At 61.6% G+C, this 56,073-nt stretch carries 44 protein-coding genes; 27 read left to right on the top strand and 17 right to left on the bottom strand.

The window, feature by feature from the left end; translation table 11 throughout:
• The first annotated feature begins 643 nt into the window (after positions 1 to 643).
• Together rhtA and KGB28_RS15665 are read left to right on the top strand one after the other, a co-directional pair.
• Positions 644 to 1,531 (top strand): threonine/homoserine exporter RhtA, encoded by an 888-nt coding sequence (rhtA, locus tag KGB28_RS15670; RefSeq protein WP_223446423.1) that lies wholly within the window; start codon positions 644 to 646, stop codon positions 1,529 to 1,531.
• Between the two features lie 169 nt (positions 1,532 to 1,700).
• The gene (locus KGB28_RS15665) at positions 1,701 to 1,982 is read left to right on the top strand and encodes a hypothetical protein (RefSeq protein ID WP_223446421.1); all 282 of its coding nucleotides are present in this window, start codon (positions 1,701 to 1,703) and stop codon (positions 1,980 to 1,982) included.
• A 14-nt stretch (positions 1,983 to 1,996) separates the two neighbouring features.
• Here KGB28_RS15665 and KGB28_RS15660 read toward each other — a convergent pair whose 3' ends face one another.
• A complete protein-coding gene (locus KGB28_RS15660) occupies positions 1,997 to 2,557 on the bottom strand; it encodes a TetR/AcrR family transcriptional regulator (RefSeq protein WP_223446420.1) in 561 nt (186 codons plus the stop codon).
• Between the two features lie 93 nt (positions 2,558 to 2,650).
• Here KGB28_RS15660 and KGB28_RS15655 point away from each other — a divergent pair, with 93 nt between their 5' ends.
• Both KGB28_RS15655 and KGB28_RS15650 read left to right on the top strand, forming a co-directional pair.
• On the top strand, positions 2,651 to 3,379 hold the full coding sequence (locus KGB28_RS15655) for an SDR family oxidoreductase (RefSeq protein ID WP_223446418.1): 729 nt from the start codon (positions 2,651 to 2,653) through the stop codon (positions 3,377 to 3,379).
• 36 nt (positions 3,380 to 3,415) lie between these two features.
• On the top strand, positions 3,416 to 4,006 hold the full coding sequence (locus KGB28_RS15650; RefSeq protein ID WP_223446417.1) for a 2-hydroxychromene-2-carboxylate isomerase: 591 nt from the start codon (positions 3,416 to 3,418) through the stop codon (positions 4,004 to 4,006).
• Here the strand turns inward: KGB28_RS15650 and KGB28_RS15645 are convergent.
• Positions 4,003 to 5,001, bottom strand: coding sequence for a zinc-dependent alcohol dehydrogenase family protein (locus KGB28_RS15645; protein WP_223446415.1), 999 nt, complete (start codon positions 4,999 to 5,001; stop codon positions 4,003 to 4,005). The genes KGB28_RS15650 and KGB28_RS15645 overlap by 4 nt on opposite strands.
• Positions 5,002 to 5,105: 104 nt before the next feature.
• On the opposite strand from KGB28_RS15645, the gene KGB28_RS15640 reads away from it, so the two are divergent.
• Positions 5,106 to 6,026 carry a LysR family transcriptional regulator gene (locus KGB28_RS15640; protein WP_223446413.1) on the top strand — a complete coding sequence of 307 codons (921 nt, stop codon included), beginning with the start codon at positions 5,106 to 5,108 and terminating at the stop codon, positions 6,024 to 6,026.
• Between the two features lie 28 nt (positions 6,027 to 6,054).
• Here the strand turns inward: KGB28_RS15640 and KGB28_RS15635 are convergent, their stop codons facing one another.
• The 4 genes from KGB28_RS15635 to KGB28_RS15620 form a co-directional block, all read right to left on the bottom strand.
• Positions 6,055 to 7,863 (bottom strand): aminopeptidase P family protein, encoded by a 1,809-nt coding sequence (locus KGB28_RS15635; RefSeq protein ID WP_223446411.1) that lies wholly within the window; start codon positions 7,861 to 7,863, stop codon positions 6,055 to 6,057.
• 65 nt (positions 7,864 to 7,928) lie between these two features.
• The gene (locus KGB28_RS15630) at positions 7,929 to 9,086 is read right to left on the bottom strand and encodes a cysteine desulfurase family protein (protein ID WP_223446409.1); all 1,158 of its coding nucleotides are present in this window, start codon (positions 9,084 to 9,086) and stop codon (positions 7,929 to 7,931) included.
• 206 nt (positions 9,087 to 9,292) lie between these two features.
• A complete protein-coding gene (locus tag KGB28_RS15625; RefSeq protein WP_150755964.1) occupies positions 9,293 to 9,907 on the bottom strand; it encodes a LysE family translocator in 615 nt (204 codons plus the stop codon).
• A 101-nt stretch (positions 9,908 to 10,008) separates the two neighbouring features.
• Positions 10,009 to 10,278 (bottom strand): hypothetical protein, encoded by a 270-nt coding sequence (locus tag KGB28_RS15620; RefSeq protein ID WP_150726357.1) that lies wholly within the window; start codon positions 10,276 to 10,278, stop codon positions 10,009 to 10,011.
• A 289-nt stretch (positions 10,279 to 10,567) separates the two neighbouring features.
• Between KGB28_RS15620 and KGB28_RS15615 the strand changes: the two genes are divergently transcribed.
• From KGB28_RS15615 to KGB28_RS15575, 9 genes are all read left to right on the top strand, one after another.
• Positions 10,568 to 11,026, top strand: a complete 459-nt coding sequence (locus KGB28_RS15615) for a VOC family protein (protein ID WP_057713877.1) — start codon at positions 10,568 to 10,570, stop codon at positions 11,024 to 11,026.
• A gap of 289 nt (positions 11,027 to 11,315) precedes the next feature.
• Positions 11,316 to 12,518 carry a PepSY-associated TM helix domain-containing protein gene (locus KGB28_RS15610; RefSeq protein WP_223446407.1) on the top strand — a complete coding sequence of 401 codons (1,203 nt, stop codon included), beginning with the start codon at positions 11,316 to 11,318 and terminating at the stop codon, positions 12,516 to 12,518.
• Entirely contained in the window at positions 12,515 to 13,057 is a 543-nt protein-coding gene (locus KGB28_RS15605; protein ID WP_223446406.1) for a thiamine pyrophosphate-binding protein, read from the top strand. Before KGB28_RS15610 ends, KGB28_RS15605 begins: the two co-directional genes overlap by 4 nt.
• The gene (locus tag KGB28_RS15600; protein ID WP_223446404.1) at positions 13,054 to 13,383 is read left to right on the top strand and encodes a hypothetical protein; all 330 of its coding nucleotides are present in this window, start codon (positions 13,054 to 13,056) and stop codon (positions 13,381 to 13,383) included. Before KGB28_RS15605 ends, KGB28_RS15600 begins: the two co-directional genes overlap by 4 nt.
• Positions 13,380 to 13,955 (top strand): DUF6162 family protein, encoded by a 576-nt coding sequence (locus tag KGB28_RS15595; protein ID WP_223446402.1) that lies wholly within the window; start codon positions 13,380 to 13,382, stop codon positions 13,953 to 13,955. The genes KGB28_RS15600 and KGB28_RS15595 overlap by 4 nt, the downstream gene beginning before the upstream one ends.
• Before the next feature lie 36 nt (positions 13,956 to 13,991).
• Entirely contained in the window at positions 13,992 to 14,918 is a 927-nt protein-coding gene (locus KGB28_RS15590; RefSeq protein ID WP_223446400.1) for a metal ABC transporter substrate-binding protein, read from the top strand.
• The gene (locus KGB28_RS15585) at positions 14,915 to 15,778 is read left to right on the top strand and encodes a metal ABC transporter ATP-binding protein (RefSeq protein ID WP_223446395.1); all 864 of its coding nucleotides are present in this window, start codon (positions 14,915 to 14,917) and stop codon (positions 15,776 to 15,778) included. Before KGB28_RS15590 ends, KGB28_RS15585 begins: the two co-directional genes overlap by 4 nt.
• The gene (locus KGB28_RS15580) at positions 15,778 to 16,677 is read left to right on the top strand and encodes a metal ABC transporter permease (protein WP_056727050.1); all 900 of its coding nucleotides are present in this window, start codon (positions 15,778 to 15,780) and stop codon (positions 16,675 to 16,677) included. Before KGB28_RS15585 ends, KGB28_RS15580 begins: the two co-directional genes overlap by 1 nt.
• Complete coding sequence (locus tag KGB28_RS15575) at positions 16,678 to 17,580, top strand: metal ABC transporter substrate-binding protein (protein WP_223446392.1); 903 nt, start codon at positions 16,678 to 16,680, stop codon at positions 17,578 to 17,580.
• A gap of 176 nt (positions 17,581 to 17,756) precedes the next feature.
• Here KGB28_RS15575 and KGB28_RS15570 read toward each other — a convergent pair whose 3' ends face one another.
• The 4 genes from KGB28_RS15570 to KGB28_RS15555 all read right to left on the bottom strand — a co-directional run bounded on the left by KGB28_RS15570 (position 17,757) and on the right by KGB28_RS15555 (position 21,742).
• A complete protein-coding gene (locus tag KGB28_RS15570) occupies positions 17,757 to 17,984 on the bottom strand; it encodes an MbtH family protein (RefSeq protein ID WP_218494486.1) in 228 nt (75 codons plus the stop codon).
• Positions 17,985 to 18,065: 81 nt separating this feature from the next.
• On the bottom strand, positions 18,066 to 19,466 hold the full coding sequence (locus KGB28_RS15565; protein WP_223446391.1) for an aspartate aminotransferase family protein: 1,401 nt from the start codon (positions 19,464 to 19,466) through the stop codon (positions 18,066 to 18,068).
• A gap of 273 nt (positions 19,467 to 19,739) precedes the next feature.
• Complete coding sequence (locus tag KGB28_RS15560; RefSeq protein WP_223446389.1) at positions 19,740 to 21,065, bottom strand: ATP-binding protein; 1,326 nt, start codon at positions 21,063 to 21,065, stop codon at positions 19,740 to 19,742.
• Positions 21,062 to 21,742, bottom strand: coding sequence for a response regulator (locus tag KGB28_RS15555; protein ID WP_223446387.1), 681 nt, complete (start codon positions 21,740 to 21,742; stop codon positions 21,062 to 21,064). Before KGB28_RS15555 ends, KGB28_RS15560 begins: the two co-directional genes overlap by 4 nt.
• A 193-nt stretch (positions 21,743 to 21,935) precedes the next feature.
• On the opposite strand from KGB28_RS15555, the gene KGB28_RS15550 reads away from it, so the two are divergent.
• The 4 genes from KGB28_RS15550 (at position 21,936) to dsbG (ending at position 26,351) form a co-directional block, all read left to right on the top strand.
• Positions 21,936 to 22,886 (top strand): tetratricopeptide repeat protein, encoded by a 951-nt coding sequence (locus tag KGB28_RS15550; protein WP_223446385.1) that lies wholly within the window; start codon positions 21,936 to 21,938, stop codon positions 22,884 to 22,886.
• A gap of 125 nt (positions 22,887 to 23,011) precedes the next feature.
• Positions 23,012 to 24,754, top strand: coding sequence for a protein-disulfide reductase DsbD (dsbD, locus tag KGB28_RS15545; protein WP_223446383.1), 1,743 nt, complete (start codon positions 23,012 to 23,014; stop codon positions 24,752 to 24,754).
• On the top strand, positions 24,754 to 25,608 hold the full coding sequence (locus KGB28_RS15540) for a TlpA disulfide reductase family protein (protein ID WP_223446381.1): 855 nt from the start codon (positions 24,754 to 24,756) through the stop codon (positions 25,606 to 25,608). Before dsbD ends, KGB28_RS15540 begins: the two co-directional genes overlap by 1 nt.
• Complete coding sequence (gene dsbG / locus KGB28_RS15535; RefSeq protein ID WP_223446379.1) at positions 25,584 to 26,351, top strand: thiol:disulfide interchange protein DsbG; 768 nt, start codon at positions 25,584 to 25,586, stop codon at positions 26,349 to 26,351. Before KGB28_RS15540 ends, dsbG begins: the two co-directional genes overlap by 25 nt.
• 38 nt (positions 26,352 to 26,389) lie before the next feature.
• On the opposite strand, the gene KGB28_RS15530 is transcribed toward dsbG, so the two are convergent.
• The 3 genes from KGB28_RS15530 to KGB28_RS15520 all read right to left on the bottom strand — a co-directional run bounded on the left by KGB28_RS15530 (position 26,390) and on the right by KGB28_RS15520 (position 41,825).
• Positions 26,390 to 27,667 (bottom strand): hypothetical protein, encoded by a 1,278-nt coding sequence (locus KGB28_RS15530; RefSeq protein ID WP_223446377.1) that lies wholly within the window; start codon positions 27,665 to 27,667, stop codon positions 26,390 to 26,392.
• Positions 27,668 to 27,809: 142 nt separating this feature from the next.
• Complete coding sequence (locus tag KGB28_RS15525; protein ID WP_223446375.1) at positions 27,810 to 28,622, bottom strand: alpha/beta fold hydrolase; 813 nt, start codon at positions 28,620 to 28,622, stop codon at positions 27,810 to 27,812.
• Between the two features lie 204 nt (positions 28,623 to 28,826).
• On the bottom strand, positions 28,827 to 41,825 hold the full coding sequence (locus KGB28_RS15520) for a non-ribosomal peptide synthetase (protein WP_223446373.1): 12,999 nt from the start codon (positions 41,823 to 41,825) through the stop codon (positions 28,827 to 28,829).
• A 384-nt stretch (positions 41,826 to 42,209) separates the two neighbouring features.
• Here KGB28_RS15520 and KGB28_RS15515 point away from each other — a divergent pair, with 384 nt between their 5' ends.
• On the top strand, positions 42,210 to 42,758 hold the full coding sequence (locus KGB28_RS15515; protein ID WP_095946262.1) for an RNA polymerase factor sigma-70: 549 nt from the start codon (positions 42,210 to 42,212) through the stop codon (positions 42,756 to 42,758).
• A gap of 147 nt (positions 42,759 to 42,905) precedes the next feature.
• On the opposite strand, the gene KGB28_RS15510 is transcribed toward KGB28_RS15515, so the two are convergent.
• The 3 genes from KGB28_RS15510 to KGB28_RS15500 form a co-directional block, all read right to left on the bottom strand.
• A complete protein-coding gene (locus KGB28_RS15510; protein ID WP_223446371.1) occupies positions 42,906 to 43,919 on the bottom strand; it encodes a GNAT family N-acetyltransferase in 1,014 nt (337 codons plus the stop codon).
• 75 nt (positions 43,920 to 43,994) lie between these two features.
• The gene (locus KGB28_RS15505; protein ID WP_223446369.1) at positions 43,995 to 44,813 is read right to left on the bottom strand and encodes a substrate-binding periplasmic protein; all 819 of its coding nucleotides are present in this window, start codon (positions 44,811 to 44,813) and stop codon (positions 43,995 to 43,997) included.
• Positions 44,814 to 44,906: 93 nt separating this feature from the next.
• Positions 44,907 to 45,533 carry a TetR/AcrR family transcriptional regulator gene (locus tag KGB28_RS15500; protein WP_223446367.1) on the bottom strand — a complete coding sequence of 209 codons (627 nt, stop codon included), beginning with the start codon at positions 45,531 to 45,533 and terminating at the stop codon, positions 44,907 to 44,909.
• A 178-nt stretch (positions 45,534 to 45,711) separates the two neighbouring features.
• On the opposite strand from KGB28_RS15500, the gene KGB28_RS15495 reads away from it, so the two are divergent.
• From KGB28_RS15495 to KGB28_RS15460, 8 genes are all read left to right on the top strand, one after another.
• Positions 45,712 to 47,514: an acyclic terpene utilization AtuA family protein gene (locus KGB28_RS15495; RefSeq protein ID WP_223446366.1), complete on the top strand. Its 1,803-nt coding sequence runs from the start codon at positions 45,712 to 45,714 to the stop codon at positions 47,512 to 47,514.
• A 12-nt stretch (positions 47,515 to 47,526) separates the two neighbouring features.
• Positions 47,527 to 48,396 (top strand): SDR family oxidoreductase, encoded by an 870-nt coding sequence (locus tag KGB28_RS15490; RefSeq protein WP_150755986.1) that lies wholly within the window; start codon positions 47,527 to 47,529, stop codon positions 48,394 to 48,396.
• Between the two features lie 3 nt (positions 48,397 to 48,399).
• Complete coding sequence (atuC, locus tag KGB28_RS15485) at positions 48,400 to 50,016, top strand: geranyl-CoA carboxylase subunit beta (protein ID WP_223446364.1); 1,617 nt, start codon at positions 48,400 to 48,402, stop codon at positions 50,014 to 50,016.
• A 24-nt stretch (positions 50,017 to 50,040) separates the two neighbouring features.
• Complete coding sequence (gene atuD, locus KGB28_RS15480) at positions 50,041 to 51,198, top strand: citronellyl-CoA dehydrogenase (RefSeq protein ID WP_223446362.1); 1,158 nt, start codon at positions 50,041 to 50,043, stop codon at positions 51,196 to 51,198.
• Entirely contained in the window at positions 51,195 to 51,992 is a 798-nt protein-coding gene (locus KGB28_RS15475) for an enoyl-CoA hydratase/isomerase family protein (protein WP_223446360.1), read from the top strand. Before atuD ends, KGB28_RS15475 begins: the two co-directional genes overlap by 4 nt.
• A gap of 116 nt (positions 51,993 to 52,108) precedes the next feature.
• On the top strand, positions 52,109 to 54,070 hold the full coding sequence (locus KGB28_RS15470) for an acetyl/propionyl/methylcrotonyl-CoA carboxylase subunit alpha (RefSeq protein WP_223446358.1): 1,962 nt from the start codon (positions 52,109 to 52,111) through the stop codon (positions 54,068 to 54,070).
• A 70-nt stretch (positions 54,071 to 54,140) separates the two neighbouring features.
• Complete coding sequence (locus KGB28_RS15465) at positions 54,141 to 54,683, top strand: exonuclease domain-containing protein (RefSeq protein WP_223446357.1); 543 nt, start codon at positions 54,141 to 54,143, stop codon at positions 54,681 to 54,683.
• A 69-nt stretch (positions 54,684 to 54,752) separates the two neighbouring features.
• Positions 54,753 to 55,037 carry a pyrimidine/purine nucleoside phosphorylase gene (locus tag KGB28_RS15460; RefSeq protein ID WP_223446355.1) on the top strand — a complete coding sequence of 95 codons (285 nt, stop codon included), beginning with the start codon at positions 54,753 to 54,755 and terminating at the stop codon, positions 55,035 to 55,037.
• An 84-nt stretch (positions 55,038 to 55,121) separates the two neighbouring features.
• On the opposite strand, the gene KGB28_RS15455 is transcribed toward KGB28_RS15460, so the two are convergent.
• Entirely contained in the window at positions 55,122 to 55,928 is an 807-nt protein-coding gene (locus KGB28_RS15455) for an MOSC domain-containing protein (RefSeq protein ID WP_223446353.1), read from the bottom strand.
• Positions 55,929 to 56,073: the final 145 nt, after the last annotated feature.

Genomic DNA, 56,073 nt, shown 5'->3' with positions numbered 1-56,073 from the left:
AATCTGAGCCATGATCAAACTCTTCAGTTCAAACATCTTTGGGTTTTGAGAAAACCCTAAACTTGGCTCAGCAATCGTTGGTTACATCTTTGATTTCTCGCGGAGTAACTTGTGATGCTGATAATCTGTTGACTAGCAGTCTGACTCCACAAGCACCCACACGAATTGCTTGATTCAGTTGTTAAAGAGCGGTTGGTTAAGATCTTTCGTCTCAACCGAGGCGCGCATTCTACAGCAGCCTCATTTGCTGTCAAGTGATTATTTTCAGAAGTTTTCAAAGTTTCCTTTGCAACTTCAACCACTTGCGCTTCAGATCTCTCATCAGCGGGAGGCGAATTCTACAGCGTTACACGCTGCTGTCAACACCTCTTTTTCAACTCCCTTTCGACTTCGATGACCTGAAGCAACCTGCTGCCGAAACCTGCGTAACTCTTTGTTTACCAAGGAGTTTTCCGTTTCGACTGCGCCGGAAGTGGGGCGAATTATAGACACCTGGAATCTGCCGTCAAGCACTGATTCAGGTTTCTATCGATATGTGTAAAAACACTGCTTATATATAGAGACGCCTACAGGGAATGCGCAGTATATTGCCCAACACAAATAGAAATACCCTTGATTCCTATATTTCGGACGATGCCACGCAATGAATGACCAGCCTCGCAGCCTAGCCTCTACCCTGTTCTCGGTTGGGCTGCTGCTCATAGCCATGGCATCGATCCAGTCCGGAGCCTCCCTGGCCAAAAGCATGTTCTCCGTTGTCGGCCCCCAGGGGACAACAACATTACGACTGATTTTTGCCAGCGTGATCATGATGCTGATACTGCGTCCATGGCGGGCAAAGCTCACCGCCAAGTCCCTGCGCACCGTCATCGTCTACGGGATGGCGCTGGGCGGCATGAACTTCCTCTTCTATATGTCGTTGCAAACCGTCCCGCTGGGCATCGCGGTGGCGCTTGAATTCACCGGCCCACTGGCGGTGGCGATCTACGCCTCGCGTCGCGCGATCGACTTTTTGTGGATCGCCTTGGCAGCCGTCGGCTTACTGTTACTGATACCGACGGGAGAAGCGACCGCCGGCATTGATCTGGTGGGTGCCGGTTATGCCTTGGGTGCCGGGGTCTGCTGGGCACTGTACATTTTGTTCGGTCAAAAAGCCGGGGCAGACAATGGCGTGCAAACCGCGGCACTGGGGGTAATGATCGCTGCGCTGTTCGTAGCCCCCATCGGTATTGTCCATGCTGGTTCCGCTCTGCTGACCCCATCATTGATCCCCGTGGCCCTTGGCGTCGCCATCTTGTCCACTGCCCTCCCCTACACCCTGGAGATGGTCGCGCTGACCCGCATGCCGGCCAGAACCTTCGGCACACTGATGAGTATCGAGCCTGCCTTCGGCGCGCTATCTGGCTTGCTGTTCCTTCATGAATACCTCTCGCTGTCACAATGGATGGCAATCATGTGCATCATTCTGGCATCCGTCGGCGCAACCATGACCATGAGCGCTGCCGCCAGGCCAGTAGTAACGGCAGATTGAGAGCGGATATGTCACGGGTCTGGTATTTGCCGCCCAATTAGGCCATGTTTAGCCCCGCAACCCAGAGTCATGCCACGGATAATTTCAGGTAGGGATATCGGTACGCGTCTCGCGAAAGCGAATGCAGCCAGACCCGGGCACAAGATCCGGGGACGCTATAAGGACAGTAATGAAACGAATTTTGATTTTGATCGCCGTACTTGCAATTGCGGGCTGCGCAGCGACCTCGGAAACACAGATCAAACATGGCAAGAAAGGGCTACACATCAACTGTTCCGGACTGTCTTCGTCCTGGGACAAGTGCTACGCCAGTGCAGCCAATTCCTGCGCACCCAAGGGATACAAGGTCATCGCCAAGTCGGGAGATGCCGTGGAAGAGCCCGGCGATTACCCGTTTGGCCTCAATCCTGCGGGCTATACCAGCCGCAGCATGATTGTCATCTGCAAATAGGCAGGGCTGTCGCGTCAGGTTCTCGGACTTGCGATCTGGCGGCCGATTTCCTCGTAACTGGACTTCAGCACTTTGCGCTGGATATCCGGGCTAGCCAGCATGCGCGCCACGACCAGCGCGCCAATACATTGCGACAGAATCGCCCATGCCAGGCTGTCGCTTTGCAGAACACCCGCCCAACGTTCATGAAGCCGACAAATCCAGTGCTCTGCCTGTTGACGGACAGTCACGTCGGAACGGGCAATTTCCGCCCCCAATGCCGGCAATGCACAACCGGTTTCCGGATTCTCGACGTGAGACATACTCAGGTACTGTTTCAAGCAACGCTCTAGCTTGTCACGGTCCTGCCCCTCCCCCAGTCGCGTCAGGCTATGCCCCAACTCACGCTCGACTATGCTTGCGAACAACTCGTCTTTCGACGAGAAGTGGCTATAGAAGGCGCCGCCACTCAAGCCAATCGCTTTCATCAGGCCGTCCACGCCCACCGTTGAAAATCCGGACTTCTTGGCCGATACCGCACTGCTTTCCAGCAGCTTTTGCCTGGTTTCCAGCTTGTGACTGGCCGAATAACGCATTGTCCTTCCCCCTGGATTGCTCGCCTTGACGCCTGTCGAATCATAGCATAACGTTCGTTTAGTTAACGATCGTTTACCAAAAGGGATCTACCCATGAATAACAAGAAAGTCGTACTGGTCGTCGGTGCAGGTGATTCCACGGGCGGCGCCATTGCCAAGCGTTTTGCCCGGGAGGGTTTTGTCGCCTGCGTCACCCGCCGCAGTGCGGACAAGCTCCAGCCACTGGTGGATGCGATCAGGGCCGATGGTGGCGAGGCCCACGGCTTTGCCTGCGACGCTCGCAAGGAAGACGATGTGGTGGCACTGGTCGAGCAGATCGAAAGCGAGATCGGCCCCATTGAGGCGTTCGTGTTCAACATCGGCGCCAACGTGCCGTGCAGCATTCTCGAAGAAACCGCCCGCAAGTATTTCAAGATCTGGGAAATGGCCTGTTTCTCGGGGTTTCTCAACGCCCGGGAAGTGGCCAAACGTATGGCCAAGCGCCGGCGCGGCACGATCCTGTTCACCGGTGCCACTGCAGGCCTGCGTGGCGCAGCCGGGTTCGCCGCATTTGCCGGTGCCAAGCACGGCATTCGAGCACTGGCGCAAAGCATGGCCCGAGAGCTCGGCCCGATGAACATTCACGTTGCCCATGTCGTCGTCGACGGCGCCATCGATACCGATTTCATCCGCGACAGCTTCCCCGAAAAATACGCAACCAAGGATCAGGACGGCATCCTCAACCCCGAACACATTGCCGAGAATTACTGGTACCTGCACAGCCAGCCCCGCGACGCCTGGACTTTCGAACTGGACCTTCGCCCCTGGAGCGAACGCTGGTAAGCCCTCCCCTACAACAATAAGCAGAGCGCACCGACCATGAGCAAAACCATAGAATTCCTTTTTGACCTAGGCAGCCCCACTACTTACCTGGCCTATACCCAGCTACCGGCAATCTGTGAGCAAACCGACAGTCAGCTGATCTACATCCCGATCCTGCTCGGCGGCGTGTTCAAGGCCACCGGCAACGCCTCACCGGCGACCATTCCGGCCAAGGGCCGCCACATGATTCAGGACCTCGACCGTTATGCCCGGCGCTACGGCGTGCCACTGAAGTTCAATCCGCATTTCCCGATCAACACCCTGGCGCTGATGCGTGCCGTGACCGGCATTCAGTTGCACCATCCCGAGCGTTTTGTCGCCTTCATTGATTGCCTGTTCAAGGCCCTCTGGGTCGACGGCCGCAACCTCAATGACCCGGCAACCGTGGCGGCGGTGCTGAGCGGCAACGGTTTCGATCCCAATTTGGTGCTGGCACTGACCGCCGACGAAACAGTCAAGGCAACGCTCAAGGACAATACCGACAAAGCGGTGCAGCGCGGCGTATTCGGCGTACCAAGCATGTTTGTCGATAACCAGCTGTACTTCGGCCAGGATCGACTGGACTTCGTACTCGAGGCCCTGAGTTAAATCTCGACCACCAACCGCCCCTTTGCCGCTCCTGACAAGAGCAGTACATGGGCGGCTTCTGCGGATTCCAACGTGAACGAGTGCGGGTCAAGCAATGGCGCGATCTTGCCCGCTTCAATCAACTGCGCCGCCTCGTGCAGAATCTCGCCGTGATGCTCACGCCCCTTGCCGGTCAGGAGCGGCAACAAAGTGAAGACACCGGAGTAAGTCGCCCCGCGGAAGGAAAGCGGTGCCAGGCTGTGCTGCCCCCACCCCAGGCAACTGAGCACATGACCGTGATACATCCGTGCCGCCTTGAATGACGCATCCAGCGTTTCACCCCCCACTGTGTCATAGACAATGTCGAAGCCCTCACCAGCCGTATGCTCAGCCACATAGTCTTCAACCGAAGACTTGCGGTAATCGATAAATGTCGCGCCGAACCCTTCGATAATCGACTGCTGCCCGGCAGAGCCCGTGGCAAAAACATCTGCGCCAAAAGCGCGGGCGATTTGCACCGCGACATGGCCAACACCACCGGCACCACCATGGATCAATACCTTCTGCCCGAGCCGAACGCGAGCCCGGTCGACCAGGCCTTCCCATGCGGTGATCAGCACCAGCGGCAAACCGGCAGCCTCACGCATGCTCAAGTTGTGTGGTTTGCGAGCCAACAGTCGCGCGTCGACCACCGCGTACTCGGCCAATGAACCTTGAATACCACCAATACCGGTGGCCATGGCATACACATCATCCCCCGGCAGCCAGCCATTGACGCCCTCCCCCAACGCCTCAACGGTTCCAGCCAGATCCATCCCCACTATCGCCGGCAATGGTTGAGCCGCATGGGTCGCCTGCCCGGAGCGGATTTTGCCGTCCAGCGGATTGACACCGCTGGCCTTGATCCAGACCAGTACCTGCCCCGCCTGCGGCACGGGCCGCGCAATGGAAACCAAACGTAACGGCGCATTGGCCGAGTCGACCATCAGAGCGCGCATATTCAGTGAGTCAGTCATTTCGCCATGTCCCATCAGTAGTGAATGCAAGCCCGATTTTGTCTTGCTCAACTCATGCCGATAAGACGCCATGCCGCTATAGTGATCATTCCATTACGGCATCAATGGGCGATCCCGTGGACAAACTCAATGCAATGGCGATTTTCGTGCGGGTGGTCGAACGAGGCAGTTTTTCCGCCGTTGCCCGGGAGTTGCAGACCAGCCAGCCGACCATCAGCAAAGTGTTGCAAGCACTGGAAACCCGATTGGGCGGAAAGCTGATTACCCGCAGTACCCGCAAATTGTCCCTGACGGACGAAGGTCAGCGGTACTACAACGAATGCCGACTCATCCTCGCCGCCGTGGACGCGGCGGAACATAGCTTTCAATCCGGTCGGGAAAGGGTCGCCGGACCGTTGAAAATCGGCTCGTCGGTCAGTTTCGGACGCTTGCAGATCGCCCCCCGCTTGCCGGACTTTCTCAAACACTACCCTGACGTACAGATCGACCTGCAACTGAGCGATCAAAACCAGGATCTGGTCAGTGAAGGGCTGGACGTGACTTTCAGGATCGGAGCCCTGAACGACAGTGGCCTGATTGCTCGCCTTGTCGGCAGTACCCACCGTGTGACCGTCGCATCACCTGACTACCTCAGGCAAAACGGCCAACCACAAACACCGCAGGAACTGAGCAGGCACAACTGCCTGATGTTCAACCTGCTGAGCAGTCAAAACCTGTGGTTGTACACAAAAGACGCCCAACGCCACGAAGTGCGGATCAAGGGCAATGCGCAGAGCAACAATTCCGAGGCGATCCGCGAAATGGTGCTGGGGGGATTGGGGATTGCACTGTCACCGGTATGGCTATTCAGCGAAGACCTGAGCGCCGGCCGCGTGAGCGCGATTTTGCAGGACTACAGTACGTTGTCGCTGCCAATTTATGCCGTATCCCCGGCGAATCGTCGCCAATCCGCCAGGGTCAAAGCCTTTGTCGACTATATGGCTCAGGCGCTGGATAAAGCGCCTGAGCTGCACATAAACAAATAGATACGCAGGAACCAATCGCTGCACCCGATCAGATAGCCGCAGTGCGAGTGTTCAGCCACTCAAGTGCAGCCCCCTCGACCAACGGACTCAGGCGCTCGCGCACTTCGGCGTGATAGGCGTTGAACCACTGCTTTTCCTCGTCCGACAGCAGCGAGGTTTCCAGGCAGCGCGTATCGATCGGGCACAGGGTCAGCGTTTCGAACTTCAGGAACTCGCCGAATTCGCTTTTGCCTGCCTCACGGTTCATCGCCAGGTTTTCGATCCGCACACCCCAACGACCCGGACGGTAGGTGCCCGGCTCAATGGACGTGATCATGCCGGGTTGCATCGCGGTTTGCGGTGCAGGCGCGGCCTGATAAGCGATGACTTGCGGACCTTCGTGGACGTTCAGGAAATAGCCGACGCCATGACCGGTGCCGTGACCGTAGTCGACACTTTCCGCCCAAATTGGCGCGCGGGCGATGGCATCGAGCAGCGGCGACAGGATGCCTTTCGGGAACTGCGCGCGGGACAAGGCAATCACGCCCTTGAGCACGCGGGTGCAGTCGCGTTTTTGCTCATCGGTCGGTGTGCCCACCGCAACCATCCGCGTGATGTCGGTGGTGCCGCCCAGGTACTGGCCGCCGGAGTCGATCAGCAGCAGGCCATCCCCTTCGATCACCGCGTGCTCTTCTTCGGTGGCATGGTAGTGCGGCATAGCGCCATTGGCGTTGAACGCGGCAATGGTATTGAAGCTCAGCGACACATATTCCGGACGACGCTCACGGGCGGCGGTGAGTTTTTCGTCGATGGTCAGCTCGGTGATGCGCTCACGCCCCAGCGCCGAATCCAGCCAGGCGAAGAATTCGCACAGCGCTGCGCCGTCCTGTTCCATGGCCTGACGGATGTGTTCGGCATCGGCCAGGCTTTTTTGCGATTTGGCCAGGGTAGTCGGGTTCAGGCCTTCGATCAGCTTCACCCCGCTGTTCAGGTTGTCCAGCAACCCCGCTGTGACCCGTGCCGGGTCGACCTGCAAGCTCGCGCCGCTCGGCACGGCACGCAGTGCGGCGGCGACTTCGCTGTAATCGCGCAAGGTCACGCCGTCCTGCTCGAGGATGGCGCGCAGCTCGGCGCTGACTTTGCTCAAGGCGACAAACAGCGTGGCCTGTTGCTGATTGATCAAGGCGAAAGAAACAAACACCGGGTTGAACGACACGTCGCCGCCACGCAAGTTGAACAGCCAGGCGATATCATCCAGGGTAGCGATGAAATGCCAGTCGGCAGCTCGCGCCTGCAGGGTTTCACGCAGTTTGGCGAGTTTTTCGCCACGGCTGACGGTCGCCTGTGGTGGCAAGTGCTGATAGATCGGTTCGTTCGGCAGGTCTGGGCGGTCGCTCCAGACGCCGCTCAGCAGGTCGATGTCAGTGCGCAGGCGGGCGCCACGTTCTTCCAGTTTACTGCCCAGGGTCCGTGCCGAAGCCACGGCCATGACCGCGCCGTCGACCGCGACAACGCCACCTTCGGGGGTTTGCTCGGCCAGCCATTCCAGCGGCCCGGGTTGACCCGGTTGCAGCTTGACCAGGTCAATACCGCTGCCCTTGAGTTCCTTGGTCGCCTGCTCCCAATAACGGCTGTCGGCCCAGATGCCGGCAAAGTCCGGGGTCACGATCAGGGTGCCGACCGAACCATGGAAACCCGACAACCACTGGCGCCCCTGCCAGTAGCCCGGCAGGTACTCGGACAGGTGCGGGTCGGCCGACGGCACCAGCAAGGCGTGAATGCCCTCCCGGCTCATCAGTTCGCGGGTTTGCGCCAGGCGCTGGGGCACCGATCCATTGATCGAAAGCTGCGTATTCATCGTGTCTCCTGCTAATCACTTGTTCATTATTGTTAAGTGCCGATCAATGTCGGCGCTTCGTCGCCCTATTGCCAGAATGCCGGAGCACTGGCGCAGGCTGCCTTGATCAGTTGAACCGCCTGGTCGATGTCCTGCTCGGTGGTGAAACGCCCGAGGCTCAAGCGGATGGTGCGACCGGCCGAGCGGGCATCGTGCCCCAGGGCCAGCAGTACATGGGATGGGGTATTGCTCGCAGAATTGCAGGCCGAGGTCGCGGAAAACGCGATCGAGGCCAGCAACGCCGCCGGGTTGAACTCGCCTTCGCTGAAGGTCAGGCTCAGGGTATGGGGAATGCGCCGGGTCGGGCTGCCGTTGAGACGCACGCCGGGAATACTTTGCAATTGCTCGAGCAAGCGTTCACGCAAACGCACGATGGTGGCTTTCTCTTCATCGAACGCAGCCGCCGCCAGTGCAAAGGCCGCGCCCATGGCCACGATCTGATGGGTCGCCAGCGTGCCGGAACGCAAACCGCCCTCATGCCCGCCGCCATGGATCTGCGCCTGCAAACGCTGTTGTGCACGCGGACCGACGTACAACGCGCCGATACCTTTGGGTCCATAGAGCTTGTGTGCGGAAAACGACATCAGGTCCACCGGCCACTGCCCGAGATCGATCGCCACTTTGCCCGCGCCCTGTGCGGCGTCGACATGGAACAACGCCCCGCGATCACGCACGACCTGACCGATGGCGGGAATGTCGTTGAGGGTGCCCAGTTCGTTGTTGACCAGCATCAGCGACACCAGGAAGGTGTCCTCGCGCATGGCTTCGCTGACCGCTTGCGTCGTAATCAGGCCCTCGGCGTCCGGCACCAGATAGGTCACCGCGACACCGGCATCCTGCAGTTGCCTGGCGGTATCGAGAATGGCCTTGTGTTCGATCTGGCTGGTGATGATATGGCCGCCGCCAGTGCCACGGGCCTGGGTCACGCCTTTGAGCGCAAGGTTGTTGGATTCGGTGGCGCCGGAGGTCCAGACGATCTGCCCGGGCGTCGCGCCGACCAGTTCGGCGACCTGGCGTCGCGCCTGTTCGACCGATTGCCGGGCCTGCTGGCCGAAGACGTGGGAGCTGGAGGCCGGGTTGCCGAAATTGCCGGTAAAGCCCAGACACTCGACCATCACCTTGATGACCCGCTCATCCACCGGCGTGGTGGCGGCGTAATCGAAATACAACGGACGTTTATTCATAAAAGACTCGCAGAGCGTGTTCCGGGATCAGGAAGCTCGTGACTGCAAACGGCAAAGCGCAGCCTTGTGAGCTGCGCGCTGTTTTCAGAACGCTACCAATACCTGATCGGATGCCGTTAAAGAAGAATTACTTCATTTAAAAGTGCGTAGGAACGCTCCTGAAAAGTCAGCTTAACAGGCATCGGGCAACCGGTTGAAGCAATGCGTCAGCTAAAGCTTTCGAGCAACAGCGGATACAGCGAACCCACGAGCAGCGCGGCCATGCCCCAATTGAACAGGCGCAGCCAGCGGCGATCCTTCAGAACATTGCGCAACAGCGTGCCGCAAGCGGCCCAGACACCGACACTCGGCAGGTTGATGATCGCAAAGACAGCCGCGATCACGATCACATTAGTGAAGTAACCCTGCATCGGCGTGTAGGTGCTGATAGCGCCAATGGCCATGATCCAGGCTTTGGGATTGACCCACTGGAACGCGGCGGCGCCCAGATAGCTGATCGGTTTCGCCTCGCCCTGCTGACTCTCCGACATGGGCCCGGAATGGGCGATTTTCCACGCCAGATACAGCAAATACGCCGCCCCCACATAACGCAGCACGGTGTAGAGCAAGGGGTAAGTCTGGAACACCGCGCCAAGACCAAAGCCGACCGCCACCACCAGTATGAAGAAGCCACAAGTGATGCCGAGCATGTGCGGAATCGTGCGGTTGAAACCGAAGTTCACCCCGGATGCCAGCAACATGGTGTTGTTCGGGCCAGGTGTGATCGAGGTGACGAGGGCAAACAGGGCGAAGCCCAGCAGCAGGTCGAGTGAGAGCGTCATGGGTGGAAATCCGTCAGAGTCGATCAGATGTTGACCCTATCGCACACCCTGGACGAAACCCATGGACAGTTAGGCAAAACTTGGAGCAGTACAGTTTCGCCTCAGCTTGGACGACCGTGAAGCTGTACAGATCGCCCGACGTTCATTTCACCCTGGTTGTCGAAGTTGAACGACTTTTGCGGTTGGCCGAGCAGTTCAGCTTTTTTCGCGTGGTATTCGTCGAAGGACAAACCGCGGCGGTTCAGCGCCTCCAGCGCCAGTTCCTTGCTTTCTTCAGCCGTGTAAGGCCGAAGCTCAGGGGAAACATGGCTGGCACATCCGGCGAGTACGGAGACGGCGAGCATCAGCAAAGTGGCAATCATCGGTTTCATTTTGGCGTCCTGGCGACTGGGTTCGAGGCAATGAACACAGGCTACTCGCGCCTCCCGGGCAGCAGAAATCAACGCTTTCAATAGTCGCTATCAAGAAATGGCGATCATTGTCGATGTGCTGGGAGAACGCGGCCCGGGAGCGCACTGGTTGGAGCCGACTTGATGGCACTTGAATGGCGCTGCTGCTCGTCGGGCACTCGGTGAGGCTAAAGACACTGGCCTATATTTATTCGGTCGTACAACGGCACAGGTACTTTCGATTCACAAAACAGGAACAGGGAGATCCATCATGAGCGTCAAACCCATTCCAGAGGGGTATCACAGCGTCACCCCCTATCTGGGCATCAACAAAGCCGCCGAAGCCATCGCCTTCTACAAAAAAGCCTTTGGCGCCATTGAAATCATGCGCCTGGACATGCCCGATGGCGGTGTTGGTCACGCCGAACTGCGCATCGGCGATTGCCCGATCATGCTGGGCACACCGTGCGATCAAGGACCGCTGAGCAACCCGGACAATTCGCCGTCCGTGGGCCTGCATTTGTACGTGACGGATGTCGACAAGTCCTACAAACAGGCGATCGATGCCGGCGCAACCGTTGTATCGGAGGTCAAGGATCAGTTTTACGGCGACCGTTCAGGGACCTTGAAGGATCCCTACGGGCACCTGTGGTTCCTGGCCACGCACAAGGAAGACCTGACCCAGGAACAGATCGAGCAACGGGCGAAGGAGATGTTTGCCCAGGGTTGAAATCCCTGGTGCTGGAGCGGGCCTCTTCGCGAGCAGGCTCGCTCCCACAGGGGCCCCGCCTTCAACAGCACCGCCAACTTGCTGATCACTTGCGCAAGCAAGCCCGCCCGCGACCTGTCGACAATGAGAAACATTTTCTTTCATTTCCCCTTTCGGGATTTCCCCTGCTCATCCGTCCTACATAGATGCAGTCCTTTCGCGTAGGCAAAAGCCACGTCTGGACCTTCAGGGCGCTCATCCCTGCGAAGCCCGCAGCCGAGCTGCCTCTCATCGAGCCAAGACCTCCAACATGTCAAACAAGTCCCGTTCAAAAATCTGGTTTCTGGTCCATAGCTGGCTGGCGTTGCCGATCTGGTTTTTCGTGCTGATCGTCTGTGTGACCGGAACCCTGGCCGTCATCAGCCAGGAGATCGTCTGGCTGGCCAACCCGCCAATGCGCGCCAGCCAGCCCTCGGACGATGCTCCGCTGCTCAGCTACCAGCAGGTCATCGAGGCCATCAACAGGGCTGAACCGCAGACCGTGGTGCAGAGCATCAGTCGCCCCGACGAGTCGCACTTTGCCCTGGATGTCGAAGTCAGCTACCCCGACGGGCGCTCTGTGGTGATTTATGTCAATCCGTACAGCGGCGAGATCCAGGGTGTCGCGCCGGAGTTCAACTTCCGCGCCTTCACCCGCGCGCTGCACGCTTGGTGGCTGGTGCCGTTCACCAATGGTTACAGTTGGGGCTGGTACCTGGTGTCGTTTCTCGGCTTGCCCTTGCTGGCGTCGCTGATCACCGGGCTGGTGGTCTACAAACGCTTCTGGAAAGGCTTCTTGCGCCCGACCCTGCGCATTCGCCACGGCGCGCGGATTTTCTGGGGCGACTTTCACCGCTTGAGCGGCATCTGGTCGATCTGGTTCATCGCGGTGATTTCCGTCACCGGCACCTGGTTCCTGATCCAGGCCTTGCTGTTCGATAACCAGATTTCCATCTCCACGGAAAAAATCATCCCGGCGATGTCCCGCGAAGCGGTGCCGCTGTCAGCCGATGGTTCGCCCCCGCCGCGTATCGACCTTGATCGCGCGGTTGAAATCGCCACGCAGGAAATCTCCGGGCTGGAGGCCAGTTTCGTCAGCCTGCCGGGCAATGCCTACAGCCACCTGGATGTCGGCGGGCGCGGTTGGTATCCGTTGATGTTCCAGACCGCCACGATCAACCCGTACAACGGCGAAATCGCCGCCTCGCGCCTGATCTCGGACCGCTCGGCCCTGGAGTTCGTCACCGAGTCCATGCGCCCGCTGCACACCGGCGATTTCGGCGGACTGTGGATCAAGCTGATCTGGGCGTTCTTCGGCCTTCTGCTGAGCATGATGGTGCTCAGCGGTCTGCTGATCTGGACCAAGCGCACGGCGCTGGCCACGGCCAATGCCTTTAAACGCAGCAACAGGAAACAGCGCGACACCGCGGTGCAACCGGCCACGAACCACGAAGTGTCGGAGGTCGACCTGTGAGCAAAGACATTGCAGCCCCACAACCCTCGCGCCTGAGCGTGTTCTGGCACAAATGGCGCTTTCACCTGAACGTCCTGTTGTTGCTGATTCCACTCGGTTTCATGCCCAAGTACTTCGCCGACGAGGCATTGATGCGCGGCGACAGTGGCCTTGGCGAACGGGAAGTCGGCGAAGTCCGGGTCGGCCCCTGGAGCCTGCGCCTGGCGGAATTGCGCAATTCAGCCCCGATGCTCGAAGGCCCCGCCGGTTACATGAAGGGTTTCAACGCCGCGCTGTGCGAGGCCTGCATCGGCCAGGTCAAGGCCACTTACCTGCGTATCGGCAAGCCCCGCAGCCTGCGCGCCGCCGGGGTGATTTTCTTTGGCGCCCCGTACCGCATGGGCGCTTCGCTGCCAATCCCGGAAAAGACCACGGCCGACGCCGAACTGTGGATCACCATGGAAGGCTGGGACGGCGCCATGCATCAGGCATCCATTCCTTTGAGCCAGGCCTCCCCCGCCACCCTCGCCTGGTTGAACAAACAAGGAGGCAAACCATGATCAACCCTCTTCGCCCGCTCAACGTCGTGTTACTGGTGCTCTGCGCCGGTTTCAGCGCCAGCGCCCTGGCCCACAACCCGATGTGCGAATGCAAGGCCATCGACGCGGAGCAGATCAAATGCACCGGCGGTTTTTCCGACGGCAGCGGCGCTCCGGGCGTGACCCTCGATGTGATCGGCTATGACGAAACCATTCTGGTACCGGGCAAGCTCGGGCCTGATTCGACCCTGACCTTCAAGAAGCCCGGCGCCGAGTTCTATGTGCTGTTCGATGCTGGCCCCGGTCACGTCGTGGAAATCGACCAAGCGGACATCGAGGCACCATGAGCACTCCAACGACCCAAGTCGTGCGCCCGGCCGGGGCCGGTCACGAAACCCTCTACGTTCTGCTGCTGTGCCTGATGATCCTGGCCGTGGCTGGCTCGGTGGTGCTCTGGCGCGGTGAATCCCATGAGGTGAGCAGCGTCAGCAGCCATCAACTGGATGCGCGCCGTGACCTCAGTGCATCCGAGCAAGGTATCTATGCCGATCTGCGGGTGACGCTGGACGAGATCCACCTGCTGCGCCAGGAACAGCAAACGCTGCCGACAGCCGAGGCGCTGGCCGAAGAAGGGTTTGCGCCGTTTGCCCGGGACGCCAGCGCCGTCAGCCGGGGCGGCCATGCCTGGCAATTGCTCGACGCCAAGGCCTATTTCGGCCAGAGCCAGACGTCGACGGTCGCCGGTTCGTTTCTGCTGCGCCTGAGCGAAACCGCCGATGCCGCACCGGACATCTGGCTCAACCGCGACAACAGGCTCACGGTACCGGCCGACCTCAGCGACGCCGCGCTCGAAAGCGCCGGCTGGCAGCAGGTCATCGCCCAATTCGATGCCGGCGTGACCCGCCAGCACCGGCACTGAACCCTCGCTTTTTTTCCGAGAGAAGACCGCTTTCCCATGCCCAATTCATCTCAACGTTGTTTTTTGCGCCTGCTGCTGGTCGGCTTGCTCGCCTGCCTGCTGCCATCACTGGCCAGCGCCGACGGAGCCAAGCGCCTGCGTATCGGCATCACCCTGCATCCCTACTACAGCTACGTGGCGAACATCGTCGGCGACAAGGCCGAGGTGGTGCCGCTGATTCCGGCCGGTTTCAACCCGCATGCCTACGAGCCCCGTGCCGAAGACATCAAGCGCATCAGCGGGCTGGACGTGATTGTCCTCAATGGCGTCGGTCATGACGATTTCGCCGACCGCATGATCGCCGCCAGCGAAACCCCGAACGTGCCGGTGATCGAAGCCAACGAAAACGTGCCGCTGCTGGCCGCCACCGGCGTGGCCGCACGCGGTGCCGGCAAGGTGGTGAACCCGCATACCTTCCTGTCGATCAGCGCCTCCATCGCCCAGGTCAACAACATCGCCCGGGAGCTGGGCAAGCTCGATCCGGTCAATGCCAAGACCTATACCGAAAATGCCCGCGCCTACGGCAAGCGCCTGCGCAAGATGCGCGCCGATGCCCTGGCCAAACTGACCCAGGCACCGAACGCCGAACTGCGGGTGGCAACCGTGCACGCGGCCTACGACTACCTGCTGCGTGAGTTCGGACTGGAAGTGACAGCTGTGGTCGAGCCGGCCCACGGTATCGAGCCAAGCCCGAGCCAGTTGAAAAAAACCATCGATCAACTGCGTGAGCTGGACGTGAAGGTGATCTTCTCGGAGATGGATTTCCCTTCCACTTACGTCGACACCATCCAGCGCGAATCCGGGGTGAAGCTGTATCCGCTGTCGCACATCTCCTACGGCGAATACACCGCCGACAAGTACGAAAAGGAAATGACCGGCAACCTCGACACCGTGGTGCGGGCGATTCAGGAGTCGGGGGCATGACATCGAAAGAAACACTTACCATCCCAAACGCCGAATACCCTGTGGGAGCGGCGGTGCGACGATTCGACTTGCTCGCGAAGGCGCCCAGTCAGTCAACATCATCGTTGAATGACACACCGCTTTCGCGAGCAAGCCCGCTCCCACAGGTTTCGGGGCCGACCCTGGATTTTGCTGACATCAGCCTGACCCTTGGCCGCACGACGATCCTCGACAACGTAACCTTTCAGGTCCGCCCCGGCAGTGTGCACGCGCTGGTCGGTCCCAACGGCGGCGGCAAGAGTTCGCTGATCAAGACCCTGCTCGGGCAAATGCCCCACCAGGGCCGCTTGAGCCTGCAATGGCCCGCCGAGCCGGGGACCATCGGCTATGTGCCACAGGCGCTGGAGTTCGACCGGGGCTTGCCGATGACCGTCGACGATTTCATGGCCGCCATGTGCCAGCGTCGCCCGGCCTTTCTGGGGTTGAGCAAACACTATGCGACGGCGATTGGCGAGGCGCTGGAGCGGGTCGGCATGCAGGACAAACGCAAGCGCCGCATGGGCGCGCTGTCCGGTGGCGAACGGCAACGGGTGTTGCTGGCCCAGGGACTGATTCCGCCTCCGCAATTGCTGGTGCTCGACGAACCGATGTCCGCCCTCGATGAAGCCGGCATCCGGGTGTTCGAACGCTTGCTCGGCGACTGGCGAGCAGCGGGCATTACGGTGCTGTGGATCGAGCATGACCTGGAAGCGGTTGGGCGTCTGGCCGATCACGTCACCGGGCTCAATCGCCGGGTGCTGTTCGACGCCACGCCGCAACAGGCGCTGACACCGGAGCGTCTGTTGACCCTGTTCTCGACCCACCCACGGAGCCTTGCCTGATGAGTTACGAAGCTTTTCGCCTGATGGTCCAGGGCTGGGCCTCGTCGGGTTATCTGCCCGAGGCGCTGGCCTATGGGTTCGTGGTCAACGCATTGATCGCCGGGCTGCTGATCGGCCCGGTGCTGGGAGGCCTGGGCACGCTGGTGGTGGTCAAGCGCTTCGCGTTTTTCTCCGAGGCGGTCGGTCACGCTGCGCTGACCGGCGTGGCCATCGGCATCCTGCTCGGCGAACCCTACACCGGGCCATACGGCAGCCTGTTCGGCTACTGCCTGCTGTTCGGCATCCTGCTCAATTACCTGCGCAACCGCACCGGCCTGGCGCCGGACACCTTGATCGGTGTGTTTCTCTCGGTGTCACTTGCCCTGGGCGCGAGCCTGCTGCTGATTCTGGCGGGCAAGATCAACGTGCACATTCTGGAAAACGTGCTGTTCGGCTCGGTGCTGACGGTCAACGGCAATGACCTGTTGGTGCTGGCCATCGTCGGTTCGCTGGTCATGGCCCTGGCCTTGCCTTTGTACAACCGCATCATGCTCGCCAGTTTCAATCCGCAACTGGCGGCGGTACGCGGGGTGGCGGTGAAAACCCTGGATTACCTGTTCGTGATTCTGGTGACGCTGATCACCGTCGCCGCAGTGAAGGTCATCGGCGCGATTCTGGTGGGCGCCCTGCTGGTGATTCCGGCCGCCGCGGCACGCCTGCTCAGCCAATCGCTGAAGGGCTTTTTCTGGTGTTCGGTGCTGATCGCCACCGTCAGCACCCTGTGCGGGATTCTCGCGCCGATCGTCTTCGACCTGCCGATCCCGTCCGGTGCCGCGATCATCCTCGTGGCCGGCATCGCCTTCGCCCTGGCCGCCCTCGCGCGCGGCGTTGTCCCCAGCCTGAAAGGGAACCTTGGATAAATGACTTTTTCTCTACGCCAACTGACCCTCGCCGTCGCCCTGTGCAGCCTGGCGACAACGGCCATCGCCTCCGACAACGGCAAACCCCTGCGCGTGCTGGCCTCCTTGCCGATTACCTATGGGCTGGGTGAAGTCTTGCTCAAGGGCACCAATGTCAGCCTCGAACGTGCGGCCCCGGCCAACCTGCCCGGCAGTCGCCAGACCGCCTACTTCACCGGCCGTGGCGCCCCGGCGCTGGCCAAACTGGCGGACGAAGCCGATGCGGTGATCGGCCTGCGCTCACTGTGGCCGGATGACCCGCTGTACCCGATCGCCCGGCGCAGCAATATCCGCATCGTCGAGGTCGACGCCGCCCGCCCGGTGGACGGCGCCCTGCCCGGCATAGCCATACAGCCCGACAACAAGGTCGAGGGGCTGAACAGTCAGCCGTGGTTCTCCAGCAATAACATGGGGCGCATGGCCGATGTGATGGCGGCGGACCTGGTGCGCCTGGCTCCTGAGGCCAAACCGAAAATCGACACTAACCTGGCAGCGCTCAAGCAGCGTTTGCTCAAGCTCAGTGCTGCCAGCGAGGCGCGACTGGCCAATGCCGACAACCTCAGCGTGATGAGCCTGAGCGATCATTTTGGCTACCTGATTGGCGGCCTCAATCTGGAATTGATCGGCCTGGACGCACGCGCCGATGCCGAGTGGACACCCGAAGCGCTCAAGCAATTGGGCACAACGCTCAAGGACAATGACGTCGCGGTAGTGCTGCATCACCGGCAGCCGTCGGATGCGCTGAAAGCGGTGATTGCCGGGTCGGGTAGCCGGTTGGTGGTGTTGAGCACCGATGCCGAAGATCCGGTGGCGGAGCTGGAGGGGAATGTGGATCTGGTCATCAAGGGGCTTAGTGGCGTGTAATCTCAGTTGGACCGCGTTATCGTTCTTCGCGAGCAAGCCCGCTCCCACAGGGCACCGCATTCCAAATGTGGGAGCGGGCTTGCTCGCGAAAGCGGCCGGACAGACAACACAAACTCCAGACCTGAAAAAGCCCGCTGACTGTCACCAGTCCAGCGGGCTTCTTTTTGCATGACGGATCAGTGCGCCACAACCGCCTGCTCGTCCATCTTCTGCCGCAGGCTCAACGGGCGCATGTCGGTCCAGGTTTCTTCGATGTAGGCCAGGCATTCCTTTTTCAGCCCGCTTTTGCCCACGGTGCGCCAGCCTTGTGGCACGGCTTTGTAGTCGGGCCAGATCGAGTATTGCTCTTCGTGGTTGACCACGACCTGAAATAGGATGTCCTCGCGGTCGAATACTGACGTCATGGTGTCTCTCCATCGTTATCGGGCGGGCTGCGCTGTGTGCGCAGCCGTTATGTAGAAGGAACGATCCGCAGGGCGGAAAATTTAAAGACTGGCAGTGGCGGCGGCCAGGGCCCGGCCGAAGATTTCGGCCACGCGATCGATCTGCGCAGCAGTAATCACCAGCGGCGGCAGGAAGCGCACCACCGCGCCATGACGGCCACCGAGTTCCAGGATCAAGCCGCGCTTGAGGCATTCGCGCTGCACCAGGGGTGCCAGGCGGGCGAAGGCCGGCGGATGGCCTTGGGCGTCCAACGCGCCCGTCGGGTCGACCAGTTCGACGCCGAGCATCAAGCCACGTCCGCGAATGTCACCCAGTTGCGGGAAGTCCCGCTGCAGGATGCGCAGGTGCTCGGCCAGGCGCTCGCCCATCGCGGCGGCATGCTCGCAGACCTTGTGTTCGATCAGATAACGCATCACCGCGGAACCGGCGGCCATGGCCATCTGATTGCCGCGGAACGTCCCGGCATGGGCGCCCGGCAGCCAGGTGTCGAGCCAGTCGCGATAGACCACCACCGCCAGCGGCAGGCTGCCGCCGATGGCCTTGGACAGCACCACGACATCGGGAATGATCCCGGCATGCTCGAAGGCGAACATCTTGCCGGTGCGTGCGAAGCCACTCTGGATTTCATCGACGATCAGCGCGACACCCGCCGCTTCGGTGATCCGCCGCACACCGCGCAACCAGTCCAGATCCGCCGGGATCACCCCGCCCTCGCCCTGCACCACTTCCACGATCACCGCCGCCGGCAATTGCACGCCAGCCTCGGGATCGTTGAGCAGGTTTTCCAGGTAACTCAGGTTGGCCTTGACCCCTTGCGCGCCGCCGAGCCCGAACGGGCAGCGGTAATCGTAAGGGTACGGCATGAACTGCACGCCACTGCCGAGCAAGGCGCCCAAGGGCTTTTTCGGCCCCAGGCTGCCCATCAGGCTCAACGCGCCCTGACTCATGCCGTGGTAACCCCCCTGGAACGACAGCACGGTGCTGCGACCAGTAGCGGTACGCACCAGTTTCAGTGCGGCTTCCACGGCGTCGGTGCCGGTCGGGCCGCAGAACTGGATCTTCGCTTCAGCGGCCAGTGCTGGCGGCAGCAAGCCGAACAAGTCCTGGACAAACTGATCCTTGACTGGCGTGGTCAGGTCCAAGGTGTGCAGCGGCAGTTCATCGGTCAGCACTTGTTGAATGGCTTCGATCACCACCGGGTGATTGTGCCCCAGGGCCAGGGTTCCGGCTCCCGCCAGACAATCGATGAAGGTTCGGCCTTCGACGTCTTCGACATACAGGCCCCTGGCGCGCTTGAGTGCCAGGGGAATGCGCCGCGGATAGCTGCGGGCGTTGGATTCCTGCCGGCTCTGGCGGGCGAGCAGCGGCGATTCGTTGAATTGATAAAGCGTCTCGGCGGGCGTCGCCGGCTGCTCTTCGATAAGGCTGGTAGCGACTGACATCTCTCGACCCCTCAATACGCTGTGGATAGTGACCAAAACTGCACACCGGGCAGGTACGCGTTCCGGTCACGGGGCGCACTTGTCAGGTTTTCCTGTTCTGGAAACGCATCAGCGAGGCGGGGATTTAGACTTTCAATCCGCTTTCTTGGCGTTCACCACAATACCCTGTGGGAGCGGGCTTGCTCGCGAAGAGGCCATCACATTCAACATTTATGTCGACTGTTACGCCGCCTTCGCGAGCAAGCCCGCTCCCACAGGGTTCAGCGGTGTTTTTCAGATCGGTTGCAGTGGCATCGTCAGCTCGACCCGCAAGCCGTCCGGCCGGCTATCGAACTGCAGCGTGCACCCGCAACGCTGCACGATGGCCTGGACAATCGCCAGCCCCAGACCACAACCGGTGCTCTGGCCGTTGCGCCAGAAGCGCTGGGTCAGGTGTTGCAGGTCTTCTTCGGCGATCCCCGGCCCATGGTCGCGCACCACGAACTGCACACGATTGCCGGTGGTTTCCAGGCTCAACTCCACCGTTTTGTCGGCAGGGGTATGGCGCAGTGCGTTGTCGAGCAAGTTGCGCAGCGCGGCAATCGACAGTACGGCGGGCATTTGTACCGGCGCGGCGGAAACCTTGTCCGGTGCCTGAAACCTGATGCGCTGGCGATCTCCGCTCGCCGCGTCCTGGATCGCCAGTTTCGCCACTTGCTCGGCGTTGCATTGCACACCGTCGTCAAACGACAGACTGCCCTCGACTCGCGCCAGCAATAGCAATTGTTCGAGGGTCCGGTGCATGCGGTCGGCGCCCTCTTCGGCTCGGGCCAGGGACTGATCACGGGCACTGCCTTCAGTCATCCGCGCCACTTGCAGGTGGGTCTTGATCGCGGTCAACGGGCTGCGCAGTTCGTGAGCCGCATCCCCAGTCAGGCGACGCTCGCGCTCGATGGTCTTGCCGATGCGCTGGAGCAACTGGTTCTGGGTTTCCAGCAATGGTTGCAGCTCGCTGGGCAGCGGCTGGATCTGCAAGGGTTCGAGGGAGTCGGCGCTGCGGCGCATCAAGGCGTCGCGCATGCGGTTGAGCGGCGCCAGCCCCTGGCCGATGCCCAGCCAGAGCAAACACAGACAACCGAGCAGCGCCACGCCCACCGGCACCGAAGCGGCCAGCAGGATCGACATGTTCAACGCCTCGCGCTCGATCTGCCGGTCGGCGGTGGTGATGCGCAGATCACCCCGGGCCAGTGTGAAGCTGCGCCACGGCGCGCCGTCGATCATCTGATCGTGAAAACCGAGCTTCTCGGCCTCCAGGGTCTGCTGCGGCTCGGTGTGACTGCGGGCGAGGATTTCACCGCGCAACGAGCTGACCTGACAGGCCATGCCGCCCGGAATGTTCAGCTGTTCGGCGCTGAAGTGGGTGCCCTCGCCCTTGCTCGGCACGGGCGGCAGTTGCTCCATCAGGCCCGCGACCATGCGTGCTGACGCCACCAGGCGCTGGTCGAGGGAAAACATCATTTGATTGCGCAAATCGCTGAGCATCCAGGCCGCGGCCAGGGCCCAGATCAAGGCAAATGCGGCGCCGAGCGTCAGGCTCAGGCGCAAACGCAGACTCATCACTTCGGTTCTTCTCCGCCATCAGCCGGCCCCAGGCGATAGCCCAGGCCGCGCACCGTCTCGACAATGCCGTTGCCGAGCTTACGCCGCAGGTGATGGATATGGACGTTGAGGGCGTTGCTTTCCAGTTCGTCGTTGAAACCGTAGACGCTGTCCTTGAGTTGCTCGGTGGACAACACGCGGCCGCGGTTATGCAGCAAGGCTTGCAGCAATGACTGCTCGCGACGCGACAGGTCCACCGGCTGCCCCGCGAGCCTGGTTTCGCGGCTGCTCGGGTCGTAGGTCAGGGCGCCATGCTCGATCAGGTTGACGCTGCGCCCCGCCACCCGCCGCAACAGCGTGTGCAAGCGTGCAGCGAGTTCGCGCAAGTCGAACGGCTTGAGCAGATAGTCGTCGGCGCCGGCCTGCAGGCCATCGACGCGGTCAGTGACCGAGTCCCGGGCGGTGAGGATCAAAACCGGCAACTCCAGGCCTTGATGGCGCAACTGCTGCAGCAGCTTGAGGCCATCTTCGTCCGGCAACCCGAGGTCGAGCACCATCACGTCGAACTCCGCGACCTTGAGCATCGCCCGGGCGGCGGAAGCCGTGGCGACGTGTTCCACGGTCAGGCCCTGGGCGGTCAGGCCGGCGACGATACCGCTGGCGATCAATTCATCGTCTTCGCAAACCAGTACGTGCATGGTGAAACCTTCGCAAATATGACGATTGGATACACCGCCGATTAACCCCGGATTATACCTGCGATCCAGAGAGTAACGATGGCGCGCCAGAATTGATTGAATGCAATACATATGTACCGCACCCATACCCACTCCTCTCAATAGTCTGTGTCGGGTAGCACTCAAATTCAATTCAACACAGGCACTTATTACTATGTATACCCACGAATCCGCGCTCAAGACACTTTTCAATCTGCGTGACGGGCTGGTCATGCAAACCACCCAAGTGACCGAACTGCAAACACAAGCCACGACCAAGGGTCTGGCATTGTACAACCTGGGCGAGTTCACCCAGTCGCAAACCTATCTGACGATCGGCGCGACGGTTGGCAATCGGGATGCGCAATACGCCTTGGGCGAAGTCTTCAGGCGCCGGGCAAATGGCCTGACCGATGACGCAAAAAAATGGTATGGACTGGCCGCGGCACAAAATCACGTGTACGCCTTGATGCGGCTGGGCGACGATGACTCGCTGAAAAAAGCCAAAGAACTGGCCCAGGCAGAGGCGGACAAAGGCAACGCCGACGCCATGCTTGAGCTGTACGAATTGGACCAGGACATTGCGACGCTGAAAAAAGCGGCCGATACCGGATCGATGGAGGCTCAGTACATTCTCGCGATCAAGTACGAGGAGGACAAAACGCTCATTGTCGACCAGACAGAGAGAGATACCGCCATCAACGACTTGCTGAAAAAAGCCGCTGACAATGGTTTCTCCAGAGCTATGCATTGGTCTGCCAATCGACCGCCAGCCCTCTGGGATCTCCCTGTCAGGCGTCAATTAGTTGAAAAACGCGCACAGCGCAATGATGTCTACGGACTGCTGAATTATGGCCGTGCCCTCGGTGGTTTCTACACAGCTGAAGATGGCACCGACGAATATGGCTTCACGGAGGATCCGGTCAAAAGTTACGGTTTGTTCTGGCTGATCACCGAAACCACCCGGGAGTTGCCCCTGCATACCCTGGCCACGCAGGACCTCCAGTCCGTTGCAACAGACATGACAGCCGATCACATCGCCGCGGCCAAAGTCTTTGCCCGGCAGTGGGAGGCCGATCATCCACCAATGTCCGAGTACAGGCTGACCTATAACGATATCAAGTGACTAGGCGTGGCCAGTAACGCCAAGTTGTATCAGACCAGGCGCACGCTCGATTTTTTGGCGTTAACACCCGGTTAATCGATGACCATCATCGTGGGCAAATTATGTAAGCCCCCCAGGTGTTGTCGATGCGTTACCTAGTTTTTTTGTTGTTGGCATTGTTTGCCAGCCTGGGCCAGGCCCAGGCTGGCAACAATCCATTTGAAACCAAACCCGACTTTCTTCCCGTCGACAAAGCCTTCACCTTCACTTCCGAACGCCTGGAATCCGGTGAGACTCAACTGTTCTGGCAAATTACCGACGGCTATTACCTGTACCAGAAACGCTTGAAGTTCGACGGATTGCCTGTCGGGCAGCATCCTACGTTGCCGGAAGGTGAAGCCCACAGCGACGAGTTTTTCGGTGAGCAGCAAGTCTACCGTCAGGGCCTGGAACTGAAGATTCCGGCGGGGGCCAGCGGTCAGGTCAAGGTCAGTTACCAGGGCTGCGCCGATGCCGGTTTGTGTTATCCGCCACAAACCAGAGTCGTGGACCTGGGCAATACCAATGCGCTGAATGCGGCCACTGAAGCACCGGACCAGGCGCTGGCCAGCGGCCTGCAACAACGGGCACTGGGCTGGAGCCTTTTGCTGTTCTTCGGCCTGGGTCTGTTGCTGGCCTTCACACCTTGTTCATTGCCGATGCTGCCGATTCTGGCCGGGTTGATTGTCGGCAGTGGCGCTTCGCCCAAACGCGGTTTCGCCCTGGCCAGCAGTTACGTGGTCAGCATGGCGCTGGTGTATGCGGCGATGGGTGTCCTGGCCGCCTCCCTCGGGGCGAACCTGCAAGCCTGGTTGCAGAACCCCTGGCTGCTGGGCAGTTTCGCGGCGATTTTCGTTTTGCTGGCGCTGCCGATGTTCGGTTTCTTCGAACTGCAACTGCCGGTGGCCGTGCGTGATCGCCTGGAAAACGTCTCGCGCAATCAACGCGGCGGCAATCTGATCGGCGCCGGGGTGTTGGGGGCACTGTCCGGTCTGCTGGTCGGTCCGTGCATGACCGCCCCGCTGGCCGGCGCCCTGCTCTACATCGCGCAAAGCGGTAACGCGTTGCATGGTGGGTTGATTCTGTTTGCCATGGGCATCGGTATCGGTGTGCCGCTGCTGTTGCTGGTGACCGTCGGCAATCGCTTCATGCCCAAGCCCGGCGCCTGGATGAACCTGGTCAAAGGCATTTTCGGCTTCCTGTTCCTCGCCACTGCATTGCTGATGCTGCGCCCGGTGCTGGACGAATCCCTGTGGGTCGGTTTGTGCGGTGCGCTGCTGTTGATCGTGGCCTACAGCGCCTGGAGACAGTCGGAAGGTTTTGGCCGTATCGCGCACCTGTTTGGCGCCAGTTCGTTGCTGCTCGGTTTATGGGGTGGCCTGTTGGTGATCGGTGCGGCCGGTGGCGGCGATGATCCGTTCAAGCCATTGCAGGTCTACCGCGCCTCGAACCAGGCTGTGGCCGCCGTGCCGGTTGGCCACGATGCCTTCACCACCATCAAGGATCCGCAGGCACTGCAACGGGAACTCGACGCCGCGCAGGCTCAGGGCCAGTGGGTACTGCTGGACTACTACGCCGACTGGTGCGTGTCGTGCAAGGTCATGGAAAAACAGGTCTTCGGCAAAACCCGTGTCCTCGAAGCCTTGAGCGATGTGCGCTTGCTCCGACTGGACGTCACCGCCGACAATGCCGCCAGCCGCGAACTGCTCGGTCGCTACAAAGTACCAGGGCCACCGAGCCTGCTGTGGATTGGTGCTGACGGTGAAGAGCGGCGCAGCCAGCGCATCACCGGCGAGGTCGATGCCGATACTTTCCTGCAACGCTGGACCACCACCCGAGACGCCCGTTAATGCTGACCTTCACCCTCGGCACCTTTGCCATCGCGCTTAATCACCTGCTGCTGATCAGTGCGCTGGCGCTGGCCACTTTTGTCGGCTGGCGGGTTGCCAAGCGTGGTGGTGAAAACCCCGAGTCGGTGCTGTTCAGCCTGTTCCTGCTGGGCATGCTGGCGGCCCGAATCAGTTTCGTGGCGGTCTATTGGGTGCACTATCGCAACGACCCGTGGCAAGTCATCGACCTGCGCGATGGCGGTTTCCTCGCCTGGCCGGGTGTGGTCGTGGTTTTGCTCGCCACGCTGTATCGCGTCTGGCGTCGCCCGGGTCTGCGCCGTCCATTGGGCTTTGGCGTGGCCAGTGGCCTGGCGTTCTGGCTGTTGGCGACGTTCTCCCTGTCGATTTATGAACAAGGCACACGCCTGCCGGAAATCGCCCTGCGCAACGCCGCCGGCGAAACCGTGCAACTGGCCGACTACAAGGGCGGCCCGTTGGTGATCAATCTCTGGGCCACCTGGTGCCCGCCGTGCCGCCGGGAAATGCCGGTGCTGGAAAACGCCCAGCAACACCGGCCGGACCTGACGTTCCTGTTCGTCAATCAGGCGGAAAGCATGCAAAGCGTCGCGACCTTTCTGGAAACCCAGGGCCTGAGCCTGTCCAACGTGCTGTTCGACGGCAGCGGGCGTCTGGGCCAGGCCGTCGGTTCCATGGCATTGCCGACTACGCTGTTCTACAACCCCGAGGGTCGCCTGCTGGGCAGCCATCTGGGCGAGTTGTCGGAGGCCAGCCTGGCCCGCGCACTGGAAAACTTCGACACCGTACCCGCCACCTTTTCAAGGAAATTGCCATGCCCCGCCTCCGCCACCTGCTGACCCTGAGCCTCGGTGCTGCCCTGTTGCACCTGCCATCGGTGCAGGCCGAAGAGTTGCCCGATGCGATCAAGAAAATCGAGGCCAAGGGCGCGAAAATCGTCGGCCAGTTCGATGCCCCTGACGGCTTGCGCGGTTATGCCGCGCAATACCAGAACCGCGGCATGGCGCTGTACCTGACCCCGGATGGCAAACACGTGTTGCTGGGCAACCTGTATGACGCCGAGGGCAATGACCTGAGCAGCGCGCCATTGCAGAAACTGGTGTATACCCCGATGGCCAAGGAAGTCTGGGCCAAGTTCGAAACCAGCAACTGGATCGGCGACGGCAAAAAGGATGCGCCGCGCGTGGTGTACATGTTCAGCGACCCGAACTGCCCGTACTGCAACATGTTCTGGGAACAGGCCCGGCCGTGGGTCAAGGCCGGCAAGGTGCAGTTGCGCCACATCATGGTGGGCATCATCCGCGAAGACAGCCCGGGGAAATCCGCCGCACTGCTCGCGGCCAAAGACCCGGAAAAAGCCCTGCAGGACCACGAAGCCGCCGGCAAGGACAGTTCGCTCAAGGCCTTGAAGGAAGTGCCGCCGGCGATTCAGGCAAAATTCGCGGCCAACATGCAATTGATGGAAGAACTGGAGTTGCAGGCGACGCCGGCGATTTTCTACATGGACGACAAGGGTAATCTGCAACAGCAGCAAGGCGCGCCGTCGCCAGACAAACTGGCGAAGATTCTCGGGCCGAAGTGAAGGGCAATCCCGTCCATGGTCGTACGCCGATAACCCTCCTATCGGCGTACGACGGGATACCGGCCACGTTTTTTAATGGGATTGACTTCTCCCTTGTGCCAGACGGTCAGGTTATCGATGGAGCCATGATCCGAACTCTCCACATCGATGCGACAGACAAGTTGCCCTTGCGTGACCTGAAAGTGCACCCATGTCCCGCTTTCGACCTCGCGCTCCTCAAGCAACTGATCATCCAGACCAATAAATCTGAACTTAGCCGTTCCACCGGTTGCCGAGTAGGCAAGCCTGATTCGAGTGCATTTCCATTTCAGGAGTAAACGCGCAAGTCGCAACCGTCCTACGGGGCCGCCACAGCAGAGCACCAACGTCTTTCCTTCCACCATGCCGGGGATGATTTCGGGCTCGGTTCTTGCCAGATGCAGCCCGATACCCTGAGCCTCGCTCTCAGGTAGTACAAATTTCAGAAGACGCGTATCGATGACGCTGCCTGGCCCTAACCACTGCTTGACGGGATAGCTTTCAAAGTCATCGCTTTCTTCAATTTCAACCACCCGCAACACGACAGTGGAATTTTGTAACTCATGACCATTTCCCGGGAGCAGAGAAACCAAAGGGTCATTCGGGGGTGTCCCAAGCGCGCCATCGAATGTCACAGCCACTTTCAACGTGACAGAAGACCAATCTTCGCACCCGGCCAGCCAGGTACGCGACAGCTCCCTTTCAAAGGGGGTAAGGAAGTCCTCAGCCTCTTGTGCTGTCACGACATAGCTCTGCTCTGCCCACGCAAAACGAAACTTGCCTGGTAGGTGCTCATTGCCCACGGCGAGAATCCATAAGCGTTGCCCGGCAGAGATGAGGGACCATTTCGGCAGATCAATCCAGGCATTTCCAGAAAATTCTTTCATGTCCAGCCGCCAGTCACCCTCCCCCCCTATCCGATCGCGAAAAACAGCGGCCGGCAAATGTTCGGGTTTGATTGTCTCAACGGTCAGCTCCAGCCTGAAAGAATGCTGCGTCTGACCATTAAGCGTCGCGGTGTACCAGACAAGCACCGTTTTCCCGACACAGGCACTGATCACTGATTTTTCGATCGGCACATCGATACTGCCACTGTCACTCCCATTGACGGCGGGCAACTCAGGTCTTCCTGGTTCGGAAGGCCCTTCCCAATGGAGTTGAATCAAGTGGTCCTTGGTCATGCTCTCAAATGCCACGGTGACCTTGCCACCCTGCCGCGCTTTAATGGGATAAAGCGTGTTGTTACTGGTCGCGTGTTCCACTATAGGAAGGGGGAGATTAGCTTTTTCTTTGGTCACAGTGATAACTCCGAAAGTCGCCTGTAAGCCTGTCGCATGCGGCTATTGGGCTGAGGAGCCATCTAACTGCGCGACGAAAAACATGGCTACTGTCAGAGTTGACAGTTCGTTAGACTAAAAAGAAATTACTCGACCAAAGGCACTAAGTTCTCGCCGTCAGGAATTGCAGCAGGGCCGCGGTGACGAACCCTGAGTTTTCCAAATTGGAAATATGCCCCGCCTCTGGCACCAGCACACACGGGCAGCCAATCAACTCGGCCATTTCCTGAGCTTCACTCGGCGGCCGCGGCTTGTCCTGATCGCCGCACAACACCAGCGTATTCGTCGCATCCAACTCGCCTAGACGTGGTAACAGATCATCACGTCCAAATGTGATCCGCCCCATCGGCACAATGCTTTCACGCAGGCGCTCCGGCGACAGCGCCGCCAGTTTGGCGCGGAAGTCCTGATACAGCGCCGACTGCGGATCGATGCCCGGACGGAAAAAAATCGGCACCACGATATCGAGCAACTGCGGCGCAATCACGCCGGTTTGTTCGATCATGTCGAACAGCGAAAAATAGTATTGGCGGGTCGATTCCGGCTCGACGCCAACATAGGTGTCCATCAACACTAACCCGTTGAGCCGCTGCGGTGCCGACAAGGCAAGACGCACGCCCCACATGCCGCCGACCGACAACCCGACCAGGGTCACGCGATCGATATCCAGTTGATCAAGCAGCGCCAGTGCCTGACGCGCCACATCGCCCAGCGTCGTGGTGCCAGCGGGCATCGGCCCCGATTCGCCGTGGCCCCACAGGTCCAGAGCGATCACCCGATACTGTTGCGACAGCGCGGCGATCTGCGGTGCCCACATCGCCTGATCCCACAGGTAGCTGCCGGCTAGCAGGACTGCCGGGCCGGTGCCTTGATCGATGTAGTGAAGGGGTTGTCCGTCCAGGGTTACGAAGGGCATCGAGTGTCTCCGCTAGAAAAAATGGAGCAGGAAGACTGAGCGGCTGACGGACAGCCGTCAATCGCCAGAATGTATGCGTTTGTACCATCGCCATCGCGGGCAAGCCCGCTCCCACAGGGTTCGAGGTGTTCACCCACCATGAGTACACCATCTAACTTGTGGGAGCAGGCTTGCCCGCGATGAGGCCGGTCCAGCCGCTCGAGATTACAACCCCTCCAGCTCCGCCATCAGGTCGTTCAAGCGATCCACCTTCTCCTCGGTGATCTCGCTGGCCGCCAACCCGTCGATGTACCCGGCCAATTCTTCCACCGTGCTGCACTCGAACATCGCCCGCAACGGCACATCCCGTTGCAGGGTTTTCTGCACCCGCGAGGCAATTTGCGTGGCCAGCAGCGAATGCCCGCCCAACTCGAAGAAGTTGTCGCGAACGCCCACTTTCTCGACCTTCAGCACCTCGGCCCAAATGTCTGCCAGGGTCTGCTCCAGCTCATTGCGCGGCGCCTGGTAATCCTGGCTTTGCATCTGGCCGATCTCCAGCGCCGGCAGGGCCTTGCGGTCCAGTTTACCGTTGGCGTTGAGCGGCAGCTTGTCCAGCCACAGCCAGTGCAGCGGCACCATGTATTCCGGCAACTCGGCGCGCAGGCGTTGCTTGATGCGCTCCAGGCGTTCAGCCGGATTCAACACCACATCCGCCGCGACCAGATAACCCACCAGATGCTTGCCGTTCACCCCTTCCTGAACGCCAACTGCGGCATCACGAATCTCCGCTTGCTCATGCAGGCGAGACTCGATTTCACCCAGTTCGATACGGTAACCACGGATCTTCACCTGATGGTCGACACGGCCGACGTATTCCAGCACACCGTCACTGCGACGGCGGGCCAGGTCGCCGGTGCGATACAGGCGCTCACCCGGTGCACCGAACGGGTTCGGCACAAACACCGGGGCGGTGCGCAACGGATCGCTGACATAGCCGCGGCCGACCCCGGTCCCCGCCACGCACAGTTCACCCACTGCGCCCAGCGGCACCAGTTCCAGTGCTCCGTCGAGCAGGTATAAACGGTTGTTGTCGGTCGGCGTGCCGATCGGCAGGTAGCTGCCACGAGTCGAAGCCATATCTACGCGGAAGAACGCCACGTCATCCGAACACTCTGCCGGACCGTAGGCATTCACCAGCCCGATCTGCGGATAGCGCAGCAACCATTGATGCGCCAGTTCCGGCGGCATCGCCTCACCTGTCGGCAGCATCCAGCGCAAGCCGTCAAGGCTCATGCGCTCCTGGGCGAGCATGCCCTGGATCAGCGACGGCACGCTTTCCAGCACGGTGATGCCCTGGCTCTGCACATGGGCGAGCAAACCCTGGGGATCATGAGCGATGGTGTTCGGCACGATGTCCACCCGTGCGCCGAACAAGGGCGCGGCGAGGAACTGCCAGACCGAAATATCGAAGCTTTGCGAAGCGGTTTGCGCGATCACGTCGGCGTCGCTCAGGTTCAGGTACGGCACCTTGCTCAACTGGTTGTTGAGCATGCCGCGCTGTTCGACCATCACGCCTTTGGGCAAACCGGTGGAGCCGGAGGTGTAGATCACGTAGGCGAGGTTGTCCGGTCCGCTGTAGACACCAGGATTGTCCGCCGACAGCGCAAGGGCCTGGACTTCCTCCCAGACCAGCAGCCGTGGCCGGCTGGCGCAGCCGAACTCGTCGAGCAAGGCCTGCGCCTGCTCACGGCACGCTTGCGTGCATACCAGCAATGGCGTGCGGCTCAGTTCGATGATCCGGCTCAGACGCTGACCCGGCAAACCTGGGTCCAGCGGCAAGTAACCCGCCCCCGCCTTGAAGCTGCCGATGATCATGCCCAGCAATTCGAAGCTGCGTTCGGCCAGCAAGGCCACCGGTTGATCGCGCCCGACACCGGCGGCGATCAACGTATGGCCGAGGCGGTTGCTGCGCTGGTTCAGCTCAAGGTAGCTGTACTGCTGATCAACACAACTGGCGGCAATCCGCTGCGGATGTCGGGCCACTTGCGTTTCAAACAATGCAACATAGCTCTGCTCCAGCGGGTAATCCTGTTCGCTCTGGTTGCAGCCATGGATGAGGAAGTCCTGCTCCTCGGCCCCCAGCAACGGCAGGTCGGCCATGTCGCCATGGAAACCTTCCACCAACGCCAGCAGCAGACGCTTGAACTCACCGAGCATGCGCTCGACCGTGGCCTCATCGAAGTAGCGCTGGTCGTAGGACAGGTGCAAGCCCAGGTCATCACCCGGATAGCACACCGCCGTGAGCGGGAAGTTGGTATGGGTCCGGCCCGAATCCGAGGTCGCGTTGAGGCTCTGCGCACGGTCCAGCACCGAGACTTCCACCGGGGCGTTTTCGAACACGAACAGGCTGTCGAACAGCGGCTGGCCCTTGGGCAGTTCGCTTTGTTCCTGGATGTTCACCAGCGGCAGGTATTCGTATTCACGCAGTTGCATGTTGTGGTCGAGCAGACCGCTGAGCCACTGGCGCACGCTGCAACGCTGGCCGTCCTCGGGCATTTTCACCCGTAGCGCGATGCTGTTGATGAACAGGCCGACGGTGCGCTGCATCTGCGGCATGTCCACCGGACGCCCGGCCACGGTGACGCCGAACAGCACGTCGCGATCACCGCTCAAGCGCCGCAGCACCAGCGCCCACGCCGCCTGGGCGAAGGTATTGATGGTCAACTGATGGGCCTGGGCCAGTTCGCGCAATTGCGCGCCGTCACGGGCATCGAGCCTTGTATAACGGTCGCCGACGATCATGCCGCCGCTGTCGCCGGCATGTTCGCGCAGCAATGGCCGGTCACTCGGGATCGGCGTGGTCCGTTCGAAACCCTGCAGGTTGGTTTTCCACCACTGCCGCGCTTCGGCCAGGCTCTGATGCTGCAGCCAGCCGATGTAGTCGCGATAACGTGGCGGCACCGCCAGTTGCGCTTCCCGGTCTTCGTCGAGGGCGCTGTAGATCTCGAAGAAATCATTCATCAGCAGCGAACGGCACCAGGCATCGATGAGGATGTGGTGGTTGCTCATCATGAACCAGTAGCGCGCCGGGCCCACACGGATCAAGCGCAAGTGGAAGGGTGCCTGGTTGAGCAGATCGAACCCCGCCTCGCGCTCGGTCTTGAGCAGGGTTTGCAGCTTCGGCTCTTGCTCGGCGTCGGCAATGTCGCTCCAGTCGAGGTACTCGATCGGCGTGCTGCCCGGTTTGTGGATCACTTGCAGCATGTCTTCGCCGACGTTCCAGCAGAACGACGCGCGCAACGCTTCGTGGCGGGCGATCACCACTTGCCAGGCCTGGGCGAAACGCTGTGGATCGAGTTCGCTGTTGATGCGGTAGCGGTCCTGCATGTAGTACAGGCCGGTGCCTGGCTCCAGCAAGGTGTGCAAGAGCATGCCTTCCTGCATCGGGGTCAACGGGTAGACGTCTTCAATGGCGGCGGCCGGGACCGGCAGCGCATCCAGTTGCGTCTGGCTGAGATTCGCCAGCGGGAAGTCCGACGGTGTCAGGCCGCCCGCGTCATCGCGCAGGCAATGCTCGATAAGGCTGTTCAACTCACGGAGGTAGGCATCGGCCAACTCGTTGATGGTTTGCCCATCGAAGCGCTCGGCGCTGAAGGTCCAGCGCAGCACCAGTTCACCGCCATACACCTGACCGTCGACGCTCAGCTCGCTGGGCAACGGGGCGTTGGAATCGTGGGCCGCACCAATGGTTTCATCCAGCGGATGGAACAGCGCGTCCGCCCCGAAGCTCTGGTCGAACTGGCCGAGGTAGTTGAAGGTGATCGGCGCCACCGGCAATCCGGCCATGCACTGGCGACTCTGGTCATCGGCGAGATAACGCAGCACGCCATAACCCAGGCCTTTGTGCGGCACCGCACGCAGTTGCTCCTTGATCGCCTTGATCGACGCGCCCTGCCCGGCGGCTTCTTCGATGTTCGACGGGGTCAGGCGCAGCGGATAGGCGCTGGTGAACCAGCCGACGGTGCGGGTCAGGTCGATCTCGTCGAACAGCGCTTCGCGGCCGTGGCCTTCCAGTTGAATCAGCGCCGATGGCTGACCGCTCCAGCGGCACAGCACGCGGGCCAATGCGGTCAGCAGCAAGTCGTTGGCCTGGGTGCGATAGGCACTCGGTGCCTGTTGCAGCAACTGCCGGGTACGTTCGCTGTCGAGGCACACGCTGACGGTTTGCGCATGCCGGTTCTGCCGCCCGCCCTCGGGGTGATCGCAAGGCAAATCGGCGGTGGGCCCGGCCAGTTGCGCCTGCCACCAGCCCAGTTCTTCGCGCAGCGACTCGCTGCCGGCGTAGGCCTGCAAGCGTGCGGCCCAGTCCTTGAAGGCGCTGGTTTTCGCCGGCAGTTTCACCGACTGCTGCGCGTCCAGTTGGCGATACACGGTTTGCAGATCATCCAGCAGCACGCGCCAAGAAACGCCATCGACCACCAAATGATGAATCGCGATGAACAATCGTTGCTGACCTTCAGGGCCATCGACCAGCAACACGCGCAGCAACGGCCCGTCTTCCAGGTCGAGGCTGCGTTGGGCATCGGCGAACAAGGCCGCGCATTTGTCCATGGACGAAACGCGTACCTGCCACAACACCGGCGCTTCGGACATCGACTGGTGCACGGCATGCCATTGGCCGGCGACCTTGCTGAAACGCAGGCGCAAGGCGTCGTGCTGTTCGATCACCGCCAGCAGCGCTTGCTCCAGGCGATGAGGTTCGAGGCCGACAGTCGGTTGCAGCAACAACGCCTGGTTCCAGTGCTGGCGTTGCGGGATGTGTGTGTCGAAGAACCAGTGCTGGATCGGCGTCAGACGCGACTCGCCGATGATCAAGCCCTGCTCGGCGCTGACCTGCTCGCTGAGGGTGGCCACGGCGGCGAGGGTCTGCACGGTCTGGTGCTGGAACAGGTCGCGAGGGCTGAAGTGAATGCCCTGCTGCCGCGCCCGGCTGACCACCTGGATCGACAGGATCGAGTCACCGCCCAGTTCGAAGAAGTTGTCGTTGAGGCCAATCTGGCCGACGTTCAGCACTTCGCACCAGATCTGCGCGAGGGTGATTTCCAGCTCGTTGCCGGGCGCCACGTAGTGTTGGCGATTCAGCTCAGGGTCCGGTGCCGGCAGTGCGTGGCGGTCGAGCTTGCCGTTGGCGGTCAGCGGCATGCTGGCCAGCAGGATCAGGTGCGTGGGCACCATGTAGTCTGGCAGTTGCGATTTCAGATGCGCCTTTAGGGCTTCGCGCAAGACCGATTGCTGTGCTTCGTTCTGTTCGGCGACGTCAGTCACCAGATAGCCGACCAGTTGCTTGCCACTCGGTGCGTCGAGCGCCAGCACAACGGCTTCACGAATCGACGCATGCTCAAGCAGACGGGTTTCGATTTCACCGAGCTCGATGCGGAAGCCGCGAATCTTCACTTGATGGTCGATGCGTCCGAGGTATTCCACCAGGCCGTCAGCGCGCTGGCGCACCAGGTCGCCGGTGCGGTAGATACGTCCGCCGCTGGCGGCAAACGGATCGGCGACAAAGCGCTCCGCGGTCATGCCCGGACGCTGGTGATAACCCTGGGCCAGGCCCGCACCACCGACGTACAACTCGCCCGTCGCGCCTTGCGGCACCAACGCCAGGTCGGCGTCGAGAATGTAGGCCACGCGGTCGCCGATCACGCTGCCGATCGGTACGCTGCCGGCGCCCTCATCCAGTACTTCAGGGGCAAGACCGGCCAGCGGCATGACCACGGTTTCGGTCGGGCCGTAGGCGTTGAAGAACTGGCTCGGCTGGAACGCTGCGCGAATGCGCGCCAGGTGTTCACCGGTCAGCGCTTCGCCGCCGGTGATGATCATGCGCACCGGCAGGGTTTCCTGTTGCGTTGCCAGCCATTGCGCCAACTGGCTGCCGTAGCTCGGCGTGAAACCGAGGACATTGATGTGATGACGACGGATCAGGCCACAGATTTCTTCCGCGTCCCACTGCCCTTGAGCCCGCAGCACCACTTGCGCACCGCTGAGCAACGGCACCAGTAAACGCTCGGTGGCGGCGTCGAAGTTGATCGAATAGAAGTGCAGTTCGCAGTCATCGGCGCGCATGCCGAAGCGCTCGATCACCGCGCGGCAGTGCATGGCGATTTCGCCGTGGGACACCACCACGCCTTTCGGTTTTCCGGTCGAGCCCGAGGTGTAGATCAGGTAGGCCTGATGCTGCGGCAAGCTGATCAACGGCAGCTCGGTGGCCGGGTAGTTGGCCAGTGCAACGGCGTCCTCTTCAAGACACCAGCTGCCGACGGTCGCCGGCAACTCGCCCAACGCCTGGAACATCGCCGCATCGCTGAGCAGCAAACCGATGCCGCTGTCTTCGATCATGTAATGCAAGCGGTCCAGCGGGTATTCCGGATCCAGTGGCACATAGGCGCCGCCGGCCTTGAGGATCGCCAGCAGGCCGACGACCATCTCCAGCGAGCGCTCCAGTGCCAGGCCCACGCGCACGTGCGGACCAACACCGCGTTCACGCAGCATCCAGGCGAGGCGATTGGCGCGGCTGTCGAGTTCGGCGTAGCTCAGGGTCCGCCCGGCGAAGGTCAGGGCCGGAGCGTCTTTGCGCTTCAAGGCTTGCTCGGCGAACAAATGATGAATGCATTGGTCCAGTCGATGTTCACCCGGCTCGACACCGAGGCTGTCGAGCAGATGTTGTTGTTCGTCACACGCCAGCAGCGGCAGCTCACTCAAGCGCTGCTGCGGATCGGCAATCAGCGCCTCCAGCAGGTTGCGCCAATGCCCGGCCATGCGCGCGATGCGCGGTTCATCGAACAGATCGGTGCTGTAGGTCAGGCAGCAACCCAGGCGATGGTCGAGGTCGGTGACCTCGAGGTTGAGGTCGAACTTGGTCGCGCGGGCATCGTTGGCCAGGTACTCGACCGTCATGCCGGCCAGGCTGCGGCTTTGCTGGAACTCCCAGCGCTGCACGTTGCACATCACCTGGAACAACGGGTTGTAGGCCGCGCTGCGGGGTGGTTGCAAGGCTTCCACCAGATGATCGAATGGCAGGTCCTGATGGGACTGGCCTTCGATCACCGTGTGGCGCAGCTGCTCGAACAACTCGCCCACGGACATCTGCCCGTCGAGCCGGCAGCGCAGCACCTGCGTGTTGAGGAACGCGCCGATCAGCCCTTCGCTTTCCGGACGAATGCGGTTGGCCACCGGCGCGCCGATGCGTAGATCGGTCTGGCTGCTGTAGCGGAACAGCAGCGTAGCCAGGGCGGCGGTCATGGTCATGAACAGGGTCAGGCCGTTTTGCGCGTTGAAGGCGCGGACCTTTGCCGCGAGCTCGTCGCTCAGGTCGAAACGATACAACTCACCCTGATGGCTTTGCACCGGCGGGCGCGGACGGTCGGCCGGCAACTCCAGCAACGGGTGTTCGCGGCCCAGTTGCGTGGTCCAGTAATCGAGCTGACGCTGACGCTCGCCGGACTCAAGCCACTGACGCTGCCACACGCTGTAATCCAGGTACTGCACCGGCAACGGCGCCAGCGGTGATTCACGATCATCGACGAACGCTTCGTACAGCGCGCTGAGCTCCCGGGCAAAAATGTCCATCGCCCAGCCTTCGGTGACGATGTGGTGCAGGGTCAGAACGAAGTAGTGTTCCTGTTCGGCGGTCTTGACCAGGCAGGCGCGCAGCAAAGGTCCGGTCTCCAGATCGAACGGCTGGTGCGCTTCGTCGTCGGCCAGTTGCTGCACCTGCCACTCGCGGACTTCGGCATCCAGCGCGGTGAAATCCTTCCATGCCATGCGCACGCCGGTTTGCGCGTGTACTTGCTGGCGGGCGACGCCGTCGATACTCGGGAACGTAGTGCGCAGGGTTTCGTGACGCAGGATCAGGGCTTGCAGCGCCGCCTCGAAACGCGCCACGTCGAGCACGCCGCGCAGCCGCGCCATGCCGCCGACGTTGTAGGCCGGGCTGTCGGGTTCCATCTGCCAGAGAAACCACATGCGCTGCTGGGAATAGGACAGCGGCACCGGCTGGCTGCGATCGACTTTTTCAATTGGCGGCTGCTTGTTGGTGCTGCCGCTGGCCTGGATCAGGCGAACCTGTTCGGCAAAGGCACCGAGTTCGCTGTGTTCGAACAGCGCCCGCAGCGGCAACTCGACGTCGCAGGCCTGGCGGGTGCGGGAGATAATTTGCGTGGCCAGCAGAGAGTGGCCGCCGAGGGCAAAAAACTCATCGCGCAGGCCGACTTGCGCCAGGCCCAGCACTTCGCGCCAGATGCCGGCGATGCGTTGTTCCAGTTCTGTCACGGGCTCGACGTGTTCGCGCACCTGCCACTGCGGCTCCGGCAGGGCGCGGCGGTCGAGCTTGCCGCTCGGGCCGAGGGGCATTTCATCCAGGCGCATCAGTTGCGCCGGGACCATGTATTCCGGCAGTTCGGCGGCCAATGCGCTTTTCAGGCGCGCGGTTTGCTCGGCTTCGTCCCCGGCATTGTTCGCTGCGGTGTAGTAACCGATAAGTTGCGCCCCGGCCACGGTGTCGCGCACCAGCACCACGGCTTGCGCAACACCGTCCTGGGCCAGCAGTCGCGCCTGGATTTCTTCCGGTTCAACGCGGAACCCGCGCAACTTGACCTGCTGATCGAGACGGCCGAGGTATTCGATCACGCCGTCCGCCGTCCAGCGCGCCCGGTCGCCGGTGCGATACAGGCGCGCGCCCGGCTCGCCCATCGAATCGACCACGAAGCGTTCGGCGGTCAACGCCGGGCGACCGAGGTAACCACGGGCCAGGCCAACGCCGCTGATGCACAGCTCACCCGGCACGCCGACCGGCACGGGATTGAGATCGCTGTCGAGCACGCGGCAGATCACATTGCCCAGCGGCCGGCCAATCGGCGAGCGTTCGCCATCGGCGCTGGAGCATTGCCAGTGGGTGACGTTGATCGCGGTTTCGGTCGGGCCGTAACGGTTGTGCAGTTGCACCGCTGGCAGCTGCGCCAGCACCCGGTTGCGCAGCTCCGCCGGCAAGGCCTCGCCCCCGGAGAACACCCGGCGCAGGCTGGTGCATTCAGCGCTCAGTGGTTCGTCGATGAACAGCGAAAGCAGCGGCGGCACGAAGTGCAACGTGGTCACGCCGTACGCTTGCACAAGCTGCGCGATGCGGTGCGGATCGCGGTGCTCACCGGGCGCGGCGATCAGCAAACGTGCGCCAGTGATCAGCGGCCAGAAGCACTCCCACACCGACACGTCGAAACTGATCGGCGCCTTTTGCATCAGCACGTCGCTTTCGTTCAGGCGATAAGTGTCCTGCATCCATTGCAGGCGCTCGGCCAGCGCCGCGTGGGTGTTGCCGACGCCTTTGGGCTGGCCGGTGGAACCGGAGGTGTAAATCACATAAGCAAGGTTATCGCCATGCAGGTGCAGTCCCGGCGCATGGCTTGGCCAGTTGTCCAGGTGCAGGGTGTCCATGGCGATCACGCTGACGCCCTCGCTGGCCGGCAAGCGCTCGAGCAATCGGGTTTGCGTCAGCAGCAATTCAACACCGCTGTCGCTGAGCATGTAGGCCAGGCGCTCGGCGGGGTAATCCGGGTCCAGCGGCACGTAGGCGCCACCGGCCTTGATGATCGCCAGCAGGCCGATCAGCAGTTGCGGCGAACGCTCGCAAGCGATGGCCACGCAGACGTCCGGCCCCACACCTTTGTCGCGCAAGTAATGGGCCAGACGGTTGGCCCGGGTGTGCAGTTCGGCGAAGTCCATCTGGCCGCCGTCCCATATCAACGCCGGGCGCTCAGGTGTCAGCCGGGCTTGTTGGTTGAGCCACTCGGGCAGCCATTGGCTGGCCGCTGCGCAGGGTGCGCTGGCCCAGTCCGATTGCTGAAGCTGCTCGGCAGCCGTCAACAGTGGCAGGTCACCGATGGCGGTGTCCGCTTGCTCGCAGACAGCCCGCAGCAGGTTGCAGAAATGCTCGGCCAGGCGCTCGATGGTCGCGGCCTCGAACAACTCACTGGCGTAGTCGAAGGACAAGGTCAGGCGACCGTTGCGGTCTTCTTCGCTGTGCAACTGCAAGTCGAACTTGGCTTCGCGGCTGTGCCACGGCAGCTCTTCGGCCAGCAGCCCCGGCAGGCGCTTCAAGGCGCCGAGGTCGCGTTGCTGATGGTTGAACATGACCTGGAACAGGCCCTGTTCACGGGCCTGCGGGAAGGCTTCCAGCAGTTGTTCGAACGGCAGGTCCTGATGCGCTTGCGCACCCAACGCCGCCTGACGGGTCTGCGCCAGCAGCGCAACGAATGGCAGGCGTGAGTCCACCTCGGCACGCAGCACCTGGGTATTGATGAAGAAGCCGATCAGGCCCTGGGTTTCCAGGCGCGGACGGTTGGCATTGGGCACGCCGATGCGGATATCTCGCTGGCCGCTGTAGCGGTGCAACAAGGTCTGGAACGCCGCCAGCAACAGCATGAAGGCGGTCGATTCATGGGCCTGGGCGATCTGCCGAATCGCATCGCTCAGGGCCGCGCCCAGACGCACGGTGTGGCGAGCGGCGCTGTGCAGTTGTTGGGCAGCGCGTGGATGGTCGGTGGCCAGGCTCAGGGTTGGATGCTCATCACCCAAGCGGTCTTTCCAGTAGGCCAGTTGCCGCTCGCCCTCCCCTTGCGCCAGCCATTGCCGCTGCCAGCTGGCGTAATCGGCGTACTGCGTCGGCAATGGCGCCAGCAGCGCTTGCTGGCCCTGGGAGGCGGCCGCATACAGGCGCGAGAACTCGTCTATCAGTACATTCAGCGACCAGCCGTCAGCGATGATGTGGTGCATCGTCACCAACAACTGATGGTCTTCGTCGTCGAGGCGCACTAGCGTCACCCACAGCAGCGGGCCTTTCTCCAGATCGAACTGGGTCCGCGCTTCGTCCTCACGGATCTGCTGTGCCCGGGCCTCACGCTCGGCAGCCGGCAGGTCGCTGATATCGATCAGCTGCAGGTTGAACCCGGCCGCCGCATCCACCTGTTGCAACGCCACGCCGTCACGTTCGAAGAATCGCGTACGCAGGGATTCGTGGCGCTCGATCAACTGCTGGAAACTGGCGCGCAAGGCCTCCTCATCCAGCTCGCCGCGTAGGCGCAAGCCGCCGGGAATGTTGTAGGCGCTGCTGTGCGGGTCGAGTTGCCAGGTGATCCACAGGCGGTTTTGTGCCAGGGATTGCGGCATCGGTTGCTGGCGCGACAGCGCCGTGATCGCGCCCTGGGCAAGGCCACCGTCCTGTTGCAGACGGGTCACGACATCGGCGAATGCGCCGAGGGTCGGGGCTTCGAACAGCAGGCGCAGGTTCAACTCCAGACCCAATTCTTCCCGCAGGCGCGCCACCACTTGCGTCGCCGCGATGGAGTTGCCGCCGAGCAAGAAGAAATGATCATCGGCGCTCACCTGCCCCACCTGCAACTGCTCGCACCAGATCCGGCCGATCAGGCTTTGCAGCTCGGAGCCCGACTCGATCGGGCCTGCACTTTCGGTGGCGGCCGACGGGAACATCGCGTAGCTGTCGAGACTGCCGTCCGCCAGGCGACTGCGGCACGCCGAGCGTTGCAATTTGCCGCTGGAGGTCTTGGGCAGCGCGCCCGGATTGAGCAGCACCACCACGCTCGGCGCTTGCTGATACGCCTCGGCGATGGCTTGGCGAATGGCTTTGATCAAGGATTCCGGCGGCAGTATTTTCTGTACGCTGCGGCTGATTTCGGCGGCGATGCCGATGCCTTCCTGACCCTCGACCATGACGGCAAAGGCAGCAACCCGGCCTTTGCGCACCACTTCCATTTCACGTTCGACGGTCTGCTCGATGTCCTGCGGGTACAGGTTGTGCCCGCGCACGATCAGCATGTCCTTCAGGCGCCCGGTGATGTACAGCTCGCCGTTGCGCAGGAAACCCAGGTCCCCGGTGCGCAGCCAGGTCTGGCCGGCGTGCCGAACGAAGGTCTTGGCCGACGCCTCGGGGTTGCGCCAGTAGCCTGAGGCGATGCTCGGCCCGCTGGCCCAGACTTCGCCGACGACGTTGTCGGCCTGTTCGCTGAGCGCGACCGGGTCAATGATCTGCACCGCGTGCGCCGGTTGGCTGATACCGCAACTCATGATTGGGCTGCCCTCGCCCGCTTCGACACGGTTCTGCGCCAGGGCCTGATCGTCCACCCGCAGGTTGCCGATGCCTTGGCCGCGCGCTGTGCCGGCCACGAACAGGGTGGCTTCGGCCAGACCGTAGGAGGCCATGAAACTGTCCGCGGTGAAGCCGCAGGTGGCGAACTTGTCGGCGAAGCGTTCCAGGGTGTCGAGGCGAATCGGTTCGGAACCGGAATACGCCACGCGCCAGCCACTCAGGTCGAGCCGTTCCAGGGCCGACTCGCTGACCCGTTCGCTGCACAAGCGATAGGCAAAATCCGGCCCGCCGCTGATCGTGCCGCCGTATTCGCTGATCGCCTCCAGCCAGCGCAACGGCCGGCCGAGGAAGTACGCCGGGGACATCAACACGCAAGGCACGCCGCTGAAAACCGGCTGCAACAGGCCGCCGATCAGGCCCATGTCGTGGTACAGCGGCAGCCAACTGACAATGACGTCGTCGGGGTTCAGGTCAATGCCGAAACCGTGGCGAATCAGCAATTCGTTGGCCACCAGATTGCCGTGGCTGACTTGCACGCCTTTGGGCAGCGCGGTGGAGCCAGAGGTGTATTGCAGGAAGGCGATGTGATCGTCCTGCAGATCCACCGCGACCCAGCGCTCGGCCAGTGCACCGTCGAGGGTATCGACACACAGCAGCGGCGGCGCCCCTTCGATCTGCTGCAACCCATCGCGCAGCCCGGCGCTGGTCAACAGCAAGCGCGGCTGGGCATCGCTGATGATCGACAGCAGGCGTTCCTGGTGATGACGGCGCGTCGACTCCGGCGGGTAAGCCGGCACCGCGATCACCCCGGCGTACAGGCAACCGAAGAACGCCGCGACGTAATCCGGGCCGCTGGGGAACAGCAACACGGCGCGGTCGCCAACATCCGCTTGCGCCTGCAATGCGCCGGCAATCGTCCGCGCCCGCAGATCCAGTTCGCGATAGCTGAGCACCACAGCCTGATCCGGGGTCTCGGCAAGAAAGCGCAGGGCCACCCGATCCGGCGTCAGGGCCGCGCGGCGCTGAAGGGCTTGGACCATTGTGCTGGGGAGTTCGAACGCGTCGGTCATGAGGTTTCCTGCCTGAATTCGGCTTGGTAGGAGCGAGCCTGCTCGCGAAAATCCGGAGAACGCCGCGGGGGTGTCAGGCGCCCATCGTCATCGTTGACGACCATCGCGAGCGAGCTCGCTCCTACGGGGTGATGAGGGTTGCGCTGTGCAATTCATCCTTGAGAACGGATGACGTCTTGAAATAATTAGTCGCCGGCCGCAACGCAAAGCGGACTGAAGTGAGTCAGCGTGTCGCAGTTCTCACTCTGCACTGCTGCGGCGCATTAGTTCTTTTTCTCATTTGACAATCATTATCATTAAGCCTAATTTGTCGCTCGATCTGTAGGACGGCCCCCCCCGGTTCATTCGCCGTCCCACTAACCTTTTGGCAGCAGGGTGATTTCCATGATGGAACCAGTATCCACAAGCAGGTGCGATACACCGCTACTTCAGGCATTCGTCGACAATCGACTGATTCTGGTGAAGATCGCAGCCAGAATTACCGGTTGTCGCTCACGTGCCGAAGATGTTGTGCAGGATGCATTCTTCCGGTTGCAATCGGCCCCGCCCATCACCAGTTCGATCAAGGCCCAGCTCAGCTACCTGTTCCAGATCGTGCGCAACCTGGCGATCGACCACTACCGCAAGCAGGCGCTGGAGCAGAAGTATTCCGGCCCTGAAGAGGAAGGGCTGAATGTGGTGATCCAGGGTGCGTCACCGGAAACCTCGCACATCAATTTCTCGACGCTGGAGCACATTGCCGATGCGTTGACCGAGTTGCCGAGCCGTACCCGCTACGCCTTCGAGATGTATCGCCTGCACGGCGTACCGCAAAAAGACATCGCCAAGGAACTCGGCGTCTCGCCGACCCTGGTGAACTTCATGATCCGTGATGCGCTGGTGCACTGCCGCAAGGTGTCGGGCAACCGAGGTGATATGGCTGCTCGCCAATAAGATCCGGGATTGCATCGCGCCCTTCGCGAGCAAGCCCGCTCCCACAGGGTCCTGCGAACACAGGACAAATGTGGGAGCGGCGGTGCGACGATTCGACTTGCTCGCGAAGGCTGACTCAAGACCACAACGAACCTTGAGTCTCAAGCCTCAAGCCAGTCTGCACCGATCAAAAAACCGCTCCCGCCCCAACACCATCAAGGCCGCGCGCTTGTGCGGAAAGTCGAACTCCTTCTCGCAGTGAAAGCACTGCTCCTGCATGTACCCGATCATCTTCGCGTTATCGGCACGCGGCTCGGCAACCACGCGCTGCGTGCGCGGATCATCGAGAAACAGGTAATGCACCAACGCCGATAACCAGCTCGCCACCTTGTGCGGACCACGGTGATGTTCTTCACCCACCAGCATGTGAATGCCACGGTCGTAATCGCCGGCCTCGTAGAAGGGTGCGATGCGATCCTCCCTGGCCCAGTAGGCTTCGAAATAAGCGAACGGCTGATCGTCGAAACAACCGATCAGCGTCAGCGTATGCGGGTCGGCTTCGAGTTTGCTCAGGTATTGGCGATGCTGTTCGAGGCTGCCCTCCTCCTGCCAGAAACTGGCGACACGCGGGCTGTTCTGCCAGCGGTTGAAGCGCGCCAGGTCTTGCTCGATGTCCAGCGCGCGCAGGGAAACCCGGGCACCCAGCCGCGCATCGAAGCGTCGATACACTTCACCCCGGGGTTTGACCGGCCGCCGTGGATGACGCTTGCCATCAGTGATGAGCATTTGCTGTGGATAGCTGCCGGTCAGTGAATGCCCCAGCCACGGTTGCGGCAACTGCCAGAACAAGGTGCGCTCGCAGAGATACTGACCGTTGACGGAAGTCGCAATCAGCAGGCCGCTGAACACGGCTTCGTCCGGCACGTCTTGCAGTTGCCAGACCAGGCGCTGACAGTCGGAGTCGCGAGCGAACAGCCAGTAACAGGCCGCCCACAACGCCTGCCCTTCAGGGCGACTGAAATGCGCCTCCATTTGCACGTGCAACTCGGGGCCACGAATCAGCCGCAGGGTGAGCAACGGTTGCCCATCCAGACTGAGGCTCAGACGGCAATCGGTTTCATCAGCGGCAAGACGGCTGCCTGTCGGCAGACACAGGACAGTCAGGTCATTCAAATTGGGCATGGGTCGGGCTCACGATAATCGTCGACAGTTCAACGAAGTGACGTGAGCCATGGCAGGAAATTTAGCAAAAGACCGTCAATTGGCGACTTGTGGCGCCAGTCCTTTGCGCGGGATTGGCACCAGCGCAATCTTGTACGGATCGAAAATCCTCAGCATCTGGCCGTTGTTCCGCAAGCCTTGCAATAACTTGCTGAAGGCCTCGCCACTGATAGGCGCGGTAGGACGCAGAATGGCGTAGTGGTGATAGATCTGGTCGACGCGCTGGGACACCAGCAATTCATCAGCGACTTTTTTATTGCGCAAGAAGTAGTCGCTCAGGTAGGAGCGCGTGACCAGGGCAATGTCGGCCCGGTCGCGTAATACCATCAGCAGATTGCTGTCATGGGAATAGGTCAGCGTGGCGTTGTAGTTTTTCGCGAGGTACTGGGGATCGGCATTGAAGTTGGCGAACTCGTAGTGATAGCCGCTGAACAGTGCCAGGCGCTTGCCGTTCAGGTCGGAAAAATAGCTTTGCTGTCGATCGGGCAGGCGTTGCGCGACAAAAATCTCGGCGTCTTCCAGCCCCATGTCGACGGCCGTGTGGGGGATCTCTTCCCAACCCCAGGCAGGATTTTCGAAGATGGCCATGTCGACCCGGCCCTGCTTGAAGTCACCGAAGCGCCGGGGAATGGAAGTGGGCACCAGGACAAACTGGTAGTCGCTTTGCGATGCATTCAGGGCCTCGACCAGTTGCGGCAGCAACCCGGTATCGGCCCCGGATTCCGGGCGCACGGTGTAGGGCGGAAAGTGCGCGGCACCAATGCGCACCAGTTGCGCAGCCTGGGATGGCATCATCGTTGACGCCGCAAACATCGACAGCAACAGCCGCGAGGCTGACCGAATTGGCGAACCCATCAAAACGACCCCACTCCCCAATAAAACAGCATCAATGCATTCAAGCTAGGCGGTTTCTTCCAGTTAGCCAGTTTAATGCTGACCAACACTAACTTATTGCCGGTCTTCCAGCACCAGAATCAACGCCTCATCGGCCAACTGATCAAGGCTCATGCTGCCGTCGGCACGAAACCAGGTGGTGGTCCAGGACAATGCGCCGGTCAGGAACCGCCGAGTGATAAACACATCGCCGCGGATAAAACCGGCGGTCTTGGCTTCACCCAGTACTTGCAGCCAGATGTCTTCGTAGATATCCCGCAGCGCCAGGACCTTGGCCTGGCCCTCTTCGGACAGCGAGCGCCATTCGTAGACCAGCACGGCCATGGCCTCGCCGCTGCCGCCCATGATCGACTGCAACTCACAGCGGATCAGCGCCAGCACCTGCTCGCGCACACTGCCGGCCTCGGAGATGGCCGCACGCATCAACGCGGTGTTGTAGCGAATGGTCTCCTCCATCACGGCGCGCAGAATTTCGTCCTTGCTCTTGAAGTGATGGAAAATACTCCCGGACTGAATGCCCACGGCGCCGGCCAGGTCGCGCACGGTCGTGCGCTCATAGCCTTTATTGCGGAACAGGTGGGCCGCCACTTGCAGCAACTTGCCACGGGCGCTGTCCGGATCGGTCAATTGGCCGTCGTCGACCAATTGGCGCATGACCCTCAGGGCTTTTTGCTCGTCCACCCATTCTCTCCTACAGTCGATCAATCAGTAACGCCGATCCCCCCGAAAACACCGGAGTTGCGCGGGCAATTTAAGCGCATGGATGCAACCAAGCAAGCGCTTGGGCAGAAGAAAATCAAGTCATTTACAAACCAAGCGCTTGCTTGGTAATGTCGATACACTTCGGTTGGAGGTGGCTATGGAATGGACTGCGCCTAAAACAATTCGCATCGGTTGCGCCAGCGCCTTCTGGGGCGATACCTCGACCGCTGCCGCGCAACTGGTGGAACACGGCTATCTGGACTATCTGGTCTTCGATTACCTGGCGGAAATCACCCTGTCGATCATGGCCGGCGCGCGGATGAAAGATCCCCGGGCCGGCTATGCGGGCGACTTCATCGAAGTGCTCGCGCCCTTGCTGCCGCAGCTCGCGCAGCAAAACATCCGGGTCATCAGTAATGCTGGCGGGGTCAATCCCCAAGCCTGCGCCGCCGCCCTGCAAGCGGCCTGCGACAAGGCCGGGGTGGCGCTGAAGATCGCCGTGCTGCTGGGTGATGACCTGCAGCCGCAATTCAAACAACTGGCCAACCTGGGCATTCATGAAATGTTCAGCGGCGCGCCCCTGCCATCGATGTGCGTCTCGACCAATGCCTACCTCGGTGCACCCGGCATTGTCGAAGCCCTGCGTCTGGGGGCGGACATCGTGATCACCGGGCGCGTGGTCGACAGTGCGGTGGTCAGCGCCGCACTGGTGCATGAGTTCGGCTGGTCGTGGCACGACTACGACAAGCTCGCCCAGGCGGCATTGGCCGGGCACATCATCGAATGCGGCGCCCAGTGCACGGGCGGCAACTTCACCGACTGGCGCGACGTGCCCGACTACGAACACATCGGCTTTCCCATCGTCGAAGTCAGCGCCGACAGCCAGTTCATCGTCAGCAAACCCGAAGGTACCGGCGGGCTGGTCACGCCGCTGACGGTGGGCGAACAGATGCTGTATGAAATCGGTGACCCACGTGCCTACCTGCTGCCCGACGTGGTGTGCGATTTCACTCAGGTCAAATTGCTGCAACAAGGCAGGAACGCGGTGCAGGTGCACGGCGCCAAAGGTCTGCCGCCGACCGCTCAATACAAGGTCAGCGCCACGTACCCCGATGGTTTCCGCTGCACCGCCAGTTGCCTGATCGCCGGCATCGATGCCGTCGACAAGGCGCGGCGAGTCGGTGATGCGATCATCAACAAGACTTCGGAAATGTTCCGCCAGCGCGGCTGGGCGCCGTACAGCGACGTGAGTATCGAGTTGCTGGGCAGCGAGGCCACCTACGGCCCCCACGGCCAACGTCAGGACAGTCGCGAAGTTGTGATCAAACTCGCGGTGCGCCATCCGGACAAGCAGGCATTGATCGTGTTCTCCCGGGAAATCGCCCAGGCCGCCACCGGCATGGCGCCCGGGCTGACCGGCATTGTCGGTGGCCGGCCGACGGTGTATCCGCTGATCCGGCTGTTCTCGTTCCTGATCGACAAAACCGCCTGCACGCTGGACATTGATTGCATGGGCCAGCGCCACCCGTGTGCCCTGCCCGCCCTCGATGTGCTCGACCCGCTGGACCTGCCAGCCCCGTTCGCCCCGCCGAAACCGGTCGGCCTGGCCGATGCCAGCGTGGCCCTGGTCAAACTGGCTGTCGCCCGCTCTGGCGACAAGGGCAACCACAGCAACATCGGCGTCATGGCTCGCGCGCCCGAATTCCTGCCATGGATTGCCGAAACCTTGACCCCGGAAGTGATCGTCGACTGGATGGGCCACGTCCTCGATCCAATCCACGGGCGGGTCGAACGCTGGTACTTGCCCGCCAGCCACAGCCTGAATTTCCTGCTGGAGAACGCCCTCGGCGGCGGCGGTGTCGCCAGCCTGCGCATCGATCCGCAAGGCAAGGCTTTCGCCCAGCAACTGCTGGAAATCCAGATCCCGGTGCCGCAGCGCATCGCCGACCAGTTCAACTAGAGGATTGCCGCCATGGCCTACGATTCGATTTTCAAAGCCGATTTGTTTGCCGGCCAAAACATCATCGTCACCGGTGGCGGCAGTGGCATCGGCCGCTGCACCGCCCACGAACTGGCGGCCCTCGGTGCCCATGTGCTGCTGGTCGGGCGCAAGGCCGACAAGCTGAAAACCGTTGCGGCGGAGATCGCCGACGACGGCGGCAAGGCCGACTGGGCGGTTTGCGATATCCGCGAGGAAGAACCAGTGCAGCACCTGGTCAGCGAATTGATCCGCAAGCATGGCCCCATTCATGGCCTGGTCAACAATGCGGGCGGGCAGTACCCGTCGCCTCTGGCCTCAATCAATCAGAAGGGTTTCGAAACGGTGATGCGCACCAACCTGGTGGGCGGTTTCCTGATGGCCCGGGAAGTGTTCAACCAGTCCATGAGCCAGCACGGCGGCGCCATCGTCAACATGCTCGCCGACATGTGGGGCGGCATGCCCGGTATGGGCCACTCTGGTGCGGCACGTTCGGGCATGGACAACCTGACCAAGACCGCCGCTTACGAATGGGGTCATGCCGGGGTGCGGGTCAACGCCGTGGCGCCGGGCTGGATTGCCTCCAGCGGCATGGACACCTACGAAGGAGCGTTCAAGGCTGCGATTCCGACCTTGCGCGAACACGTGCCGCTCAAGCGCATCGGCACCGAATCGGAAGTCAGCGCGGCGATTGTTTTCCTGCTCAGCCCCGCAGCGGCGTTTGTCAGCGGCAGCACCTTGCGCATCGACGGCGCCGCCAGCCTCGGCGGTCGCGCCTGGCCGATCCATAAAGCGACCAACAGCCAGTCGTACAACGGTTTCCACCGCGCCTACATACCAGACGTATTGAAGGACAAGGAATAACCCATGCCGGTGATTCAGTCGTTACTCGATCCACACAGCGAGCCGTTCGCCCAGAACCGTGCGGCGATGCTGAGCGCCATCGAGCAAGTTCGCGTGCTCGAACAGAACCTGCTGAACAAGGCCGCCGAAGCCAAGCCGAAGTTCGAAAAACGCGGCCAATTGCTGCCTCGCGAGCGCCTCAACCTGCTGCTGGACCCCGGCGCGCCGTTTCTCGAACTGGCCAGCCTGGCCGGCTACAAGCTGCACGACGACAAGGATGGCAGCTGCGCCGGTGGCGGCTTGATCGCCGGGATCGGCTACGTGTCCGGCGTGCGTGTGCTGGTAGTCGCCAACAACAGCGCGATCAGGGGCGGGACCATCTCCCCCAGCGGCTTGAAAAAATCCCTGCGCCTGCAACAGATCGCCATGGAAAACAAACTGCCGGTGATCACCCTCGCCGAAAGCGGCGGTGCCAACCTCAATTACGCGGCGGAGATTTTCGTCGAAGGCGCGCGCAGCTTTGCCAATCAGGCGCGGATGTCAGCCATGGGGTTGCCGCAGATCACCGTGGTGCACGGCTCGGCCACTGCGGGCGGTGCCTATCAGCCGGGATTGTCGGATTACGTGGTGGTGGTGCGCGGCAAGGCCAAGCTGTTTCTCGCCGGCCCACCATTGCTCAAGGCCGCCACCGGCGAGGTCGCCACCGATGAAGAACTGGGCGGCGCCGAGATGCACGCACAAACCGCCGGCACCGCCGAATACCTGGCTGAAAACGACGCTGACGGCGTGCGTCAGGTGCGCGAGATCGTCGCCTTGCTGCCGTGGAACGAGCAGTTGCCCCCACTCCCCGAACGTCGCTGGGAGGAGCCGCTCTACCCCATCGACGAACTGCTGGGCCTGATCCCGGATGACCCGAAAAAACCCTACGACGTGCGCGAAATCATCGCCCGTCTGGCCGACGCTTCGAACTTTCTTGAGTTCAAGGGCGAGTTCGATCAGCAGACTGTGTGCGGTCATCTGAAAATCCAGGGCCGCGCCTGTGGCTTCATCGGCAACAACGGCCCGATCACGCCAAAAGGCGCGAGCAAGGCCGCCCAGTTCATCCAGCTGTGCGACCAGAGCCAGACGCCGCTGCTGTTTTTCCACAACACCACCGGGTTCATGGTCGGCACCGAATCGGAACAGCAAGGCGTGATCAAGCACGGCGCGAAGATGATTCAGGCGGTGGCCAACGCCCGGGTGCCGAAGCTGACCATCGTCGTCGGTGGCTCCTACGGCGCCGGCAACTATGCAATGTGCGGACGCGGCCTCGACCCGCGTTTCATCTTCGCCTGGCCCAACAGCCGCACCGCCGTGATGGGTGGTGCACAAGCGGGCAAGGTACTGCGCATCGTCACCGAGGCCAAACAGGCCAAGGACGGGCTGGTGCCAGACCCGAAAATGCTCGACATGCTCGAACAGGTCACCGCGCAGAAACTCGACAGCCAGTCCACGGCGCTCTACGGCAGCGCCAACCTCTGGGACGACGGTTTGATCGACCCGCGCGATACCCGGACCTTGCTTGGTTATCTGCTGGATATCTGTCACGAGGCCCAGGTGCGGCCATTGCAAGCCAACAGTTTTGGCGTAGCCCGGCTCTAGGCCCGCTCAAGGAGAACAATAAAAATGATCTTCACCCAGGAACACGAAGCACTGCGCCGCACCGTGCGCCAGTTCGTCGAACACGAGATCAACCCGCACGTTGAGGAGTGGGAAAAGGCCGGACGCTTCCCCATCCACGAAATCTTCCGCAAGGCCGGCGACCTCGGCTTGCTGGGCATTTCCAAGCCGGAAAAGTTCGGCGGCATGGGGCTCGACTACAGCTATTCGATCGTCGCGGCCGAAGAGTTCGGCACCATTCATTGCGGCGGCGTACCGATGTCCATCGGCGTGCAGACCGACATGTGCACGCCGGCGCTGGCCCGATTCGGTTCCGATGAACTGCGCGAGGAATTCCTGCGCCCGGCCATCAGCGGAGAGCAGGTCGGCTGCATCGGCGTCTCTGAAGTCGGTGCCGGCTCCGACGTGGCCGGGCTGAAAACCACGGCGCGCAAGGACGGCGACGACTACGTGATCAACGGCAGCAAGATGTGGATCACCAACTCGCCGAGCGCCGACTTCATCTGCCTGCTGGCCAACACCTCGGACGACAAACCGCACATCAACAAGTCGCTGATCATGGTGCCGATGAACACGCCGGGCATCAGCTTGAGCTCGCACCTGGACAAGCTCGGCATGCGCAGCTCGGAAACCGCCCAGGTGTTTTTCGACAATGTGCGCGTACCGCAGCGCAACCGCATAGGCCATGAAGGCGCGGGGTTCATGATGCAGATGCTGCAGTTCCAGGAGGAACGCCTGTTCGGCGCGGCCAACATGATCAAGGGCCTGGAGTACTGCGTCGACAGCACCATCGAATACTGCAAGGAGCGCAAAACCTTCGGCAACGCACTGATCGACAATCAGGTGATCCACTTCCGCCTGGCGGAACTGCAAACCGAAATCGAATGCCTGCGGGCGCTGGTCTATCAGGCCACGGAGCAATACATCAAAGGCCAGGACGTCACGCGCCTGGCCTCCATGGCCAAGCTCAAGGCCGGGCGACTGGGCCGCGAAGTCAGCGACAGTTGCCTGCAATACTGGGGCGGCATGGGCTTCATGTGGGACAACCCGGTGGCCCGGGCTTACCGCGATGTACGGCTGGTGTCGATCGGCGGCGGCGCCGACGAAATCATGCTGGGGATCATCTGCAAACTGATGGGCATTCTGCCGGGGAAAAAGAAATGAACAACCTACCGGTTTGCCAGACCTTACTGCTGGAGCTGCACAATGGCGTGCTGCACATCACCCTCAACCGCCCGGAATGCCGCAATGCGATGAGCTTGCAGATGGTCGCCGAGTTGCGCTCGGTGCTGGCCGCGGTACGGGATAAACCCGGGGTTCGCGCACTGGTGATCGGCGGCGTCGGCGGGCACTTCTGTGCCGGCGGCGACCTCAAGGACATGGCCAACGCCCGCGCTCAAGGCTCGACTGCGCACCGGGATCTGAACCGGGTGTTCGGCGCGCTATTGCAAGAGGTGCAACACGCACCGCAAGTGGTGATCACGGTGCTGCAGGGTGCGGTGCTCGGCGGCGGTCTCGGCCTGGCCTGCGTCAGCGATATCGCCCTGGCCGATCACCAGGCGCAATTCGGCCTGCCGGAAACCAGCCTCGGCCTGTTGCCGGCGCAGATCGCGCCGTTCGTGGTGCAACGCATCGGCTTGACCCAGGCCCGGCGCCTGGCCCTGACGGCGGCGCGTTTTGATGGTCACCAGGCACGACGCATGGGGCTGGTGCATTTTGTCGAACACGATCCGCAGGCCCTGGCCGAACGTCTCGATGAGGTCTTGGCCCACGTGTTGTGTTGTGCGCCGGGGGCGAATGCGGCGACCAAGAAACTGTTGCTGGCCAGTGCCGGACAGCCGTCGGATGAATTGCTGGATCAAGCGGCTCAATGGTTCAGCGAAGCGGTGACCGGAGCCGAAGGCATAGAGGGAACGATGGCCTTCGTGCAAAAACGCAAACCGGGCTGGGCCTCTTAAAAGCATCGCGAGCAAGCTCGCTCCCACATTGGACTTATGTCGTTCATAAACCCTGTGGGAGCGGGCTTGCTCGCGAAGAGGCCCGAACAGACACCGCAAAACCAAGGGAACAACCCATGCCCGGACTCAAAAAAATCCTCATCGCCAACCGCGGCGAAATCGCCTGTCGCATCCAGCGCACGGCCCAGGCGCTGGGCTATCGCACGGTTGCCGTGTTCAGCGACGCCGACGCCGATGCTCTGCACGTGCAGATGGCCGACGAGGCGGTCAACATCGGCCCGGCCCCGGTGCAACAGTCTTACCTGAACATCCCGGCCATCCTCGACGCGGCCAGGCGCACGGGCGCGGATGCGATCCATCCGGGCTACGGCTTCCTCTCGGAAAACGCCGGGTTTGCCCTTGCCTGCCGGGACGCCGGCATCACCTTCATCGGCCCCAGCCCCGAGGCCATCGAACTGATGGGCAGCAAGCGCCTGTCGAAGATCGCCATGATCGAAGCCGGTGTACCGTGCATCAACGGTTATCAAGGCGCCGGGCAGGACGACGCCACCTTGAGTCGCGAAGCCGAGCGCATCGGCTATCCATTGATGATCAAGGCCAGCGCCGGCGGCGGTGGACGCGGCATGCGCCTGGTGCACGACGCCAGCCACTTGCTGGAACAGATTCGTACCGCGCGCTCCGAAGCCCTGAACGGTTTTGGCAGCGGCGAACTGATTCTCGAACAGGCACTGGTCGAACCCCGTCACGTCGAGATCCAGTTGTTCGGTGACCGGCATGGCAACCTGATTTACCTCGGCGAACGCGATTGTTCGGTGCAGCGCCGGCATCAGAAAGTCATCGAGGAAGCGCCCTGCCCGGTGATGACCGCTGAGCTGCGCCAGGCCATGGGCGAAGCGGCGCTCAAGGCCGGGCGAGCGGTGAAGTACGTCGGCGCGGGCACCGTGGAGTTTTTGCTGGATGCGCGCGGACAGTTCTATTTCCTGGAGATGAACACCCGACTGCAAGTGGAGCACCCGGTGACCGAACTGATCACCGGGCTGGATCTGGTGGCCTGGCAGTTGAATATCGCCGAAGGGCAACCATTGCCGCTGCGCCAGGAACAGGTGCAACTCAAGGGCCACGCCATGGAAGTGCGCCTGTATGCCGAAGACCCGGTCCAGGGTTTCCTGCCGCAAACCGGGCGCGTCGTGGCCTGGGAACCGGCATTGCAGGACGGCGTGCGGATCGACCACGGCCTGATCGAAGGCCAGGTCATCAGCCCTTTCTACGACCCGATGCTCGGCAAGCTCATCGCCCACGGCGCCACCCGCGAGGAAGCCCGACGCAAACTACTGCAGGCGGTACAAGACAGCGTGCTGCTGGGGCTGCAAAGCAATCAACGCTTGCTTGCCAGTCTGCTGGAACACCCGCAGTTCGCCAGCGGTGATTTCAGTACCGGTTTCATCCCGCAGTATTTCGCCGACCACGCCTGCCTGCATCCCGAAACCCCAAGCGCGCACCACTTGGCCATCGCCGCCGCCCTGTTCTATCAGGCGGCGGCGCAGGCTCACCCGGCCCCGCTTGGCGGTTGGCGCAACAACGCCAGCGTGCCGCTGCACTATCGCATCGGCCTTGAAGATCAGGACTGGCCGGTAGCGTTGCAGGCGACCCCGGGCCAGCCGATGCGCATTCAGGTCGCCGAGCGCAGCCTCGAACTGAAGATCATTCACAGCGACGGACGCTGGGCGACCCTGGAAATCGAAGGCGTTCGCCAACGCCACGCTTATCGCCTGGAGGCCGGGCGTCTCTGGCTGTTTACCCGGCCGGGGAGTCTGCAGTTCATGGATCGCACTCAGGCGCAGGTCCGCAGCCAGGCCAGTATCAGCTCCGGCACCCTCAAGGCACCAATGGACGGGGCGATTGTCGACGTCCTCGTCAACGAAGGCAGCCAGGTGACCAAGGGCCAACTGCTGGTGGTACTGGAGGCGATGAAAATGGAGCACCCGTTGAAATCGGGCATCGACGGTGTTCTGAAACGCTTGCAAGTCAAAGTCGGGGATCAGGTGAAAAACCGGCAGATTCTGTTGGAGGTCGAATAAGGCGCTAGGCGGAACTGCCGGGTTTGGCTACGCTCAAACCCTACAGGACGCGGATACCAGGAACCCTGCAATGCCTCACTGGCTGGTCATTGATCTGGAGGCCACCACCGATGAGGGTGGATGGCCCGTAACAGATATGGAAATCATTGAAATCGGCGCCACCCTGGTGGACCGCAAGGGACGCGAACTGGACCAGTTCCAGCGCTTCGTCCGGCCTTTGCGGCGGCCGTTGCTGACGCCGTTTTGCCGCGAGCTGACGCACATCACCCAAGCCAACATCGATGCCGCGCAACCGCTGGGCGAAGTCTGGCCGGCGTTTGAACGCTGGCTCGGCCAACACCACACGCGACTTGAAGGCTGGGTCAGTTGGGGTGATTACGATCGCAAACAACTGCTTCAGGAATGGCAGCGCCTGGGACTCGCCAGCGTGCTGGCCAACGTGCCGCACATGAACCTCAAGCAGCGCTTTGCCAAGGCCCGGCGCCTGGAGCGCCCGCTGGGGCTCAACGGCGCCCTGCAACTGGCCGGCCTGCAGTTCACCGGCCAGCAACACCGGGCGCTGGAAGATGCGCGCAATACCGCACGCCTGCTGCCGCTGGTTCTTCCGCTTTAGACAGGTGACGACGCCAAGGGCCTTGTGCATACTGGCCGGCCCTTTTTAGCCCTTTTCGAGGAATCGCCCATGTTTAAAGTCAACGAGTACTTCGACGGCACCGTCAAGTCGATCGCCTTTGGCACCGCAGAAGGTCCAGCGACCATCGGCGTCATGGCTCCGGGCGAGTACGAATTCGGCACCAGCCAGCGTGAAATCATGCACGTGGTCAGCGGCGCATTGACCGTCAAACTGCCCGACAGCAGCGACTGGGAAACCTTCGTCGCCGGCAGCCAGTTCAACGTGCCGGCCGACAGCAAGTTCCAGCTGAAAGTCGCCGTCGACACCGCTTACCTGTGCGAATACCGCGGCTAAGCCTGCGCGGCCTCAACCAAAAAAGTCGCCGCAATAAAAAATGCCCGTGTTTTTCGACACGGGCATTTTTTATTCTGCGCAAAATTACTCGAGGATCTCCACCGGCATGCCGACTTCGAGTCGACCGTTGCCGTCGTTAACCAGGTTCTGGCCGAACATTGCGCCGTCTGCCTGGGAACGGTATTTCTGTAAGGTGGTCAAGGGTTCGCGGTCGTCACTACGCTCCCCGGTTTGAGGATCGATGGTGGTCAGGATGCAGCGCGAACAGGACTTGACCACGCGGAACTCGACCTCGCCGATACGGATACGCTTCCAGCCGTCCTCGGCGAACGCCTCACTGCCTTCGATCACCAGGTTCGGCCGGAAACGCAGCATCTCCAACGGACGCCCGACCCGTTGCGACAAGTCCTCGAGAGAGGCCTGGCCAATCAGCAACAGCGGATAGCCATCGGCGAATGCCACCTGGTCATCATCCTTGCCGTAGCCAGCCTCTGTCATCCGCGCCCGATCCAGCGGCACCTGCACCAGACGTGTCGGTTTTCCGATGAACTGGCTGACCCAGGCCCCTGCTTCATCGCCTGCATCGGGGACTCGCAAGGTATCGCGCCAGATCGTCACGCCACGCAGTTGTGCATCGTTACCGGGCAAGGCTATGTCGATCGGCGAATGGCCGGGCGCGCTAAGGGTCAAGCCACCCTCGGCATTCCACAGCGCCGACAACTGGCTCATCTGCGCCACCGCACGCTGGGTCAGGAAGCGACCGCTGGCCTCGTCCACCAGCATCCAGCGGCGATCGCCGTCCAGCCCGAGTTTATCGAGACCGATCGCTTGCAAGGTCTCGCCCTTGGCGGACTTCAACGGATAACGATACAGCGCGCTCAGACGCAACATGGCCAGCTCCCTGGTAGGTAAAAACGCCACCCTATACGAGCTTGGAGGCCGAATCAAAGGCTGACGATCAGACACCGCAAACCTGTGGGAGCGGGCTTGCTCGCGAAGGCGGTGTGTCAGTCGATAACAATGCCAACTGTCACAC

The organism is Pseudomonas sp. BF-R-19, assembly GCF_019956445.1.
In the GTDB taxonomy this organism is placed as follows: domain Bacteria; phylum Pseudomonadota; class Gammaproteobacteria; order Pseudomonadales; family Pseudomonadaceae; genus Aquipseudomonas; species Aquipseudomonas fluorescens_BH.
Note: the sequence above shows the minus strand (reverse complement) of the source record. Positions and strands in the feature narration are given on the sequence as shown.

Bases quoted from the DNA above. Each gene is read 5' to 3' on its own strand.
- rhtA (WP_223446423.1), top strand. From the start codon at position 644: ATGAATGACCAGCCTCGCAGCCTAGCCTCTACCCTGTTCTCGGTTGGG.
- KGB28_RS15665 (WP_223446421.1), top strand. From the start codon at position 1,701: ATGAAACGAATTTTGATTTTGATCGCCGTACTTGCAATTGCGGGCTGC.
- KGB28_RS15660 (WP_223446420.1), bottom strand. From the start codon at position 2,557: ATGCGTTATTCGGCCAGTCACAAGCTGGAAACCAGGCAAAAGCTGCTG.
- KGB28_RS15655 (WP_223446418.1), top strand. From the start codon at position 2,651: ATGAATAACAAGAAAGTCGTACTGGTCGTCGGTGCAGGTGATTCCACG.
- KGB28_RS15650 (WP_223446417.1), top strand. From the start codon at position 3,416: ATGAGCAAAACCATAGAATTCCTTTTTGACCTAGGCAGCCCCACTACT.
- KGB28_RS15645 (WP_223446415.1), bottom strand. From the start codon at position 5,001: ATGACTGACTCACTGAATATGCGCGCTCTGATGGTCGACTCGGCCAAT.
- KGB28_RS15640 (WP_223446413.1), top strand. From the start codon at position 5,106: ATGGGCGATCCCGTGGACAAACTCAATGCAATGGCGATTTTCGTGCGG.
- KGB28_RS15635 (WP_223446411.1), bottom strand. From the start codon at position 7,863: ATGAATACGCAGCTTTCGATCAATGGATCGGTGCCCCAGCGCCTGGCG.
- KGB28_RS15630 (WP_223446409.1), bottom strand. From the start codon at position 9,086: ATGAATAAACGTCCGTTGTATTTCGATTACGCCGCCACCACGCCGGTG.
- KGB28_RS15625 (WP_150755964.1), bottom strand. From the start codon at position 9,907: ATGACGCTCTCACTCGACCTGCTGCTGGGCTTCGCCCTGTTTGCCCTC.
- KGB28_RS15620 (WP_150726357.1), bottom strand. From the start codon at position 10,278: ATGAAACCGATGATTGCCACTTTGCTGATGCTCGCCGTCTCCGTACTC.
- KGB28_RS15615 (WP_057713877.1), top strand. From the start codon at position 10,568: ATGAGCGTCAAACCCATTCCAGAGGGGTATCACAGCGTCACCCCCTAT.
- KGB28_RS15610 (WP_223446407.1), top strand. From the start codon at position 11,316: ATGTCAAACAAGTCCCGTTCAAAAATCTGGTTTCTGGTCCATAGCTGG.
- KGB28_RS15600 (WP_223446404.1), top strand. From the start codon at position 13,054: ATGATCAACCCTCTTCGCCCGCTCAACGTCGTGTTACTGGTGCTCTGC.
- KGB28_RS15595 (WP_223446402.1), top strand. From the start codon at position 13,380: ATGAGCACTCCAACGACCCAAGTCGTGCGCCCGGCCGGGGCCGGTCAC.
- KGB28_RS15590 (WP_223446400.1), top strand. From the start codon at position 13,992: ATGCCCAATTCATCTCAACGTTGTTTTTTGCGCCTGCTGCTGGTCGGC.
- KGB28_RS15585 (WP_223446395.1), top strand. From the start codon at position 14,915: ATGACATCGAAAGAAACACTTACCATCCCAAACGCCGAATACCCTGTG.
- KGB28_RS15580 (WP_056727050.1), top strand. From the start codon at position 15,778: ATGAGTTACGAAGCTTTTCGCCTGATGGTCCAGGGCTGGGCCTCGTCG.
- KGB28_RS15575 (WP_223446392.1), top strand. From the start codon at position 16,678: ATGACTTTTTCTCTACGCCAACTGACCCTCGCCGTCGCCCTGTGCAGC.
- KGB28_RS15570 (WP_218494486.1), bottom strand. From the start codon at position 17,984: ATGACGTCAGTATTCGACCGCGAGGACATCCTATTTCAGGTCGTGGTC.
- KGB28_RS15565 (WP_223446391.1), bottom strand. From the start codon at position 19,466: ATGTCAGTCGCTACCAGCCTTATCGAAGAGCAGCCGGCGACGCCCGCC.
- KGB28_RS15555 (WP_223446387.1), bottom strand. From the start codon at position 21,742: ATGCACGTACTGGTTTGCGAAGACGATGAATTGATCGCCAGCGGTATC.
- KGB28_RS15550 (WP_223446385.1), top strand. From the start codon at position 21,936: ATGTATACCCACGAATCCGCGCTCAAGACACTTTTCAATCTGCGTGAC.
- dsbD (WP_223446383.1), top strand. From the start codon at position 23,012: ATGCGTTACCTAGTTTTTTTGTTGTTGGCATTGTTTGCCAGCCTGGGC.
- KGB28_RS15540 (WP_223446381.1), top strand. From the start codon at position 24,754: ATGCTGACCTTCACCCTCGGCACCTTTGCCATCGCGCTTAATCACCTG.
- dsbG (WP_223446379.1), top strand. From the start codon at position 25,584: ATGCCCCGCCTCCGCCACCTGCTGACCCTGAGCCTCGGTGCTGCCCTG.
- KGB28_RS15525 (WP_223446375.1), bottom strand. From the start codon at position 28,622: ATGCCCTTCGTAACCCTGGACGGACAACCCCTTCACTACATCGATCAA.
- KGB28_RS15520 (WP_223446373.1), bottom strand. From the start codon at position 41,825: ATGACCGACGCGTTCGAACTCCCCAGCACAATGGTCCAAGCCCTTCAG.
- KGB28_RS15515 (WP_095946262.1), top strand. From the start codon at position 42,210: ATGATGGAACCAGTATCCACAAGCAGGTGCGATACACCGCTACTTCAG.
- KGB28_RS15510 (WP_223446371.1), bottom strand. From the start codon at position 43,919: ATGCCCAATTTGAATGACCTGACTGTCCTGTGTCTGCCGACAGGCAGC.
- KGB28_RS15505 (WP_223446369.1), bottom strand. From the start codon at position 44,813: ATGGGTTCGCCAATTCGGTCAGCCTCGCGGCTGTTGCTGTCGATGTTT.
- KGB28_RS15495 (WP_223446366.1), top strand. From the start codon at position 45,712: ATGGAATGGACTGCGCCTAAAACAATTCGCATCGGTTGCGCCAGCGCC.
- KGB28_RS15490 (WP_150755986.1), top strand. From the start codon at position 47,527: ATGGCCTACGATTCGATTTTCAAAGCCGATTTGTTTGCCGGCCAAAAC.
- atuC (WP_223446364.1), top strand. From the start codon at position 48,400: ATGCCGGTGATTCAGTCGTTACTCGATCCACACAGCGAGCCGTTCGCC.
- atuD (WP_223446362.1), top strand. From the start codon at position 50,041: ATGATCTTCACCCAGGAACACGAAGCACTGCGCCGCACCGTGCGCCAG.
- KGB28_RS15475 (WP_223446360.1), top strand. From the start codon at position 51,195: ATGAACAACCTACCGGTTTGCCAGACCTTACTGCTGGAGCTGCACAAT.
- KGB28_RS15470 (WP_223446358.1), top strand. From the start codon at position 52,109: ATGCCCGGACTCAAAAAAATCCTCATCGCCAACCGCGGCGAAATCGCC.
- KGB28_RS15465 (WP_223446357.1), top strand. From the start codon at position 54,141: ATGCCTCACTGGCTGGTCATTGATCTGGAGGCCACCACCGATGAGGGT.
- KGB28_RS15460 (WP_223446355.1), top strand. From the start codon at position 54,753: ATGTTTAAAGTCAACGAGTACTTCGACGGCACCGTCAAGTCGATCGCC.
- KGB28_RS15455 (WP_223446353.1), bottom strand. From the start codon at position 55,928: ATGTTGCGTCTGAGCGCGCTGTATCGTTATCCGTTGAAGTCCGCCAAG.